Raw genomic sequence first — 57,671 nt, 5'->3', positions numbered from 1 at the left:
GTTCATCCACCCACGTTGCGCCGGCGTTCAGGAGGTCATCCTTGATCCCCAGGCTGCCCGTGCTGCGATGACCACGCACGATGCCAGCCGAGATGCCGACCAGGCCGGCGTGGCAGATCATGCCCACTACCTTTCCCTGGTCATACACCTGGCGCACCAGGGTGGTGATGGCGGCGTAGCGGCGCAGTTTGTCGGGCGCCCAGCCGCCGGGCACAATCAGGCCATCAAAATCGGACGCCTGCACATCGGCCGCGGCCACGTCGGTCGTCGCGGTCAGGCCGCCCGTTTTACTCTTGACCGTCTTGCCGGCCGTGAGGCCCACGACGGTGACGCGGGCGCCCTCTTCTTGCATACGCATCAGCGGCGCCCAAAACTCGAGATCCTCGAATCCTTCTTCCACCAAAATGGCAATCCGCTTGCCTTCCAGTCGCAATGTCATAATGATATCCTCATGGGCCGCCGAATGAATTCGGGGCAAAAGGGCGTGCCGCCGCTATGTCGGCCTGCGCCGACCGGCATTGCATCCACGCAGGTTGACGCCCGGCGGGGCGCCATTCAGGCGCGATTTCAATCGCTGGCTCTACAGGCGGGGCAGTCGAGAACTTCCTGCGTCTGCTGCATGTGCGCCGCGGTCAGCTCGGCCGCGGGCAGCGCCTTGAACCCGACGGCGCCGCAGCGGCACGCGTACCAGCCGCCGGCAGCAACGCGCCACGGCACGCCGGCCTTCAGATCAACCGCTTCGACGCCCACGCGCCAGCGCGCATTGGTGATGAGTCGCCAGCAGCCGGCCCGGCGCAGGCGTTCCGCGTACGCGGCAAAGTGCGTGCAATGCCGCATCAGCAGGACAGCGACCGTGATCCCTGCGGGCAGCGGCCAGGTCAGCGCATCCGCGCAGACCGCGGTCAGATTTGCGGGCAGGGTCGCCAGCTCGCCCTGGGCCAGCACAGCCGCCTGCTGTTCCACCGCGAACACGCGGCGACAGCGCGCGGCCATACGCCGCGCCAGGCGCAGATCGCCCGCGCCGATGTCCAGCGCCACGTCGTCCGGCCGGATGAGCGCCAGGGCGTCCGCATACGTTGGCTCGTCATACGGCGCCCAGGCGCTCTCCCAGTCAGCGGCAGTCCACGCAAGCGCGCTCATCGCCCGTGTTACTCATTCAGCGGCCGGCGTTTCTCCAGGTCATACAACCCATACGCGGCCGCCAACACTTCGATGGGATGGCGGCTGGGCTTGTGCGTACCGTGCTCCAACTGCCAGCGGCACGTTTCGGAATCGCACGCGGTGATGGCGACATCGTCGCCCTGCGCGCGCACGAAGCTGAACAGCTCCTCACCCACATCCATTGCAATCTGGTACTTCTCAACCTTGTAGCCATAGGTGCCGGCAATGCCACAGCAGCGGGCGTGGCTGTCGCGCACGTCCAGGCCGGGGATCATTTCAAGAATTTCCAACGCGGGCTTGCCCACGCGGTGCGCCCGATACTGGCACGGCGCATGATAGGGCAGCACCATCTCGATATTCTTGAAATCGGTGCGGAATTGGCCCTGCGCGACCAGCTCGCTCAGCCATTCGAAGATGTCCCAGGTGCCCATCTTGAGCTGTTCGCTGGCCTCGCCCTGCATGTCCAGCAGTTCGGGCGCTTCTTCCTTGAGCGTCAGCGTGCAGCTGGTGCTGGTGCCCACTACCGGGATGCCCTGGGCGGCGTAATCGGCCAGGTAGCCCACGTTGTGCTCATGATAGCTGGCCGCGGCCTTGAATTCACCGTTGCTCAGCATGGGTAGGCCGCAGCAGTTTTGCGGCGGCACAATGACCTCGTAGCCATGATGCTCAAAGACCAGGACGGCCGCCTTGCCGATGAACGGCTCGTAATACATGGTGGCGCAGCCGTGGAAGTAGACCACCTTCTTGTCTGAATGCAGACGCTGCCCCGCGGTGCGCTTCAGCCAGTCGCCGAAGGTGCCCTCCGTGCTCCAGTACGGCAGCGGCGCCCCGCGCGCGATGCCCACGACCTTTTCCGCCAGCAAGCGGCTGAAGGAATTGTGCATCGCCAGGTTGGCCAGGGCCGGGACGTAGCTGCCGACCTTGCCCAACATCTCGTTGCGTCCCAGGAGGCGATTACGCAGCGGGATGCCGTGTTCGGCCACCATCTGCGCGCGGGCCCGCGCGTTGATCTCGGCAATGCGCACGCCCGTAGGACACACTTCGTTGCAGACACGGCAGCCAGAGCAGTAATCCACCGAATGATCGGGGGAATGAGGCTGACCGTTCTCGCGGAAGCGCTGCGCCTGCGGCCCAGAATACTTGGGGCCGTGGAATTGATCGGTCACCGCAGCCACGGGACAGTAGCTCGTACAGATGTTACATTTGATGCACTCGTCGAGCGATTCGCCCACCGAGTGCCAGGAAATCGTGTGCATAAGGATAGTCCGTTCGTAAATGCTGAAACGTCAGGCCGCGTGCATGAGTCGCTGGGCAGCCGCGCGGCCGCTGGCCAGCGCGACGCCTTCCAGGCTCCGCTCCTGGATGTAATCACCCCCGGCCAGCAGGCCGCCTGCCGCCCATAGGTTGCGATACACAGGGGTTCCGTCAGCCTGGCGCGGCTGCCAATCGCCGTTCACCGCGACGCCCCCGCGGAACACCGGGTGTCCCTGCGGATCCATGAACTGTGACTGGAACCACTGATGGCGCTGCTGCGGCACAGTCAATGGCAGATTGAAAATCACTTCCCACACCCGGCCCAGGTGATCGCTGTTGAAGCCGCCGCCCAGGATGCCGCCGGTCGCCAACAGGTACTTGGCCGCGCGGTGCTTGAGCGGGCGCGCGCTGGTGGCAGTCTCCACCCACTGGATCTCATCCCCTTGCGCGTGAAAGCCGATGCCCTCCATGCCAATCTCAACCCGCACGCCCAGCGCTTCGACATGCTTGCGCAAGGCGGCATGCAGACGAATGCCAGGCACGCTTGGGGGTAGGGTGGGGATTTCAAAAACGACTGCGCCCGTTTGCGTGCGCAGATCATCCAGCACACGCTGGTGATTGACCACGCCCAAAATGGCCGGCAGGCCGATGCGCTCTCCTGGCTTGACCAGGCGCTTGAGTTCATTGCCCAGCCGGGCCGCGACCAGTGAATCGTCCAGGCCGTAGGCCAGCTGCACGGTGTTGCGGTCGCTCTGCGTGGTGAGCAGGCTCAGCGGCAGGAACGCCGCACGCGCAGCAAAACCCTGCTTGCTGAGATTGGCTGCGATCAGTTCGGGGTAGAAGTCGCGCATCCCCTGAAAACCGACGATCAGCATCGGTTCCGGCCGGCTCAGATCCCCGCCGCGCTGACCGCGTGGGGCCAGGAACGCCGGTCGGGGCGCGCCCACCGGCGACGGCAGCAGCAGGTTATCGCCGTTGGCGCTGCCTTCATAGGGCAGGCCCAGTTCGGGGGTCAGGGCCGCGAAAGTTTCCAGCGCGTTGGCCACGCCGTCGCGTCCGAGCAAACGATAGGGATGGGCTGCCGGCATCGTGGCGATCGTGTCCAGCGGCCGCTGCACCAACTCAGGCGCCGCGCCCTCGGCCGCCGGCGCATAGCCAAGCACATCCACGGTGCCCGCGGCCCAGTGGGTGGCGCTCAAGCCTTTGGCAATGAGCCGCACCCGTGCGCCGGCCTGCGCCGCGGTCACCGCAGCCTGGAGGCCGGCCAATCCAGCGCCGATGACAAGTAAATCAAGCATGTTGGCGCTCCGTTTTCTCGTTCGGCGTGGTGTCGAACTGCCAGAACGTACTCAGCGGGCCGTGGCGGTCGCCGCCCGGCAGGTGATCGGCGTTCAGCAGGCTGAGGTAGATCAGCTCATCCAGGCGTTCCTGTTTGAGCTGCTGCGCCCAGAGGATCGGCGTCAAGCCCTTCCAACGCTCCTGCAGGAAATCGCGCAAGAGCAGGTTGGCATCCTCCACCGTAATGGCCTGGTTGGGCAGGGCCGTCGGGGCGGGCGTCGCGGCGCCGTTATTGTGACCGGGCGATTGCAGATAGGCCACTTCCCACGTGGCGTCGCTTTCGCTGACTTGCAGCGGCGGTCGGCCGGCGGGCTGCTTGCTGCCCAGCTCATGCAAGATGCCGCAGGCGCGATAGGTGCAGAATCCACCCTGGCAGGGCCCCATGCCCAGGCGCACATCACGCCGGAGGTCATCCAGCGTGACGAGGGGATTGCGGCGCACGGCATTTTCCACCATCGTGCGCGTCACCAGTTCGCACTCGCATACCAGCTCGCTCTGCAGCTTACCCTCTTCGACCTCGTGCAGGCGATGGCCCAGCCAATAGTGCCCCTGCTCAATGCCCGGTACGACTGTCTCCGCCGTGACGCAGGGCTGGCGGACGCCGATTTGCTCGCATGCGGCATCTACGGCTTTCTCCGCCATCAAGCGGAAAGTCGTCCACTTGCCGCCGGTCATGGTCAGGAATCCCTGGACGCCGTCGCGGCTGTTGTGGCGCAGGAGAGTGAAGGCGCGCGTGGCATCGCGGCTGGAGCCGCTGTAATGCTCCTGATACAGTGGCCGCACGCCGGCCCAGGCGCGCACGACACGCGCTTTGGAGATCGCCGGCACCAGCTTTTCGCCTTCGCTCAACATCAAATAGACTTCCCACGGTTCGATGCGCAGGTCTTCCGGGTTGACCACGCGTTCGTCCGTGGTGCCGATAACGGCCACGGTATGAATCGGCACAATGATGTCGCCATCGGCCGGTTTTTTGCAACGGTTGACCACCGTGTTCACCACACGGTGATTCATAGCCACCAGGGTGCCTTTGCCGGGGATGACATCCACACGGATGCCAGCCATCTTGGCAATCTGACCGGCCCAGGCGCCGGTGGCGTTGATTGTCATACTGGCGTAGATCGCCATTTCTTCGCCGGTGGTGACATTGCGCACCTGCGCGCCAGCCACGCGGCGGTTGCCATCGCCGCCCTCCACAAATAGATTAACGACTTCGTGGTAAACGAGCGTTTGCGCGCCCGCGCGCTGCGCGGCCTGGGCCGTGGCGTGCGTGGACAGGAAGCTGTCCGCGGCGCCATCGGGCACTTCGAACACGCGACTGATGCGCCGGTTCAAAAGCGGCTCGCGACGCAGGGCCTCGGCCACCGGAATTTCAGTGCAAGGCACGCCGCACTTCGCACACGCGGCCTTGAAGAGATCAGGGTACTCCCCCTCATCTTCTGGCGTCACCACGAAGAAGCCGCTGGTATCTTCGATGCAGTGCGCATGGGTTTTGCGCAGGATGCGGTTTTCGGTAATACACTCCACCGCGCTGCCAGGGTCTTTGACGACATAGCGGCCGCCGCTGTGCAACAGGCCGTGGTAACGCCCGGTGGTGCCATGGGTCAGGTCGCGTTTTTCGACCAGGATCACCTTGAAGCCACGCAGGGCCGCATCCCAGGCAATTCCCGTGCCGGTGGCGCCGCCGCCAATCACGAGAATGTCAGTATCTAGGCGTTTCATAGAACATCTCTCTACTGAATAGTCACGATGTCAAAAGACCGAAGGGTCACAAGGTCCCTTCGGTCTTATCACCCTACGTCGTAAGTCTGAAGGGCTGACGCCGCCGACAAGATGTCTGGACGGCGGCCCATTTTCAGCGCTCACTGAATCCGCAGGCCAGTTGTGGCGCGCGGCTCGCGGTCTCCCGATCGAGCAGGCGCCAGAGAGGGCCGCGCTGCGCGCGCCCTCTGCTTTCAGGTTTAGGCAACCCAGTCGAAGGTGCGAGTGACGGCCTTCTTCCAGTTGGCATACTGAGCTGCGCGATGGTCAGCATCCATGTTTGGCTGCCATTCCTTGTCCTTACCCCAGTTCACGCGCAGGTCCTCGACCTTGGCCCAGAAGCCCACAGCCAAACCGGCCGCATAGGCAGCGCCTAGCGCGGTGGTCTCAGCCACGATCGGGCGGATCACAGGCACACCCAGGATGTCAGCCTGGAACTGCATGAGCAGTTCGTTGAAGACCATGCCGCCGTCCACCTTGAGCGCGGTCAGCGCCACGCCGGAGTCGGCATTCATGGCATCGAGCACTTCGCGTGTCTGGAAGGCGGTGGCCTCCAGGGCGGCGCGCGCGATATGGCCCTTGTTGACATAGCGGGTCATGCCGACGAGCGCGCCACGGGCGTCACTGCGCCAGTAGGGCGCAAAGAGGCCGGAGAACGCGGGCACGAAGTAGATGCCGCCGTTGTCCTCGACGGTCGCGGCCAGCGCTTCCACGTCAGCCGAGCGCGAGATCAAGCCCAGGTTGTCACGCAGCCACTGCACCAACGCGCCGGTGATCGCGATGGAACCTTCGAGTGCGTACACGGCCGGTTCGTCGCCGATCTTGTAGCCCAGGGTGGTCAGCAGTCCACTCTTGCTCGGAACGGCCTTGGTGCCAGTGTTGAGCAGCATGAAGCAGCCGGTGCCGTAGGTGTTCTTGGCCTCGCCAGGGCTGAAGCAGGTCTGCCCGAAGAGGGCCGCTTGCTGGTCGCCCAGGTCGCCGGCCACTGGCACGCCGGCCAGGGCGCCCTTGGCGGTGCCGTAGACGGCGCTGGAGGCGACGATCTTCGGCAGCATGGCGCGGGGCACGCCCATGATGCCCAGGATTTCATCGTCCCAGTCGAGCGTAGCCAGGTTCATGAGCATCGTGCGGCTGGCATTGGAGACGTCGGTCACATGCACGCCGCCGTCGGTGCCGCCGGTCAGGTTCCAGATGACCCAGGTGTCAATGTTGCCAAAGATGGCATCGCCCTTCGCGGCCGCCTCACGGACGCCAGGCACATTGTCCAGAATCCAGCGCACCTTGGGGCCGGAGAAATAGGTCGCGAGGGGCAGACCGACATGGGCGCGGAAGCGATCCTGCCCTCCGTCTGCGGCCCACATGTTGCACAGATCGGCCGTGCGCGTGTCCTGCCAGACAATGGCGTTGTAGTACGGTTTGCCGGTGCGGCGATCCCACACGACGGTGGTCTCGCGCTGATTGGTGATGCCAACCGCGGCGATGTCGGCCACGTCAATGTTGCCCTTCGCCAGCGCGCCCTTGACCACTTCATCCGTGCGCGTCCAGATCTCCATCGGATCATGCTCAACCCACCCCGGCTTGGGATAGATCTGCTCATGTTCCTTCTGATCGAAACAAACCACCTTGCCGCTGTGATCAAAGACCATGAAGCGGGTGCTGGTGGTGCCCTGGTCTATCGCTGCTGCATACTTAGCCATGTGTACGAATCCTCCTTTGGATTCCAGTGAATAATGTGACAGGCTACCCTGCCTGCCCAGATCGCATACGTGCTTAGGAATTGGCCCAGGTTTCGGCCGCACACTTCAAGATCAGATAGCTTGATGTGGCGCCGGGGTCCTGGTGACCCGCACTGCGTTCGCCCAAATAGCTGGCGCGTCCCTTGCGCGCCACGAGGGGAATCGTGGCTTTCATGCCTTCTTCCGCGGCTTGCACCGAACGGCCGAGGGCCATGCCGATCGTGACGTTCTCTGCCACGGCGTCCTTGAAGGCTTCCAGGGCTGGCGTCAAAGCATCCACCATCGTTTTGTCGCCGAGCACGGCTTTGCCCCGCATGACGACGCCGTTGACGGCCGCTTCCAGCGCGGCGCCCCAATCGGCCGCGGTCAGTTCCTGTTTGCCGGCAGAGGCTGTGCCTGCCTGCATGAAGAACGTGCCATAGAGCGGCCCACTGGCGCCGCCAACCGTGGAGACCAGCGTCATGCCCACGGTCTTGAAGATGGTGCCGATATCCTTGTCGGTCACCCCGGGCAGTTTGGCCAGCACGGCTTGAAAGCCTCGAAACATGTTCGCGCCATGATCGGCGTCGCCGATGGCCGAGTCAAGCTCCGTGAGATAGTCTTTGTTCTCAGTCAGCACATTGGCCACGCTCTTGATCCACTCAAGCGCGTCTTGGCGAGAAATTGTCATGGTCACCTACGATTGAAACGAATCGGCTGAACTCAAGCGCCCCAGCGCAGACCCACCGTCTTCACCGGCGCGTCCCACAGCTTGAGGAGATCATCATCCATCTTGAGCAGCGTGATCGAGCAGCCGGCCATCTCCAGACTGGTGATGTACGAACCGATCAGGTTGCGCACGATCTTGATGCCGTGGCTCTCGCAAATCTGCGCCAGCTTACGATAGATGACATACAGTTCAATGAGCGGCGTCCCACCCATGCCGTTGACAAAAGCGAGGACATTGTCGCCCGCCTTGAAGGGCAGGTCGGCAATGATCGGCTCGGCCAACATCTCGGTGATCTCATCGGCCGTGGCCAGCTTCATCCGTTTGCGGCCTGGCTCGCCATGAATCCCGATGCCGATTTCCATCTCATCTTCGGGCAGGTCAAAGGTAGGCTTGCCCGCGTGAGGCACCGTGCAGGAGGTGAGCGCCATGCCCATGCTGCGGCCCCAGGCATTGACCTTGCGGCAGACATCGGCGACTTCCTTGAGCGAACGGCCTTCTTCGGCAGCCGCGCCCGTAATCTTCTCAGCCAGGACGGTGACGCCGACGCCGCGCCGGCCGGCCGTGTACAGGCTGTCCTGCACGGCTACGTCATCGTTCGTCACCACGGCCTCGACCTCAATCCCTTCTTCGCGCGCCAGGTCGGCGGCCATTTCGAAGTTCATGATGTCGCCGGTGTAGTTCTTGACGATGTGCAGCACGCCCGCGCCGCCGTTGACGGCCTTGGTCGCTTCCAGCATCTGGTCAGGCGTGGGGCTGGTGAAGACTGCGCCGGGGCAGGCTGCGTCGAGCATGCCCATGCCTACGAACCCACCGTGCATCGGCTCATGACCCGAGCCGCCGCCGGAGATCACGCCCACCTTGCCCTTGACCGGCGCATCGGCCCGTACGATGAAATTTGGGTCATAGTGCACTGTTACCAGGTCTGAATGGGCGTAGACAATCCCTTCTAATTCTTCGCGCACGACATCTTCCGGTTTATTGATCAGTTTCTTCATACCACCAATCCTTTCATCCTAACAATCGCCTCGACAGGCTCGCACGGTCACGAATCAGCTGGCCCTTGCGAAGGCCTCAAGTCAGGCCTTCGCAAGGAAAAAACGCAGCGGGTTAGAAACTGCCGAGTGCACCGTAGAGAAGAGCCGCAATGATCGCGCCAACGATGGGGCCAACCACCGGAATCCAGGAGTAGCCCCAGTCGCTGTCGCCCTTGCCTGCAATCGGCAGGACAAAGTGCGCAATGCGTGGGCCGAGGTCACGGGCCGGGTTGATAGCATAGCCGGTGGTGCCGCCGAGCGCCAGACCGATCACCCACACGAGGAAGGCCACCGGGATGATGCCCAGGGCGCCCATGTTCAACGGCACAGCGGAGCCAGACGAATCCATCACAGCGCCCTTGATCGTCAGGATGCCGAATACCAGCACGAAGGTGCCGATGATTTCAGAAACCAGGTTCCAGGTGACGCTGCGAATGGCCGGGCCAGTCGAGAAGACAGCCAGCTTCAGGCCGGTGTCCTTCGTCTCGGCCCAGTGCGGGAAATAGTGCAACCAAACCAGGGTGGCGCCAATGAAGGCGCCGATGAACTGCGCAATGATGTAGGGAAGCACATTGCCCCAGGCAAACTTGCCGGCCACGGCCAGACCAATCGTGACGGCCGGATTCAGGTGCGCGCCGCTGACGCTCGCCACCGAATAGGCGCCGACAAAGACCGCCAAGGCCCAGGCTGTGGTAATGACAATCCAGCCAGAATTGTTACCCTTGGTCTTGCCCAACAAGACGTTGGCCACCACACCATCACCCAACAGGATCAGCAACATCGTGCCAACCACTTCGCCCATAAACGGAGACATTGTTAGATTTCCTCCTACCTTGCCTAGTGCGTTGTTCGCTGCCATACCGGCAGCACGAAATGGGGTTGCAGACCGCTCATACGAGGGGTTTTGCTCTCGCGCCTCATGCGCACAGTAGAACAAAACAACTGACTGCGATGGGGATTCAGTCCTCCTTTCCAGCTTCGGAGTGGCGCTGTCTTCACAGCCGCTCCTAAAATGAGACCAATCACGACCGCTCAACTCGTGCAGGCGTTCGCCATGACCAGCGTCAAGTGGGAGATGCAGCCACCGACTGCAGCCTGGTCAGGAAAACAGAAACGCCCACAGACCTCGTGTCTAAACACGGGCCGCAGGCGTTTTCACATCCCACTACCAGCCAATTCAGCCATACGATGCATCATCCTTGACGCGCTGACCATCAGCCGTAATAATCCACTCTGACGTTGAGCGGTTTCCTAAAAAATCACACGGTGTTAGATTAACACAAGATGCCAGATGTGTCAATCAACTGTCGCACTTTTGTTTCAAACTGAAACGTATTTTGCCCAAAGTGTTCTATTTTGAAACATCGCTCATGGATTCAAACTGAAAATGACTTGCGTCGAGATTGAAGGCCCGCATCTTGCGCCACAGCGTCGTACGGCTGATGCCCAGCATGCGCGCCATTTCGGTCAGGCTGCCGTGCGTCGCCCAGCCGGCGCGCATGATGGCCTCGCGGTTCCATTCATCCATGTTGAGCACCGGCTCGACTCTTTCACGCGTGGGCACCATGACCGAGCCGCGGCGGATGCTCTCCGGCAGATGAGGCACATCAATCGGCTGACCGACCGGCGCCAGGCTGCAAGCCCGTTCCAGCGCGCTCTCCAACTCCCGGATATTGCCCGGCCAGGGATACTTTTTCAGGAGTTGGATGGCTTCAGGCGTCAGGGCCGGCAGTTCGGCGGCGCTGCGACCCATGCGGGCCAGGATGCTGTCAATCAATTCGGGGATGTCTTCGCGGCGTTGGCGCAGAGATGGCATCTCGATCACAATCGAGCTGAGCCGGTAGAGCAGATTGGCCTGAAACGCACCTTCGACCACCAGGCGATCAAGGTCCGTGTCGGTGGAAGCAATGACCCGCACATTCACGGGGATGATACGCGAGCCGCCCAGGCGCATGACCTCGCCGGTTTCGATCACGCGGCCGAGCACGGAGTGAAACTCCAGTGGAATGGCCTCGACTTCGTCCAGGAACAAGGTTCCGCCGAACGCCAGTTCGAACTTGCTGGGACGCCCCTCGGCGCGCGCGCCGCTAAACGCTCCGCTTTCATACCCCAAGAACTCGCTCAGAAACAGATCGCGCGGGAAAGCCCGGCAGTTGACAGCCATGAATGGTCCGTCGGCCCGCGGGCTGGCATTGTGAATCGCGCGCGCGACGACATGCTTGCCCACCCCAGATTCGCCTTGCAGCAGCACATTGCCGCGACCCCGCGCGGCGGCGCGCGCTTGCTGGCGTACGCGCTGAATGTCAGCCGACTTGCCTTTGAGGTCGTCCAGCGTCATGGCAGCCTGCGCGCCCGCCAGGCGATAAAAGATCTGATGAATCTGCTCGATGGGCTGCAACGTGGCCAGGAAGCCAATCGGGAGCGCATCGCCGATGCGAATCGGCTTCAGGTTGATCATGCAGTGCACCGGGCGTCCATTGACCAGCAGATGGGCTTCCATGTTGCTTGCCGGTTTGCCGTGCAGAATGGCATCGAGCAAATCGGCCTGCGTCTGCACATAACGCTGCAAGCGGTTGCCCACCACGGCCCGCGGATTCAATCCCAGCAGCTCGGCCGCCCGCCGGTTCATTTGCGTGATGATGCCCTCACGATCCCATGCCAATACGCCGTCGGCAATGGATTCCACCGTCGCGTTGAGCAGCGTCAGGTGTGTGTTCGCGTCGTGGTTCATCACATCGGCGGCCAATTGATTTTCCAGGGCGCGCGCGCCGGCCACGACAATGCCGGCGGTATGGGGATGGTGCAGGTTGGTCAGGCAGACAATGCCCAAGACGCCGATCATGCGCCCGCTCGGATGAAAAATGGGCGCAGCCGCGTCCACCAGATGATGGTAGCAGGCCAGGAAGTGCTCCGCGCCCACCACCTGCGCCGGCATGCGCTCGGCCAGGGCCAGGGCAAAGGCGCTGGTGCCCACGCGCCCCTCATCCCAGTACGCGCCGGGCGTCAGTCCGATGCGCGCGGCCTCCTGTTCCATGTTGGCGTCGCCCAGGGTAAGCAGGACACAGCCGGTGTTGTCCAGCAAGACCATCAGGCTGCTGCTGCCCTCGACGGCCTGGTAGATGTCCTCCATCACCGGTCGCGCAATCGCCAGCAGATCGAACTGGTTGATGAGCAGGCGCCGTAAGCCTTCCTCGTTCAGCCGCGCCAGATGCGGTTCGGCGTGCGGGTTGAGCAGCGGGCCGCAGCGACGCCAGGAATTGACCACCAACGGATCCATATCCGCCGGCAGCGCGCGCGTTTCCGTAAACGCGCGCCAACGGGCGGTCAAGGCAGGTAGGTCAAGCGCAGCGGCGTTGGGTTGCATAGGCCAGGTAACAGATTAGCGGCGCCAGGGCAGCATGAGCAAGGCTGGCAGGCACCCTTTGCGAGGCGCAGGCGCGGGCGCCGGATGCACATTGCCGCCGCCCGTGGCGCCCACCGGCGGCGGCGCGGGCTGGCCCACCTCGAGTAAGCGTGCGGTCGGCTTACCGGTCGCGTCGTAGTCCACGCGCACGTAGTTCAAGCGGCGCATGGCGGCGTAGTTGGACGGGTGACGAAACAGGTCTTCCCATTGCGCCGCGGTCGCGTGCGAAAAGTCGCCAGTCCAGATCCAGGTTCCGCTGTTGATATACGTGGCGCCGCCCTCCAGGGAAATCACCTCCGGCATGTGCGTGTGCCCGAATGTCACCAGGTGCGCATGCGTCTCGCGGGCGATCCGCTGCGCTTCGACCTGCAGCCGGCTCTTCTGTTCATCAACCGATTGGTTGGCGCGCGCCAGGGCATCTGCGGGCGTCAGCGCGCGCGCGGACGGAAGAAACGTATCGTCGGCCTGGACATTGCGCAAGGCTTCCATGACGCGGGTCTCGAACTCGCGGCGGAAGGCGGGGTCAGACTCGTAGCGCGCCTGCGAAGCAGCAACCGCCGCCGGGGTCGCCAGGTCGGCCTCCAGGGCAGAGGCTGCCGCGGCTTGCTTGGGTGTCACGTCCCGCGGCAATCCGAGCCGAGGGGCGGCCTGCAACAGGAGCTTGAGCGCCTGCGCGGCAAAGGCAAAATCATAATGCAACCCGTACCAAATGAGGCCCGTCATCGGCGCCACGCCATCCACCCAGCTGCGTTCGCGCTCGATCAGGTTGAAGTATTCGACGACAAACCGTGATCCCCACACGAGTTCTAGCCGCGTGGGATCTTGAGGGTCCAGCGGCTGCGCCATGTTGCTGAAGCGGTTGACCGATTCGGTGTACTGATTGCCATGCTCGACGTAGACCCCATCGGCCAGGTAACTCCGCGGCGGGAAGTGCAGCAGGTCGTGCATCTCGCCGACGGCGCCCAGGAGGTTGCGAATGGCGTTTTGCATGCCCGGCCAGTACAGTTCTGGATCATGGTTGCCGCGCAGAATGACGACGTTGCGTCGCGGGTGGGGGGCGATGAAATCGGCCAGGGCCGCAAAGACACCGGGGTGGCCCTGGGTGATGTGCGTGAGTTTCAGAAGAGCTGAAGCTTCGTCATTGGCCGCGTAGAGCGCAGGAGGATAGGGCTCAGCCGGGTTGAAACGCGGCGTCGCCGGCGCCTGCAGCATCTCCAGGAAGTCGCCATTGATGATGAATTCCATGTCCGTACCGCCGGCGTTGCTTTCGGCCGTCAATCCATGCAGCCACTCGACAAAATCAATGTCGCTGATGAAGTCCTCGAGGGGATTGCCGCCGGCGCCTTCCAGCCCGGCTCCAAGGTGCAGGTCGCTGACGATAATCTTCGTTTTGGCTGCCACGACGCCCTCCATCAAACCTCAAACGCCATCCTCAGCGTCATAGAGCAGGCTGCTCCACAATCCATCGTCCTCCGGCGTGGTCGCCGCCACGGGCTCAACGGGTGGGGCGACGCGTCCGCTGCCATTCGTGCTGATGGGCAGCGACGGGGCTTCTGCGATGACCACAGGCGGCGCTTCGCTCTCTGGCCGCGGCGCGGCGCGCGCCGGTTGGCCCGCGCGGGTGAGGAGGTCCTGATAGAAGACAAAATGATCTACGGCCCGGCCCAGGTAGGTGGAGGTGGTGTCGGCCACGCCAACGCCGATGACGACTTTGCCCTCCATGCGCAGGGCGCGCACCAGCGGGATGAAATCTCGATCGCCGCTGATCAGCACGAACGCATTGAGATGCGGATAGCGATAGAGCACGCGCATGGCATCCACACACAAGTGCATGTCCACGCTGTTCTTGATCGAGCCGTTGTTGGTGCCGGGGCGGCCGTACTGATAGCTGGGGACGAACACCGGATCAATGTCTTGCGAATGGAGGATGGAGGAGACGGTGGGGGCGTGGCGCCGCCAATCGGCGTAGGCGCGGGCGATGACCACGCGGCCAAAACTGCGACAGCAATCCATCAAGATGCCAAAATCGGGGTTGAGGTTCAGGCAGTTACGCGTGGAATAGACGATATTCTCGAAATCAAAAAAAACGGCTACATCCTGCGGTTCGGTGACATCATCACGTTTCAGCCCCACGTTGGCGCGCGTGGAAGCCTGGTCAGATGACGACGGGGGAGGCGATTGTCTCCATTGGTGAGATTGATTCTGTTGATTTGGATAACTCATACGAAAAACCTGCCATTAAATCTTTGATTGATACGTTGATACGCTGCGTCTTACTTTGGTTTTTGCACTAGCTGACCGGCTTGGGGTGCATCCACAAGAAGGTCTACCCATACCCGTTGGCGGTCCTCACTGTGATCGAACGATAGAAAAACAACCTCGATACTATCACGTTTGTGCCTGGCTGACAGTAAGCTATTCCGTTTTTCCTCTTCTTCGGGGCGAGCAATGACCAGGCGCAGCGCCAGGCGCGAGCGGCGGCCGTGACTCAAGAGGCCGCTCGTCACCGAGAGCAGGTCTCGCGGCCGGATGAAGATATACCACATGCCGATGTCTTGTTCAGGCCAACGGCCGATGAATAAGAAGCGCGCTGGGCGCACCCGCCCGATGATGACGTGCTCACGAATCTCGAACGACTGGTAGTGGGCCGGCAGTTCCGTGAAACGCTGCGATTCGCCTTCCACATCGAAGCGACCGCTGGCCGAGACTGGGATCAGCTCGCTCATGGGCAGCATGGCGCGGGCGCTGGGGGGCGGCGCATGATCGGCGGTGAAGTGCACATAATCACGGCGCTGCGCCCAACGGCCCAGGCCAAGCAGCGCGACCGCGGCGCTGGCCGCCACACCGGCGCTCAGTCCATCGCCAGGCAGCCAGCGCAGCAGGCCCAGCAGCCCCAGCAGCAGCAAAATCCCGGCTAACCAGCGCTCCAGCGACCAGCCGGCCGCCTGGAACCGGCGCAGGTTGTAGCTCAGCTTGAACAGGACGTCCATGCGGTCCAATCCCTCTTTCTTGTAGGTCACACCTCCGGGGTGACGTGCGGCCATGACCCGGGAAACGTACTCTACCGCTTGACCTACCAGGCGCCTGCATCATACATCACGATGCCCGAAATGAGCTTCGGATAGAAGTAGGTGGCCTTCTGCGGCATGACTTGCCCGGCGTCCGCCACGGCGCACAGTTGGTGCAGCCCGGTGGGGTTGAGCAGGAACGCAGCCTGGTATTGCCCCTGGTTGACGGCGCTCACCACGCGCTCGAGGTTTGGCTCGTACGCGAGGAAGCGTTTGTCGGCCAGGTCATCGGTGATGCCGCGCAGCAGAGGACGCAGCACCCATTCCTGCAGACGGGTCACATCCAGCTCGGTCAGCTCGGCTGGCAGATCAGCCGGCAGCGTCAGCTGGGGCCGCGGCCGCAGGAGCCAGCCCCCGCTCATGCCCGGCAGCAGCAGTCCAAACCAGCCCGCGCCTGGCGCGGCTTGCCCCAACGCGTCGTGCAGCGGGCCGACCGCCGCGAAGCGCTGCAGATCGAAGCCCTCTCGCACGACGCGCAGCACATCGTCTGACCACAGTCCAGGCGCATCGTGCAAGCAGCGATGCGCGGCCATGATGCGCACGCCGGGGTCTTCCAGCGGCGCGGCATAGGTGAGCACAAAATCCCACGGCTGTTCGCCGCCGCCATCGCCCCGCTGGCGCTGATAATTCAAGGCCGTTTCGTAGCGATGATGCCCATCGGCCACGTACAGGGTGCGTTCATGCAGTGTGTCCGCCAGGCGCGCGATCAGCGCCGGGTCCTCCAACCGCCAGAGGCGATGCTCCATGCCGTCATCCCCCATCAATGCGGCTGCAGGCAACGCAGCGGTTGTGGCGCGCAGCGCGGTCATCACCTCGCCGGCCGGGTCGCGAAATAAGGTGAAGATGGCGCCGGTCTGCACGGCCGTGGCTTGCAGCAGAGCCAGGCGATCGGCCTTCGCGCCGGGAAATGTCTTCTCGTGCGGCAAAATGCCCTGCCCCCACGGGCCGAGGCGCAGCCGGCCAAAGAAACCGGTGCGGACGATGCGCTCGCTTTGACCGGGCAGGCTAAAAATCTGCTGATAGACGTAGATGGTTGGTACGGGATCACGCTGCACAATGCCCCGCGTGCGCCAGTCGTCCAGGGCTGCGGCCGCGCGTGTGTAGCGGTTCGTGCGTTCGTCGTCGTCCGGCCGTTCCTGTCCCAGCTCGACTCTGATCAGGTTATCTGGATGACGCGCATAATAAGCGGTTTGTTCAGCCGGACTGATAATGTCATAGGGAGGAACCAATAGGTCAGCTAAGGCTGCGGCGTCGGTAAAACGCCAGGCCCTGAACGGGCGTATGGCAGGCATGGGTGCAAATTCTCCAGTACAAGCACAAAAAATAAGAGACGAAAGACGCCAGGATCAAGCCTCTATGGTCGTCACTCGTCTCTTGTCATGTTACGGTTGGTTGGACAATCAGGGCAATTGGCCGACAAGCGTCTCGCCCACGACATGGGTTTTGACCCGGTGCAGGGGGCGGTAGCCATCGCGGGCCTGTTCCGGCGTCGGCAGCGAAGCCTCATCCGGCTTGTCCGATAGCACCAAGACGACTGCGCCGCGCTGTTTGAGCCAGGTGCACACGTCCAACACCTCGCGCGTCAGGCAGATTTCACGCGCCAGCATCTCACTGGGCAAGGCGGTGTCTGGCAGCTGGCCCATACGACCCGTGGTTGCAAGATACTCGAGCCGGCGGAATGACTTGAACGGCGTTGGGTCGTCAACCTCCAGGCGTTTCAAGAAGCTGAAATGCATGTCGGCTAACTCAGGCTGGCTGCCTGTCGCCAGGCGCGTGTCGGACCAGCGCACGAACTGGAGAAAACCGTAATCTGGCGCTTCGGCGATACAGTCGAGCAGACCGCGCAGCGAGATGACGCCCGCGCTGATGATGAGGCAGACATACGCCAGGTAGTCCTGGTTGTCCGCGGTGAACCGATGGTAGCGCGGCTGGTTCAACTCGCGATACGCCTCTTCGAAGATGATCTGGTTGAATTTTTCTCCCAGCATCTCGATCATCGTCGCGCGCAGACCGGCCAGGCGCGCCTCGTCAATCACCTGGCTGTTGCGGCCACGCGCGCCAATCACGGTCTTATCCATGTCAATGACCAGCGCCGTCCGTTCGTCGCACAAAGCGCCTTGTTCCAGGATCGTGTGCGTCCAGCGGGCCAGGTCGTTCCAGCGGCCAGCCACAATGACGTTATCCGCGCTCTGCTCCCAGGCGGAAGGGCCAGGTTTGTTTTCATGGGCGCCGCTGCCGATGAAGGCCCAGCCGCCCCAGCGCCCCTGGCGCCGAATGTTGCGAAAAGCATCGCCGTCGGCCAGGGCGGTGTCTCCAAGAAACAGAAGTTCTTGAATCTCGCCGTGGGGTTTGTCAAGCTTACGCGCGCGCCTGATGAGCCAAGACGCCGCGCGCGCGTAGTCTTCCTCGTGTTTGCGGGGAATGCGCCGCGAGGGGAGGTCCATGTCCATCCACGCCTCGCGCAGGCCGGGGATCCGTTTGTCCTGGATATTCAAGTTGCGGAATACGACCAGGTCGCCGGCAAAATCAGCTAAGGTTGCCGTTCCAAATGATTCCATTGAACAACTCCACAGCGATGCTAGGCGTGTTGCCACAACGGCAACTGCGTGGCCTGCAATGCTGCCTGCACGGGGGCAGCGATAGCACGTTCGCCAAAATACCCTTGCGCCACCATGAGTTCGGCATTGAGCACCGAGCCGCCCGCCGCGCCGCGCAGCGTGTTGTGGCCAAGCAGTACAAATTTATAGCTCAACAGTTCACACGGCCGCAGACGCCCCACGCTGGTGGTCATACCGTTGCCGGCCAGACGATCGCGCCGTGGCTGAGGGCGGTCTGCCTCCGGGCGAACCACAATGAACTGCGAGGGCGCGGTTGGCAGATGGAGCTGCTGCGGCAACCCGCGGAAACTCTCCCAGGCCGTGATGATGTCTGCCTCCGTCGCCGGGCGGTCGAGTTCAACCGAGACACACTCCAGGTGACCATCACGTGTGGGCACGCGATTGCAGTGGGCGCTGATCCTGAAATTGGCCGGCACGATACTGTCTACCGCATAGGCGCCGAGCATCTTCAGTGGCTCCGTTTGCACTTTGTCCTCTTCGTTGCCGATATAGGGAATCACGTTGTCGGTGATGTCGAGCGCAGAGACGCCAGGGTAGCCGGCGCCGGAGGTAGCTTGCATCGAAACCACAAAGACGCGGTGTAAACCGAAGGCATCGTACAGCGGCTTCAAGGCGCAGGTCAGATGCGTGGCCGTGCAGTTGGGGTTGGTGACGATGAAGCCGGGCCAGCCGCGTTGTTTGCGCTGGGTTTCGACCAGCGCGCTGTGCTCCGGGTTGACTTCAGGAATCAGCAGGGGCACGTCTGCCATGGCGCGATGAGCGCCCGCGTTGGAGAAGACAGCATAGCCGGCGGCCGCCAACGCCGGCTCCAAGTCTTGGGCGATGGCGTTGGGCAGAGCCGAAAAGAGGATTTCGCAGTTCATTCCTGGCCGACCATGCTGCAGTTCCATGTCGCGCACGGTTTTGGGCATTGGTTCGTCCAGGTACCAATGACAGGCGTCTGCATAGCGTTTGCCGGCCGAACGGTGCGAGGCGGCCAACACGCTCAACTCGAACCACGGATGGTCGGCGAGCACCTGAACAAACCGTTGACCGACGGCGCCGGTGGCGCCCAGGATGCCGACACGAATTTTGGCGGCCGCATGCGGCTGATTGTCAACCACGTTCGATGATTCGCTCATGTCCACTCTCGTATGTTCCGCCGCGCACGGCGATAGGTTTCCGCAAGGGATGATTGCAGCCGTTATCATACCCGTAGGCGGTGCATACGTCAAGTTCTGGCGGGGAAACCAGGGAAGATGACAGAGTGAAGATGACCGGTGGGAAGCGTTAGGAGCGGAATTGACTGAGAGGGAGGTACTTGCGGAGAACGTCGCTTCTGTTGCGCAGGGCCAGGCGAGCCGCGCGGGTCATGAAGCCGCCTACGATGCGCAGGGGATGAACGACGAGCGCATACGCATAGGCGTGGATGGTGCTGTCCAGGGCATAGTTGGTTTTTTGCCAACGCACGCCAGGAAAGAGGCGCTGGCGCACCCAATTGAAGATGCCGGGCCAGGAGTCAATCACGGCGACGTTCAGCACGCGGCCGGCATCTTCCTGGGACGGAGCCACGTCCACGCTCAAGATCAGTTCCAGGTCAACCAGGCGCTGCAGCAGGTGTTGACGCCACGGCGGCGGCGCTAAGGCCTGCAATGTCGAATCGGGAACAGCCGCGCCCAGCAAATCTCGCGCCAACTGCAGGGCCAGGAAAACGATGGCTTGCGCCTGATAGGCATGCGCGCGCGCCGTCAATTGCTCCCACTGGATATGCTGGCCATGGGCGGCTGCCATCCAGGCAATGTCAACGTAGCCTGGCAGTCCGGTGAAGCCGTGGTGCATGGCGCGGTGCAGACAGAGGTGGAGCAGCATGTCTTCGATGCAAAGCTGGACGACCGGTTGATTCGCCACGGTCAGCGGCTGCGCGCGCAGCCACAGCGCATCGCTGTCCACCTTGAGCGGCGCGGTGAAGTTCCAGTGATGAACCAGGCTTTGATGAAACTCGAGGGCGAGCGTTTCCGTGTGCGTGCCTTTGGCGAACGACAGCTCTCCGTTGAAGAATTCATCGTCGAGCTGCGCGGCGGCCGTCGTGGTGTGATAGCCAAGCGGCTGGAGCGCCTCACAGACCCGCGGCAGGTCCGCTGCGTGCACCAGGATGTCAATATCGGTCATCGGGCGCAGCCCAACGTCGGGGTAGGTTGTCTCGGCCAGGACAACGCCCTTGAGCAGCAGCGGAACCACGCCATGGGCGTGCAACGCAGCCAGCACCGGTTCTAGTTCTGCGTTAAACAGCAATTGCCGACGCACCGACGCGTAGTATTCCTCGCTCAGATGCTGGCGCACCTCGGCCGGGACCAAATCAAGCATCCCTTCATGGCGCAGTGTGTAGAAAAGCAAGGGCGCCAGGTTGGCCGACGTGGCTCGCGCAGAAAGAGCGGCCCAACCAGCCCCATCGAGGCCGTGCAGGCTGCTCAAGTCGTGCGGCGGTGGGCGGACGGCCATCAACAGAGCATGGTCGGGCAGGGCAAGCGTTGTCAGTGAAAACATGGTTCGAACCGCCTAGTCTCCGCCGGTTGGCTCGGCGCTGTGGCCCGCGATCGTGGTTTCTAGCTGAGACTGGAATTCATCCAGGGTATTGGCGCGAATGATGGTTTCTAAGAGGCGCGGCAGGACGCTCACATCGCGCACCTGACGCAATCGGTGTTCCAGGCGTTGATAGGTTTGAACCGGAGGGTTGAAACGAGCGGTCACCGCAGCCAACACGGCAGCGCGCAATCCTTCTTCGACGCCCTCGCGGCGTCCTTCTTCGACGCCCTCGCGGCGTCCTTCTTCGACGCCCTCGCGGCGTCCTTCTTGACGCCCTTCGCCAACGCCCTTCTCCCAACTTTCCTGACGAATCCGACGCAGGTAGGGCGTGTCCAATAGTTCCATGTCAATCATGCGCTCAATCATTTTCAGCACCCCTTCGTCCCCAATCAGGTTGATCAATGCCGTCAGCAGCTCACTGCGCTGCTCGCCATCGGGGACAGCTTGAATTCTGCCAAGCACCATAGGGACAATCCGCTCTGGTTCCGTCAAGCGCATCTGCCCCACGAGCGCCAGCAGGGCCGGCTTGTCCATCTGCAGCACCGCATCAGCCTCAAGTTCCCATAGGCGAATGACATCGTAACGCCAGGCCAGGCTAGGCTGATCCATAAAATTGGTGAGGGCATATTCGCCAGTATCACCTGCGCCTGCACCTACACCCACGTAGAGAACAACGCTCTGCAGGCTCAGGCTGCCCTGCGGTGCCCGCCGCCCCCACTCATGGCGGGCTGTGCGGCTCATGTAGTCCAACATACGCCAGGGCATAGGGGCTGCACTGCGCTTTCCCTGAAGCTCGATATGCAGCAGCCCCATATTGCCATCTTCGCTCACAGCCTCGAAGAGCAGATCACTCCGCTGGCGTGAGGCTGGCAGCTCGATAGTCAAGGTGCGCACAGAGCGTAGCCGCTTGCCCAGCAGCCACTCGGCGAAGGTCTCTTTGTATGTCAGAATCAGGCTTTTGAGCGGATTATCAGTGTCGGTCACGGGAGTTACTCCTGGCTGTCTCCACCGCAGGTTGAAGTCTACCTCAGGGCTTACGCTGTGTCAAACCGTCGCCAAAGGGCAGACATCCCAAGTAAACGAGGCGCAGCCCTCGCCCACGGCTGCGCCTCGTCAATTCTGTTACACGATACACGGCGCTGATGCGCGCTGAGAGGTGGTCTCAGGCGCGCGGCGCGACGCGGCGACGCTGGACCCACAGCAGGGCCAGGATCAGCAGCAAGCCGCCAACCACCAACCCCAGGGTCATATCCGAACCACGGGCGCTGAAGCCGCCCAGCCCCACAGCCGTGGGCGCAGAGTAGGTAATCATGTAGGTCTCGGTGGTGTTCGTGCCCACGTTGACGCCGGTTGGTGTGTAGCCGCCGCCAACCCACATGCGCCCACTGGTCGCGTTGTCTACGATGAACGCGCCGGCATGGTTGCGCCGCGCCGCATTGAGACTTGCGAAGGTCGTCCAGCTATCGCTGGCGCCATCATACAGGAAACTGTCTGTCAATGTCGTCTGCGTCTGGTCCCACTGGCCGCAGCCGGCCAGCACAATTTTGCCGGCCAACGACCATCCGGAGCTCGTGTCGAAGGCGAATGCACGCGACTCATCGCAGCCCGGCGCGCCTGAAGAGGGCAACGGGATTGAGGCCTTGGCCTGCCACCCCGCGCCCAGGTTGGCCGGATCTAGCATCAGCACATCAGCATAGGCGGTGAGAGAAGCGCCGTCAAAGGTATCTCCGCCGATCGAGTAAACCTTGCCGTTCAGGACAGCCCCGGCCTGGTATGCGCCAGGCGCAGGCAGGTCCGGCCCAGCGGTCCAGCGGCTGCCCGCCGCCGCCGTGGGGTTGAAGACCCACGTTTGGATGCCGGTGTAAGGCGCCGTGGTGCCGCCGCAGAAGCCGCCCCAAGCATAGCCCTTGTTGCCCACCGTCACCACGCCGCCGGGGAAGATCGCGGCGCCATTCACCGTGCCGGCAAACGGGTCAGTCGCGAGCACCGCGGTCGTGTTGGTGTCGGGATAGTACACCTGAACGGTTGTCGTGCATGCGCCGCCGCTGTCACGACCGCCAAAGATATACAAACCCGTACCGTTGGCGTCGGTCAGCTTGGCGATGGTGTAGTTGGAGACGGGCACTGGCATATCTATGCCCGTGTCGCTCCAGGTGTCGAGAGCTGCATCGTAGACCCAGATGCTGCCATCGGTCGTGCCGGCCCCGTCCGTGCGGAAGCCAAGCAGATACATCTTGCCGTTGTAGAACTCGGTGTCGAACCGCACAGCGACGGCCGGCAAGTTGGTGCTGTAGACCCACGGGCCGTCTGCCGGGGCGCTAGCCGACACGCCCCACGCGGTAGTCAGGGTCGCCAAGAGCGCACACAAGACAATGAGGGTAAACAAGCGACGAGTACGTTTCACGAGAGTTGCTCCTTTCCCAATGAACTTGGGCAGCCAGGGCGAGGCAAAGGAAGCGTCGGGCGGTGAGCTGCCCCAACCACCGCGGACGCAGGCCGGTCTTGGCACGCGCCAGAACCAAACACGAACGAGGAAGCGACCGACCAACAAAGAAACGGGACGCAAATCAGGGGACTGCGGGGCCAGACACCAAAACAACACACGTAGCATACCACGAGGTCACGTGCCTGTCAACAGCGATTCTGCGCGCGCACTTGTTTGACTTTTTATGCCAACCTGATAAGATTCTAGCGGCCGATGGCAAACTGTCTCTGAACAGGCATTGGCAGTCTGCGTATCACGCATCAACAAGGAGGTTGATTCATGCTCGCTCCCTTTCGTAATGAACCCTTGACCGACTTTAGTAATCCGACCCAAATCAAGGCTTTTGAGGCCGCGCTGACCACGGTGCAGTCATGGCTAGGTCGCACCTATCCGCTGGTGATTGGCGGCGAAAAGATCTACACCGATGAGACGTTCGACTCGCTCAACCCCGCCGACCCCAGTCAGGTCGTGGCCCGTTTTGCCCGCGCCACGCCAGAACATGCCAACCGCGCGGTGGAGGTGGCGCACGATGCTTTCAACGAATGGCGCAAGGTGCCCTACGAGACACGCGCACGTTATCTGTTCAAACTGGCCGAGCTCATTCGCAAGCGCAAGCACGAATTCAGCGCCATCATGGTCTACGAAGTCGGCAAGAGTTGGCCCGAAGCGGACGCCGACACCGCGGAGACGATTGACTTCTGTGATTTCTACGCGCGCCAGATGCTGCGCCTGGGGGGCGCGCAACCGGTGGAACCGTTTGCCGGTCGCGACGCCGAGCTGCGCTACATCCCGCTGGGCGTTGGTGTGGTCATTCCGCCGTGGAATTTCCCCGGCGCGATCATGGCCGGCATGACGACCGCCAGCCTGGTCGCCGGCAACACGGCGGTGCTCAAACCGGCCAGCACCTCCCCCTGGATTGCCTGGTTCCTGAGCGAAATGCTCTATGAAGACCTGCGTCTGCCGCCAGGGGTGCTCAACTTCCTGCCCGGACCGGGCGGCAAGATGGGCGATGCGCTGGTGGATCATCCATTGACGCGCTTCATCGCGTTCACGGGATCAAAGGAGATCGGGCTGCGCATCTTCCAGCGCGCGGCTGTGCTGCAGCCAGGCCAAAAATGGCTCAAGCGCACGCTGCTGGAGATGGGCGGCAAGGACGCCATCCTGGTGGATGAAACCGCGGACCTGGACGCGGCCGCGCAGGCCATCGTCGCGTCCGCATTTGGCTTCCAGGGCCAGAAGTGCTCAGCCTGCTCGCGCGCGATCCTGGTGGAAGAAGTGTACGATGAGGTGGTAGATAAGGTGGTGCGCCAGGCAGAAAAGATCACTGTTGGCCCTACCGTGGATCCCAGTCATTGGATGGGGCCGGTCGTGGACGCCAAGGCGTATGCCAAGATGTGGGAGTATATCGAAATCGGCACCCAGGAAGGTAGGCTGCTGCTGGGCGGCCAGCCCCTCAAGCACAACCCCACCAACGGCTACTTCGTTCCGCCGACCATCTTTGGCGACATTGACCGCAATGCCCGCCTGGCGCAGGAAGAAATTTTTGGGCCGGTCCTGGCTTGCATCAAGGCCAAATCGTTCGAGGATGGGATGGATGTGGTCAACGGCACCGAGTACGGCTTGACCGGCGCCATTTTCACCCGCCGCCGCGACCGCCTGGAGACGGCACGTGAGGACTTCCACGTGGGCAACCTGTACTTCAACCGCAAATGCACCGGCGCGCTGGTCGGCGTCGAGCCGTTCGGCGGCTTCAACATGAGCGGCACCGATTCCAAAGCCGGCGGCGCGGATTACCTGCTCCTGTTCACGCAGGCCAAAGTCATCAGCGAAGCGCTTTAACTAACTATAGAACGCTGAACACGGAATGCTGAACACTGAACACGCTCTACGACATTCAGCGTTCAGCATTCCTAATTGCTAATTCGTCATTCATCATTTCTGCGAGGTTCCATGTCACCACATCAACTCGCTGTGCGCGTCCGCGCCACGACGGAAGGGATTGGCCGCGGAGAGCCGCAGCCGCACCTGCAAGGCGTCATGCTGAAGGAGTTACACGGGGATGGCGACGACCGCCAGATCTTCCGCGAAATCATCCGCAGCACGGATGAGTTTTTCACCGAAGGCTTCGGCCAGCTCAGCTATGCGCTGATGTACCCCGGTTCGGCCAAGGCCTGGCACCTGCATCAGCAGCAGGTGGATTGGTGGTATGTGCCCATCGGCGCGCTCAAGCTGGCCCTGCACGACCTGCGGCCAGACTCGCCCACCTATCAGCAGACGCAAGAGATTCTGCTTGGGCCGGATTACGGGCATCGCGTCGTCAAGATTCCGTCTGGCGTCGCGCACGGCTGCAAAGTGCTAGGCGGCGTCACCCACCTGTTCTACGTCACCTCCAATGTGTATAACCCTGCCGACGAAGGTCGCATCCCGCATGACGATCCGGGCATTGGCTATGATTGGCGGGCCTTGCCGCCCATCAAGTAGGTGCATCGTGTCTCCATATTGGTGGAACTAAACATGCCAGCTAAAGATATCATTCATCGAGCCGTCAGAACTGCTCTCGAAAAAGACGGATGGGTAATCACCGATGATCCCCTGTTCGTGAGTTTCGCCCAGGTTCAAATGTATATTGACCTCGGAGCAGAAAGGCTGCTTGCCGCCGAGAAAAACGGCCACAAGATCGCGGTTGAGATCAAGAGCTTCCTGGGCTCATCCGCTTTGTCAGAGTTTCATCTGGCGCTAGGTCAGTTCCTGAGTTACCGGTTGGCGTTGGAAACACAGCAACCTGATCGTACCTTGTATCTGGCTATACCTTCCGATGCTTATCATGGGTTCTTCCGACTGGAGTTTGGACAGATGATTGTCCAACGGTACCAAATCCGGCTGATTGTGTTTGATGTGCAAAACGAGGTGATATACAAATGGCAACCATAAGCGACGAATACCGGACTCGTATCCAAGAATTACTCAGGCAGTATGCCAGTCAGCCTCCCTCCGCACTTGGGATTGAAATGCAAACCGTGTTCGATACAATAAATGACCACTATCAACTTGTTAACGTTGGATGGTTGAATAATCATCGAATCTATGGCTGCGTACTACATCTCGACATCATAAGCGACAAGATATGGATTCAGCATAACGGGACCGAGATCCCGATTGCTGAGGAACTGGTGGCCCTGGGCATTCCCAAGGATCACATCGTGATCGGCTTTCATTCTCCGCCGATGCGTTTGTTGACGGAGTATGCGGCCAACTAGACGATGCGTTGGCTGCCGTCCGTTTCGTGGCGCAGCCGGCGCGTGACGAGACGCAGGCTCTGTTCGAAGAGGATGGCGAGGAAAGCGACGGCCAGGACGCCGGCCCAGATTTTGTCGCTGTAATCCTGGCTGATGCCTTCACGAATCAGCGCGCCGAGGCCGCCGGCGTCGAAGAAGGCGGCCACGGTGGCAATGGCAATCGTGGAGATGGCCGCGATGCGCACGCCCGCCAGGATGATGGGCAGCGCCAGCGGCAGTTCCACCTGCCAGGTGATTTGCCACACGCTCAACCCCATCCCCCGCGCGGCTTCCAGCACGGCCGCATCCACGCTGCGAATTCCCACCACCACGTTGCGCACCAGGATAGCCTGGCAGTAGACCACCAGCGCCACGATCGTCGGCCAGAAGCCCAGGCCCATGACGGGGATCAACAGCACCAGCAGGGAAACACTGGGGATGGTGTAGAGCACGCTGAGAACGCTCATCACCGGACCGTACACGCGCGGCCGCCGCGCAAGGAAGATGCCGAGCGGCAGCGCGATGGCCACGGCCAGCAGCAGCGCAACCAGCGTGATGACCAGGTGCTGCTGCATCGCGAGGAGGACTTTGGTCGGATTCTTGAGCAGGTACGCCATGGTCAACGCGCCAGGGAGTCTGAGCGGCGAAGGTGCGCGCGCACCGCGGCCAGATCGGCTTGACCCACCAGCGCGCCAGCGGCGTCTGCCACCGGCAGCGCGTCGCACGCGGAGCGCAGCAAGCGGGTCAAAGCGTCGCTCATCGAATCATCGAGGCTCAGGGTGTCGTCAGCCTGCGCGGCCGTGGCTGGCTGCAAGGGCTGCACGATGTTGCGCACCGTGACCAGGCGCAGCAGGCGCATCAGGTGGCGCGCGCCGATCAACTGCGCGACGAAGTCATTTGCCGGCTGCGTGATGATGTTGAACGACGAATCGTACTGGATGACCCGGCCGCGGTCCATAATGACCAGCTTGTCGGCCAGCTGCAGCGCCTCTTCCACATCGTGCGTGACAAAGAGCACTGTCTTGTGGGTGCGCTGCTGCAGGGCCAAGAACTCTTCTTGCAACCGTGAGCGGGTGATGGCATCCACCGCGCCGAACGGTTCGTCCATCAACAGGATATCGGGGTCCGCCGCGAGCGCGCGCGCGATGCCCACGCGCTGCTGCTGCCCGCCCGACAGTTGCGCGGGATAGCGGCCGCGGTACTCGGCAGGCGTCAGGCCCACCAAGTCCATCAGCTCCTCAACACGCTGCTGTACGCGGCGAGCCTCCCATCCCAGGATCGTGGGGACCGTGGCGATGTTCTGCGCCACGGTCCAGTGCGGAAAGAGGCCGATGTGCTGAATCACATAGCCGATGCGCCGGCGCAGATCGTTGACGGGCAGCGTTTGCACATCCTGCCCTTCCACAATCACCCGCCCCAGCGACAGCTCGATCAGGCGATTGACCATCTTCATCAGCGTGGTTTTGCCCGAGCCAGACGTGCCTAGAATGACGACGATTTTGCCATCCGGAATCTCCAGGCTGACGTCATCCACCGCAGGCGCGCCCGCCTCCGCATACCGCTTACTCACATGGTCAAAGATAATCGCATTCATCCGATACTTATCTTTCGTTTTGGAGTGCGGCGACACGTCGCCGCACTCCAAAATATCTACTTCACCAAGCCCTTTTCCTTCAAGAACGCCTTCGCCACGGCCGTGTACTCCTGTTTGTCGCCGTCCACTTTCCAATTCATCGTGGACAGAGCCTCGTTGGTCAGGAAAGGCGCCAGCTTGTTCAGGACATCTTTGATCTTGGGATAGGTCTCCAGGATTTGATTGCGCACCACAGGGGCCACCTGGTACGGCGGCCACAGGCCCTTGTCGTCTTCCATCAGAACCAGCTTGTACGCGCTGATCTGGCCGTCGGTGCTGAAAGCAATGACCGCGTCGGCCTGGCCGTCCTGGACCGCCTTGTACTTCAAACCGGGGTCAAACACCGTCAGGCTCTTGAACTCGAAACCGCCGTAGAGCTGCTTGAGCCCAGCCAGTCCATCTGGCCGCTGCTCAAAGTCGGGAATCGCGGCAAAACGGATATTGGGCGCTGCGGCCGCCAGGTCCGACAGTGTTTTTAGTTTGTACTGCGTGGCTGCGGCCTGCGTCACGGCAATCGCGTTCGTGTTGTTCATCGGCGCCGGATCGAGCCAGACGAGATTCCATTTGCTCTTGTAGTCTGCGGCGGTGCGATCGAAGACCTGCTTGGGGCTTTCGACCTTATCCTTGATACCCAGAATAAAGAGATAGCCGGTGCCGGTGTATTCGGGATACATGTCAATCTCGCCCTTAGTGAGCGCTTCCTGCGCCACCTGCGTGCCCGCCAGGTTGAGCCGGCGCTCCACAGGGATGCCGTTTTCCTCCAGGATCAGTGCATACATCTCGCCGAGCAAAAGCTCTTCCGTGAAGTCCTTCGAACCGATCTTGACCTTCGGCCCGGTCGGCGCGGCTGGCGCGGCCGCGGTGCAGCCGCTCAAGGCCAGGACGACAACGACCAACAACACGACCCAACGATACAGCTTCATGATATTCCTCCGTGTGATTCCGAACGATCTAACCTACTGATGAAATGCGTGCCGCACAACCACTTCCAAACGGCTCAGACTGACCTCGGCGGCCAAGGTCAGCACAGCCACGGTGATAGCGCCAACGAGCATGAGGTGCAGATACGCTGGCCCCAGACTCAGCCCGGCAAAGATGTATTCGCCCAAGCCGCCCGCACCGATGACCGCGCCCAGGGTGGCGCTGGCAATGACCTCTACGGCTGCGGTGCGCACGCCGGTGACGATGACCGGCAGCGCCAGCGGCACCTGCACCTGGCCGATAATCTGCCAGCGGCTCAGGCCCATGCCGCGCGCAGCCTCGGTAATCGCTGGGTCTACGGCGGTGATGCCAGCCTGCGTGTTGATGAGCATGGGCGGAAGCGCTAGAATGGTGAGCGCGATCAGCGCAGGCCGAAAACCAACGCCGATGATGGGCAGCATGGCGGCCATGATGGCCAGGCTGGGCACCGCACGCAGCGCGCCGATTCCGTTCGTCACCACCAGGGACGCGCGGCGGCTCTGGGCGCTGAGAATGCCCAGCGGAACCGCAACCGCCAGGGCAGATAGCAGCGCCATCCCGCTCAGGGTTAGATGCGCGCCCGTCTTGGCCCAGAAATCTGGCTGATGCCCCAGGATGTACTGCCATGTTTCTAGTAAAAGCTGCATAGCGTGCGCTCAGCGTCGGTGGACAACGACCCATCACAGCGCCGGTTCGGAGGCCGGCGGGAGCAATTCGCCCAGGACATGATTCTTAGTCTATAAAGGTTATGTTTTTGTTACACCGTTTGACGCCGCCGCCGCTGGAGTTGTCACACACCGTGACGCCAATCCAACTCCCCAACGGCACAATGCCGCTGCAGATTCTGATATGGTACAATGCGTCTGAGGATTCTGACTGTGAACACCAAACCGCAACGTTCCCTGCATTGGCTGGGCGCCCGCACGTGGGCCATCTTGCGCAAGGCTGGCATTGCCTCGTTTCATGCCGGCTTCATGACCTTCGGTGGTCTGCGCTATGCACGACGCCATTGGGGCCTCGATTGGGTTGAGATCGTCTACCTCGACCTGCCGCTGCCGCGGCTGGCGCCCGAATTCCGCGGCTACCGGCTGCTGCAAATCAGTGACATTCACATGGACGGCTGGATGACGCAAGCCCGCCTGGCTGCCATCGTGGACCTGGTCAATCGGCAGCAGCCCGACCTGGTGGCGATCACCGGCGATTTCGTGACCTATGCCCCGCAGCGCTTTGTGGCCGATCTGCGCGTGGCCCTCGCGCGCCTGACGCCCGCCGATGGCGTCGCCGTGGTGCTGGGTAACCATGATCATCGCGAGCGGCCGGAACTGCTGCGCCACATGTTTCACGAGCTGGGGCTGCTCGATCTGAACAATGCCGTCCACACCCTGCGCCGCGGCCGCGCCTGCCTGCACCTGGCCGGCGTGGATGATGTGCGGGCCGGCGCTGCGCGGCTGGACGACGTGTTGGCCCAACTGCCCCCCACCGGCTGCGCCATTCTGCTGGCGCACGAACCCGACTTTGCCGACACGGCGGCCGTCAGCGGCCGTTTCGATTTGCAGCTTTCGGGTCATTCGCACGGCGGTCAGATTGTGCTGCCGTACATTGGCGCGCCTATTTTACCACGCATGGGGCGCAAATACCCCGCCGGCCGCTACACGGTGCGCAATATGACGCTGTACACCAACCGCGGCCTGGGCGTCATCCCGCGTGTGAACTGCCGGCCCGAAATCAGCGTCTTCACCTTGCGGTAGCGCCACATGGGAAAGCCCGGCGCGCGGAGAGAAATATGAACCGCACCATGTCCAGGAAAACGGTCGCCAGCCTCGTCCTCTGCTTACTGCTCAGCGCGTGTCGTCCGTGGGCGACGCCCACGGCGACGCCGCAGGCCGTTGCCACGCCGCTGCATCCGCCAGAGGCGCGCGAGCTAACCGCGCTGCCAGCGCCGGCGCCCACAGCCGCTTTGACCGTCGGTTCGCCGCCTCCCCGCTCGCCCACGCCGACCGCCACCGTCAGCCTCTCGCCCACGCCGACCGCCACTGCCAGCCGCTCGCCCACGCCAACGCCGGCGGTGCTGACGATCGCCGAACGCGACCTGGGCGCACCTGGGGTGGGCGACGCGTACAGCCCGGCCGATTTGGCGGTTGACGCGCCACGTTCCCTGGCTTATGTTTACTGCCTGCGCGGCCCGCAGCAGCGACCCGTCCTTGCCGTGGTTGACGTCGCGAAGGAGCGCGTGACGCGGCTGTGGCCCCTGGCGCCGTTGACAGGCCAGGGCGGCGGCCAGCTGCTGCTGACGCCTGACGGCGCCACGATCTTCGTGGTTGACCGCGAGGCCCAAATCCTCGTGAGCCTCAATCCGTTGACCGGCGAACTCGGTCATCGCCTGGATCACGCGCGCCTGGCCGCGCTGAGCGCCGACGGCGCGCAATTGATCACCGCCAACGCGCAAAGCCTGGCTGCCTATTCCAGACAGGCGCTGGCCGGGGCCGACAATCCCGCGCCCCTCTGGAACCAAAACCTGGCGCAGGTTGATGATCTGGCGCTCAATGGCAACCGCATCCTGGTCAGTCGCGGCGGCGCCCCAGGCCAACTGCAGGTGTTCGATGCCGCAAACGGCCATCTGCTGGCCGCCGTCTCGTTGCCCGATGCTTACCTCAGTGGTCTGGCTGCGCTGCCTGATGGCGGCTGGGCCGTGCGCACCAACGGTTCGGCGGCGCGGGTGCAGCGCTTCAGCGCCGATTTGCAGCAGGTCATCACCGCCACCGTCCCCAGCGGCAGCGGCCTCTTTTTCGATGCGTTGCGCAACCGTCTGCTGCTGGGCGGTTACCGCTACGGTGCGCAGAGCGCCGGCAGCAGTCAACCGGTTATTCAGGCGCTCGATGCGTCCAACCTGGCCGTGCAAACGGAGCAAGCCTGGCCAAATCAGGAACCGCCTGAGATTTTTGCCCACGTGAACAGCTACCGCATGCTTGCGCTGGCGCGCGCGGGCGCGTCACACCTGGACATCCTCGACCCGAAGACCTTGTCTGCGCCGGGGCGGCTGATCGTGGGCGTGCGCTTGCTGGATCTGGCCCTGGACGAGGCCAACGCCACCCTCTTCGTCGCCGATGACCAGGATCGCATCCACCTGGTCAACCTGGCAACCGGCCGCGTGCGCGCAGTGTGGAAAGGGCGCGCGCCCATCGCCCTCGACCGGGTCAACCACCGTCTGTATGTCAATCGGCCGGCGACGCTGGCGCTGATGCTCGATAAGACCGACCCGCCGTTCAGCGCCACGCTAGAAGCCTATATCGCAGCGTTGGACAGCAACAGCGGCGACCTGCTCGCCACCTTCCCGCAGACCGGGATGCCCGCGGCCGATCCGGCGCGCGATCGGGTTTACATCGCCCAAAATGGAATCACGATCTACACGCGCGCCGGCGCGCGCGTGGATGAGCTAAAGGCCACGTTTCCCACGCCGCACGGTTTCAGCCCCAACCCGGCCGCTTACGGCGTGCTGGTTAACCCGGTCAGCGGCTATGTCCTGGCGCTGATGAACAACGGCGTACCTGGCTCGAACAACAGCAGCTACGTGCAGCTCTTTGCTCCCGGCAGCCAGCAGCCAATCAGCGCGCCCGGCTATTTCAGCTTCATCACCGACATCGTCTTCGCGGCCAACGGCGATGCCTACCTCAGTTACAGCATCGCCAAAAACCAGGAGGCCCTCCAATGGCTCAACCCCACCGGCCAGGAGCGCGGTCGCCTGGGCGGCTTAACCGGGCGTTTGGCGCTGGATGACAAGGGGCAAACGTTGTGGGCCAGTTTTGACGCCAGCCTGGCCGCGTTGAAAACCGATGCGTTTGGAATGCAAGGGTTCTGGCAGGGGCCGGCGCAGGCCGAGCAGTTGATCTATGATGCTGGCCGGCGTCAGTTTTACGCCCGCTTCGCGGAAAGTCCGCGCGTGGCCGTGCTGCCGATTGCCAGCCTGGCCCCGCAGGTGATACGTCCGCAGGCGCTGTCCGGCTGGCCGACAGAGGGACTGAGCGCGCAAGACCTGGCGCTCGATCCAACCGGGCGTTGGCTTTACGTCAGCGCCGGCAGCTCCGTCTACCGCACGCCTGATGGCCGGCGCTGGGAGCGTCTCGATTTCGGGGGGACTGCCAGCTTTGGCTATCTGGCGGCGGCCGCGCCGGGCGTCCTTTTTCATACCAGCGTCGCCGGCGCGGACGGCGGCGTTGGCGTCTACCGCAGCCGGGATGCGGGCGCGACCTGGGAACTGCTGGCGGCCGGCCTGAGCGACCTGCGCGGGGCGCAGCCGGTGGCCGCACGCAGCGCCGACGAGGCCTATTTCGTCAGCCGGACGACTGGCCTCTATGCGTGGCAGCCGGCCGCGCGGCGCTGGCAGCAGATCATGGCGCCAGAAAACGCCTATTCCAGCCTCGGCGCGCTGACGCTGGCGCCGGACGGGACCCTCTTCTTGTCGAACTATGACCGACTGCGGCGCAGCAGCGATCACGGCGCCACCTGGAGCGAGATCAAGATGCCGCTGGCAAGCGGCGCGCTGCTCGGCTTTGCCGCCAGCTACACCACGACGCAGACGGTCTTCGGCCTCTTTGGCAATGAGCCGCCCAGGCTGTTCCGCGCAACCGATGGCGGCCGCACGTGGACGGCCGTGGGCGCGGGCTTGGCGCTGCCGGCCTTTGCCGGCAACGTCGAGCTGCTGGCCGCGCCAGAGGTGCTGTATCTCTACCGCGGCGACTACGGGGGGCAGAGTGAGCTTTTCCGCTCGCTCGATAACGGCGACACCTGGCAGGCTGCGGCCGCCGCGGCGGTGCAGGGAACGACCCAGGCCGCGCTGGCGCCCGATGGCCGCCTGTGGTTCAGCCGCCAGGACGGTTTGCGCGCCCTGGCGCCGGGGAACATCGCCTGGCGCGCCATGCCGTGAGCGGCGACAGAATTTGCAGCGGCTGACCGCTTGTAGGGTATAATGGCGCCACAACCGACCCTGGAGACGCCAATGACCCGTTCCGCTTCCGACCTCTTCATTGTAGATAACAGCGATTTCGATTGGAAAGTGCGTTCCTTCGTGGCCGAATGGTGCGCGCTGTCGTCGGCCATTGACATTGCCACCGGCTACTTCGAGATCGGCGCGCTGCTGGCGCTGGGCGAAGCGTGGCAGGCGGTGGATTCCATCCGCATCCTCATGGGCGATGAAGTCTCCTTGCGCACCCGGCAGGCCTTTGCCAAAGGGCTGGAGCGCATCCAGGGTCAGCTCGAGCGCAGCCTGGAAAGCGAAAAGGTGCAGAACGATTTCCTGACGGGCGTCCCGGCCATCGTCGAAGCGATCCGCGCAGGCAAGATTCAATGTCGCGTCTATCGCAAGGACAAATTCCACGCCAAAGCCTACATCACCCACAGCCGCCTGGCGGTGGTTGGCTCATTTGCCCTGGTCGGCTCCTCCAACTTCACCTATCCCGGACTGGCTGAAAATATCGAGTTGAATGTGCAAATCCGCGGCGCGGACGTGGGGCTGCTGCAAGCGTGGTACGAACGCTTTTGGGAAGAAGCCGAGGATGTCACCGCAGACGTTCTGCGCACGCTGGAACGACACACCAGGCTGCATACGCCGTTCGAGATCTGGTTCAAGGGGCTGGACGAGTTCTTCCGCGGCCGTGAGTTGGAACCTGACGCCTGGGACGAGGAGCGATCGGTCGTCTTCAAGCTGTTGGACAAATACCAGCGCGACGCCTATCGCAATCTGATGGCGATCGCCGATCGCTTCGGCGGCGCATTCCTCTGCGACGGCGTTGGCCTGGGCAAGACGTACGTCGGCCTGATGCTGATCGAGCGGTTGGTCTTCAAAGAGGGCAAACAGGTCGTCCTCTTTGCGCCCAAAGCCGCGCGCGAGGATGTCTGGGAGCCAGTCCTGAGACGTTACCTGGAAAGGGTCTTCAGCGGCTTCGTCAACCTGGTCATCTACAACCACACCGATCTACAGCGCCGCGGCCGGTGGCCGGTAGAGATGGAGATGACCGTGCGCGACGCCGACGTGGTCATCATTGACGAGGCGCACCATTTCCGCAATCCCGGCATCGCCGGCGAAGGGGTCAAGGCGCCCTCGCGCTACCGGCAGTTGCAGGGTTATCTGCGGAGCAGCGACCGGCCCAAACAGGTCTTTCTGCTCACGGCGACGCCGGTCAACAACTCGATCCACGACTTTCGCCACATGATCGAGCTGTTCACCGGCGGCGACGAGCGCTATTTCGCGCCCACCCTGGGCATCCACAGCCTGCGCCGACACTTCATTGACCTGGAGCGGAAGATTCTGGCCCGACTGCCGGCGTCCGAGCCAATGAGCGTGCTTGTCGAAGCGGACATCCTTGAGGCGGAGCGCGCGCTGCGCAGTAACCCGGTCTTCGGCGCGCTGGTCGTGCAGCGCAGCCGGGCCTACGTGAAGGAGAGCCAGCGGCTCAACGGCGCCGGCGGCGCGCTTTTTCCAGAGCGCGAACCGCCGAAGGTCGTCCCCTACAGCATCAAGATCACCTACGGCGCCCTCCTGGAAAGCGTGCGCACCGCGTTCCGCAAGGAGCGGCCGCTCTTCGTGCTGGGCATCTACTACCCACTGGCCTATTGGAAAGGCGACAAGGAAAGCGCCGCCTACAGGTCGTTCGACGAGAACCGCCAGAAACAGGTGGTGATGCTCATCCGCACCCTCTTTCTGAAACGCTTCGAAAGCTCGGCGCGGGCTTTCGAAGGCTCTTGCTGGCGGCTGTTGAAAAAACTACTGGCCTGGGCCGCGGTACATGCGCAAACCGAGCGCGACCGAGCCCGTTTGGAACGCTGGCAGCTCAAGTACGCCGAGTTGATCGGTTACGTCCAGGCGCACCAGTTGGAGTTGTGGCCTGAAGAAGCCGATGAGGATGAGGTCGAGGAGTTCCTGGATGAAGATGTGCTCAGCGCCATCGAGCGGCTTGATCCGGCGCAGTTCGACGTAGCTGCCATCCTGGATGACACCTTCGATGATCTGACCCAACTGGCCGACTTTCTGCGCGAGGTCGCACGCGTGACGCCAGAGCGCGACGACAAGCTGAAGGCGCTGATCAAGCTGCTCAAGTCCGACGCGCTGCTCAAGCAGCAGAAGGTCATCATTTTCACGGAGTTTGCGGATACGGCGCGCTACCTGGAGCGGCAGCTCGCGGCTGCCGGCATCGAGGGTCTGCAGCGCATTGACGGCGGCAGCAATCAACGCCAGCGCAGCGATGTGATCCGCCGCTTTGCGCCGTACTACAACGGCCTGAGCACCGCCGACCTGGCCGCCCAGGGCAAGCCGCCGATCGGGGTGCTAATCTCCACCGATGTGCTGTCCGAGGGCCTGAACCTGCAGGACGCGACCCGCCTGATCAACTATGACCTGCACTGGAACCCGGTGCGGCTGATGCAGCGCATCGGCCGCGTGGACCGGCGCATGAACCCTGACGTGGAGGCGCGGCTGCTGGCCGACCACCCGGAACTGGCCCCGCTGCGCGGCAAGGTGGCGTTTTGGAACTTCCTGCCGCCGGAGGAGCTGGACGACCTGCTGCACCTGTTCCAGCGCGTCACCAGCAAGACGCTGGTGATCTCGCGCACCTTGGGCATCGAGGGTCGCACCCTGCTGACGCCGGACGACGCGTTCGATCCGATCCGGGAGCTCAACGAGCAGTGCGACGGCACGCTGTCGGAGACGGAGCAGCTGCGGCTGGAATACACGGCGCTGGTCAGCGCCTATCCTGACCTGGCCGCGGCCGTGGCCAACCTGCCGCTCAAGGCCTTTTCGGGCCGCGCCAATCCGCAACCGGCCGGCCGTGCAGTCTTCTTCTGCTACCGCGTCCCGCGGCCCGATCCGGACCTGATCGAGGCCGCGCCAGGCCAGCCGCGCTGGAGCGACCGCGCCGGCTTCACGGTCTGGCTGTGCTGCGACGTGGACGGCCGCCGCGTGCTGACCGAGCCAGGCGCGATTGCCAATCTGATCCGCTCCGAGCCGGACACCCCGCGGCGTTGCGCGCTGGCGCGCGCGACGCTGGCCGAGCTGCGCAAGCAGGTGGAAAAGCAGGTCATCGCCGACTACCTGCGCCCCCTGCAGGCGCCCGTAGGCGTGACGCCGATCTTGAAGTGCTGGATGGAGTTGAATTGACCATGATAACTCTACATCAAATCGAAGCATGGGTAGCTCAAGGGGAGTCCGAGTCGCAGGAATTCAAGTTGTCTACAGGACAACGCACGGACGCGGCCAAAACAATCTGCGCATTTCTCAATCATCGGGGCGGACGCGTTCTGTTTGGGGTAGATGTTCGCGGCCAGATCGTCGGGCAGGAGATGACTGACAAGACGGTGGCGGATGTCGCCCGCGAGATGCGTGAGATCGAGCCGCCTGTATTCCCTTTCATCGAACGAACACCTTTGCAGTCAGGACGAGAGGTGTTGACGGTAATTGTCGAACTCGGTAGCAGGCGGCCGTATGCGTTTCGGGGCCAAGCGTACCGGCGCGTGGGCACAACCAACCGACAGCTTAGCCATGACGAATACAACCGAATGTTGCTGGAACAACTTCACAGCACTGCGCGCTGGGAAAGCGAGCCGGCCGTGGGCTGGCGCGTAGCCGATCTGGATGTCACGGAAATCGTACGGACGCTGGAGGAGGCAATCCGCCGCGGCCGCGCTGAAGATCCCGGTACGCGCGATCCTCTGGCGATCTTGCGAGGACTGGGGCTGGTGAAAGGCGACCAACTGTTGCGAGCTGCGATCGTGCTCTTTGGCAAAAGTGACCGGTTTCTGCCGGACTATCCGCAGTGCCTGTTGCGCGTTGCGCGCTTCAAGGGTGCGGATAAGACGGAGTTCCTGGACAATCGCCAGTTCACTGGGAACGCCTTCGATTTGTTGATGCGCGCCGATCGGTTTCTACGCGAAAATCTGCCCATTGCTGGTCGTATCATCCCCAACCTGTTCGAGCGAGTGGATGATCCCCTCTACCCCCCAATGGCGCTGCGCGAGGGGATAGCGAATGCCATCTGTCACCGGGACTATGCCATCGGCGGCGGTTCAATTGGCCTGGCGATTTACGACGACCGGCTGGAGATCACTTCGTCCGGCACGCTGCACTTCGGATTAACGATTAGCGATCTCTATCAGCCCCATGAATCGTTGCTGTGGAATCCCCTGATTGCGGCTGTCTTCTATCGCCGCGGGGTCATAGAGGCATGGGGACGTGGCACACTGAAAATGGCGGAGCTAACAGAGCAGGCTGGTTTGCCACGTCCCGAGTTCGAGCAGACCGCCGGCACTCTTGTCGTACGCTTCCGGGTCGGACGCTACCTGCCGCCTCAGCGGATCGGTCATGACCTGACCCAGCGCCAGCAGAACGTGCTGCAACTCTTGGGGGCTGGCGCCGACATGGCTTTGAGTGAGATTCACAGGGCGCTTGGCGGCGCCACGTCTATCCGGTCACTGCGTGATGACCTCAAACTTTTGCGAAGCCTGGACTTGATTGATTTAACCGGTCATGGACGCGGAGCCAGGTGGATGCTGAAAGGTCGCGCTGTGCCCAAAGGCCCTGGCTAATACGCGTCCAATTCGCGTCTCATTCTGTCCAATTCGCGTCTAATTATGATCTATTGTGCCGGGTGAATACCAATGGCGAACGGCAAGCCTGGACGCTCTTCTCCACAGTGCGACCGGAACTGTCGTTCTCTGCCCAAAAGTACAATTGCTCACCGTGCTATTGTACTTAACTACCATTACGATTACGTTATGGTACTTTTGAGTCGAAAAGCATCATAACCCATCATAACCATAGGAGCCTATCCCATGCCCGTTCCCGCCGACACCCTACGTTCGATCAAGAACTTCCCTGACCTGGTGCGCTACCTGGAGGAGGAGCTGGACTGGCCTTTGCAGGCGTACGGCTTCGATGAGCTGACCTTCGAGTACGCGCCTGCGGAACTGGGGCTGAAGGACGCGGACGCCGCCGCGGTCAAGACGATCCACCAACTGCGGCCGATGGTGGACAGCCAGCCGTTCGGCATCTTCTTCGTGGAGTTCGAGCGCAAACGCATGCCGGTGGTGGTGCTGCGCCGCATCCTCAGCCACCTGGTGCTGAAGCAGCGCGCCAGCGCCAACCGCGCAAGTTCCGCGGCCTGGGACCAGAACGACCTGCTCTTCATCTCCGCGTTCGGCGAAGAAACGAGCGCGCAGCGTGAAATCGCGTTTGCACACTTCTGGGCCGATCCGCAAAGCCCCGGCGATCTGCCGGTGCTGAAGGTGCTCGGTTGGGATGACAGCGACACGGTGCTGCACCTGGCGGATGCCGATCAGGCCCTGCGCCAACACCTGCGCTGGCCCGACGATCCTCGCGACGTGCAGGCCTGGCGCGGCCAGTGGGCGGCCGCGTTCACCTTGCGCCATCGGGAGGTCATCGAGACTGCGCGCGACCTGGTGGAGGAGCTGGCGCGGCTGGCGACCGCCATCCGCAAGCGCATGAACGCCATCCTGGACAGCGAGTCCGCGCAGGGTCCGATCCGGCGCCTGCACGCGGATTTCCGCAAGACCCTGATCCACGACCTGAGCGAGGATGACTTTGCAGATGTCGTCGCCCAAACCATCTCCTATGGCTTGCTGGCCGCGCGCTTCTCGCGGCCCATGGGCATTTCGGTGCACGATCTGCCGCGCATGGTGCCGCCGACCAATCCGTTCTTGCGCGAACTGCTGGAGATGTTCCTGGAGGCCACCGGGCACACCAAGACGCTGAACTTCGACGAGTTGGGCATCCAGGACGTAGTCGAGGTGCTCAACCGCGCCCAAGCCGACGCGGTCAAGGCCGACTTCGGCAATCGCACGCGCAGCGAGGACCCCGTCGTCCATTTCTATGAGCATTTCCTGAAAGCCTACGACGCCCGGCGCAAGGTGCAGCGCGGGGTCTTCTACACCCCGCAGCCGGTCGTGTCCTACATCGTGCGCAGCGTGCATGAACTGCTGCAGACGGAGTTCGGCCTGGAGGACGGCCTGGCCTCGACCGTCACCTGGGGCGAGATGAAGGCGCGCCACAAGGGGTTAACGATCCCCGACGGCGTATCGCCCCACGCGCCCTTTGTGGTCGTGCTGGACCCGGCGACCGGCACCGGCACCTTCCTGGTTGAGGTGATCGAGGTGATCTTCCAGGCGCTGCAGGCGAAGTGGGCGCGGCAGGGGCTGAACGTCCGCCAGCGGGCCGCGGCCTGGAACGCGTACGCGCCGCAGCACCTCTTCCCGCGGCTCTTCGGCTATGAGCTGATGATGGCGCCCTACGCGATCGCGCACATGAAGCTGGGGCTGAAACTGTCGGAGATCAACACGCGGCTGGGCCAGCCGGACTACCAGTTCAAGTTTGCCGGCCGTGCGCACATCTACCTCACCAACGCGCTGGAGCCGGCGCAGGACTTCCAGGATCAGTTCGCGTTCGTGGCGCCCGCGCTGGCGCACGAGGCGCAGGCCGTGAACGCGATCAAGCGCGGGCAGCGGTTCACGGTGGTGATGGGGAATCCACCGTACGCCAATTTTGGGCAGCTGAATCGAATTCCGTGGATTCTCGAGTTGCTGGACGACTATAAGCGGGGTCTTAATGAGAAGAAACTCAATCTAGATGATGACTATCTCAAATTCTTCAGGCTCGGACAACATATCATTAGTTCTGCTGGTGCAGGCATTCTCGGTTTGATCACCAACAGCAGTTTTCTCGATGGACTGGTCCATCGGAAAATGCGTGAGTCGTTGCTGGCTCAATTCGATGATTGTTACATTGTGGACCTACGTGGAAACAGTCGTCGAGGAGACAAAACTCGCGATGGAAGACCAGACGAAAACGTCTTTGATATCCAACAAGGTGTTACGATATCGCTCTGGGCAAAACGTGGATTCAGAACAACTAAATCTGTGATGCACTTGGAGTTTTCGGGGAGTAGAGAGAGTAAATACGAAGCTCTCGCAACAAACGTTCCACATTCGTTCCAGTGGCACCGACTCGGTCCCCAAGAAGAGCAGTTTTTCTTGATTCCTCAGGATGAAACGTTACGAGGCGAGTATGAATCATTGGTTCCGCTGGGCGACGTATTTTCTGTCATTGGCAGTGGTCTGAACACGGATCGGGACGATTTGTGTATCGATTTTGATAAGTCACAGCTTGAGAATCGTATGCAACGGGTATTCTCAGGCGAGTTTGATGAGGAATTCTGCGAGACCTACAACCTCCGACCATCGAGTAGCTATGATCCACTGGCTCTTGCCAAAAAGCAAGAATTCGACTCGAAGGCTGTGCGAGTTTGCATCTATCGCCCTTTTGATTGGCGGTACATCTACTACAAGGTTGGGTTCACGAGTAGGCCGGTTTTCGAAGTACAAGGCCACATGCTTAATCCGAACATCGCATTGCTGGTGTGTCGGCAGACAAAAGAGCCTTTTGCTGTTCTTGCAACACAACATATCTCAACGCACAAGATCGTGGCTGTCTATGATCGAACCTCTCTCGCCCCGCTATGGCTGTATCCGACTGGTCATCACGCACAACGCGCACTATCCGTGGATGTGCTTTCTAGTCCAAGCTTCTCCTGGGCATTTGGGGCAAGATTGGCAGCTTGCTTGAAGGTCGGTCAAGGCGAATATGGGTTGCCTCGCGGTCTGACCCCCGAAGACATCTTCCACTACATCTACGCCATCTTCCACTCTCCCACTTACCGCGCCCGTTACGCCGAATTCCTGAAAATTGACTTCCCGCGCGTCCCGCTTACGGCCAGCCTGGAGCTCTTCCGCGGTCTGGCCGCGCTCGGCGGCGAGCTGGTGGCGCTGCACCTGCTGGAAGACGACTATCCCGCGGCGTCGTGGAACAGGGGCGGGGAAGGCCACAAAGGATCGCCCCTACGACATCCCATCACGACCTATACCGGCTCCGCGGCCCCTACGGTCGAAAAGGTAACGTATGTCGGCGGCGCGGTGTGGCTGGACAAGGCGCAGACGGCCGGCTTTCGCGGCGTGCCTGCGGCGGTGTGGGCTTTCCACATCGGCGGCTACCAGGTATGCGAGAAGTGGCTCAAGGATCGCAAGGGGCGCACGCTGTCCGCGGAGGATATCGCACACTACCAGCGCATCGTGGTCGCGCTCAACGAGACGATGCGGGTCATGGGGGAGATTGACGCGGTGATCGAGGATCACGGCGGCTGGCCCGGCGCGTTTCAGGAATTCCGGAGGTAAGTCAGGTTGCACCCCATTTGCCGCAATCCAGGGGCAATGGTATAATCGCAAACCGCTTGGGAGATGCGTAGCCTCTTAAGCAATTCTGGAGGTTACTACCTGTGAAGACCTATCTATTCATCATTCAGATCATCCTTTCGATTGCGGTTATGGCGCTCGTGCTGCTGCAGGCGAAGGGCAGCGGCTTGAGCGGCGTTTTTGGCGGCGATGGCGGCGTCTACAAGACGCGCCGCGGCATTGAACGCACCCTTTTCAATGTCACGATTGGCGTCTCCATTGCCTTCTTTGCCGTGTCTGTCATCTCGGTGCTGGTGAATCGCTAAAGCATCCTGTGGGTAAATATGTTCGCTGGCAGGCAGTGGTTGCCGTGCTTGGCATTTTGCTTCTCGGAGGCTTGCTCTCCTACACCGCTTACACCTTTCCCACCAAAGTCATTCCGGCCCGGGGAGGCGTCTACAGCGAAGGGGTTGCCAGCAATCCGCAGTATCTCAACCCGCTGCTCAGCCATTACAACGACATAGATCGTGATCTCGTCGCCCTGCTGTTCAACGGCCTCACCACGTTGGACGAGCGGGGCGTTGTTGTGCCTGACCTGGCCGACCGCTGGGAGGCCAGCGCGGACAACCTGTCCTACACGTTCTATTTGCGCAGCAATGTGCGTTGGAGCGATGGCGCGCCCTTCAGCGCAGATGACGTCATGTTCACGGTCTCCGTCATGCAGAGCGACGATTACCAATGGGCGCCCTGGCTTTCGGCGTTATGGAAATCGGTCAAGGTTGAAAAAATAGACGACGTCGCGATCCGCTTTACGCTCAGCCAGCCCTTTGCCCCCTTCCTGGACTACACCACCATCGGCATCTTGCCTTCTCACCTGTGGGCGCGCTATCCCGTGGCTGAGCTTACCAGCGCGCAGTTGAACACGCGGCCCGTGGGCACCGGCCCCTGGCAGCTCACCCAGATTGACGCCGACCACGTGCGCCTGGAGCCGAATCCGTTCTTCGACGGCCCACTCCCGTTTTTGAGCGGCATCGAGTTTCACTTCTATTCCGACTCGCGGCGCGTCATGTCCGCCTTTGCCCGTGGTGAAATCAACGCCATCGCCCATCTCTACCCAGACGATATCAAGACCGCGCTCACCGAGCCGCGGCTCAATCTCTTCTCATCCACCCTGCCGGGGTACGCGCTCATCTATCTCAATCTCAACAGCAGCAACGTGCCTTTCTTTCAGGACAAGGCGGTGCGCCAGGCCTTGCTGCAAGGGCTGAACCGCCAGCAGTTGATTGACGAGGCCCTGCAAGGCCAGGGCTTGATCGCGCACTCTCCCATTCAGCCCGGCAACTGGGCCTATGACGCCAATGTACGCCAGTACAGCTTCGATCCCGACGCGGCGCGCAAGCTGCTCACCGACGCCGGCTGGGTGGACAGCGACGCGGACGGCCTGCGCGACAAAGAGGGCAAGCCGCTGCGCTTCATCTTTCTTACCTCCGATGCGCCCGACCAGGTGGCGCTGGGACGTTTGATCACGCAGCAGTGGCAGGCGATTGGCGTCGGCGTGCAAACACAGACCACCAACTTCGCCGGCCTGGCGGCCGATTACCTGGGCACGCACAATTTCGACGCTGCGCTGGTGACGTGGGAACTGAGCGGCGATCCCGACCCCTATCCCTTGTGGCACTCCACCGAGATCGAAGGTGGTCAGAACTACGCCCGCTGGAGCAACCGCCAGGCCGATGAACTGATGGAGGCCGCCCGCCGCACCAACGATCAAGCGCAGCGCATCGAGCTGTACCGGCAGTTCCAGGCCGTCTTTACCGAGGAGGCGCCGGCGCTGCTTCTCTATCATCCCGTGTACACCTTTGGCGTAGAAGACAAAGTGCGCAGCGTCACCATCGGCAAGCTGAACCGCGCGGCCGACCGTTTCCGCACCGTCAGCGAATGGTACATCGTCACGCAGCGCGTCAGCGCGGGTCAGGCTGCCCGGCTTGACAAATCGCGTCCCTGATGGTAACATGCGTCCCGTGATCGCCGAAGTGGCGGAATTGGCAGACGCGCTACGTTCAGGGCGTAGTGGGCATTAGCCCGTGTGGGTTCAAGTCCCTCCTTCGGCACTCAGCAAACAAACAGGGTTGGGGGCTGTGTGGTTTCATCCACGCAGCCCCCAAACTGTTTCCAGTTCACCTGGGAGGATGCGGTGCAACGATCAGGCCCCTGGTTGCGCGCCACACGGCGCCAGCTCGTCATGTTGATCCTTCTTGTGCTCTTGGGCGCGTTTGGCGCCGGCTATGTCAGCCGCCGCTGGCAGCTGCAAGCCGTGCAAACCGAGATGCACCAATGGCAAGCCACGGTGGCGGCCGAAGCCACGCGCACCCAGCGCCTGCAAGCCGAGCTGCAGACGGTGCAAAGCCCGGCTTACCTGGAAGAGCAGGCGCGTGGTTCGCTCGGCCTGGTGCGCCCCGGTGACGTGCTGGTGGCCCCCGTGGCCGCGCCCACACCCACCGCATCCCTCGCCACCCCCACGCCAGCGCCCACCGCCAACCCCTCCGCGCTGCAGCGCCTGTGGGACACGTTGTTCCGGCGCTAGAGCAACCGCAGCTAAATCTGCGTGCACAGCCTGCGTTTATCTGCGTCCTGATCGCCGTCCTGAACGCAAGCGTCCGATCTTTGCGCACTGGTTCGTGAGGATTTGACCAGGCTCTCTTTCGGTGGTACAATCTCCATGTTGAAAGCGATGCGGGGTGGAGCAGTGGCAGCTCGTTGGGCTCATAACCCAAAGGCCGCAGGTTCGAATCCTGCCCCCGCTACCTGGTGGACATAAGGGAGGAGAGATCACACGACTCTCCTCCCTTGTGCGTACCAACTCCATTCTGCGGTGACGTAGCTCAGTCGGTAGAGCAAGGAGCTCATAATTCCTGGGTCCCCAGTTCAAGTCTGGGCGTCACCACCTTCAGCGTCGAATTCCTGGCCACGCGCCAGGAATTTCACTTTGTGGGGATAGGCAAGGTTTATGACCACGTTAGCCGACCTTTTGCGCCTGGCTCTGCCGCGAGGCACGCGCGTACTCACGGGCCAGGAGCATTTGCAGGCGTCGGTCTCCTGGGCAATTTCATTACGGCCCAGCCCGCCGGCGTTTCCGCATCTCAACGGCGGTGAACTGGTCTTGATTGACCTCGCCGATCTCAGCCTGCTCGACACCTCTCTTTCCCTGAGCCGCGTCATTGCAGACCTGGCGCCCGTGCGCGTGGCTGGCCTGGCCGCTTTGGGCGCCGTGGATGCAGAAGCGATCAACGTCGCCGCGCAGCTGCACACCCCTTTGTTTGCGCTGCCCAGCGCGTGTCGCCTGACCGAAGTCGAACGCGAGGTTATTCGCGTCATCGTCAACCGCCAGGCGCAGTTGGAGCGCTTCGCCAGTCAAGTCACCAACGAACTGACCAACCTGCTCGTCGGCGGCGCCTCGCTCGATCAAATGGCGCAGGCCCTGGCGCGTCACGCCAACTGCGCCATTACCGTGCACGGCCTGCTGGGAGACCTCCTGGCCGCGGCCGCGCCGGGCGGCCGCGGGCCGGACGAGGGACTGCTGGCCGATTTGGGCGCAGAGACGGCCCGCCTGCTGCGCGAGCGCCCTGACGATGCGCCTTACCTGGCGCCGCTGCCGGGCCAGCGCGGCAGCCGCTGGGTTGTCATCATTACCAGCAGCCAACAGCGTTACGGCGCCTTGTCCGCGCTTGCGTCAGGCGATGATGTAGACGATGTCTCCAAGCTGGTGGCCGAACGGGGCGCGCTGACGTGCGCGCTGGAATTAGGCCGGCGGCAGACGATCAGCGCGAGTGAGCTGAGCCGGCGGCGCCAGTTCGTAAACGACCTGCTGGCCGCCGCGGAGCCAGGCTCGATCAGCCTGGCGCAGCGCGGTTTGCAGTGGAGCTATGAGCTGGATCGCCGGCAGGTCGCTTTCTGCCTGGGATCGGATCAACCCATCCCCATGGCGCTGCTGCACCGCTGCGCGCAGCTGGTGGAAGCGGAGCTGCGCCAACGCCGCGTCGCCAACCTGGTGGTGCCAGATGAGGAAACCGGCGATATCCTCATCCTCTGTGGGATGGGGCCTGGCAAACCGGCCCGCCGCGGCCGACGCCTGGCCACGGCGCTGCACGAACGCCTGGTCGCGCAGCTGCCCACGGTGCCCTTGCGCATTGGCGTGGGCCGTTCCGGCGACGGGGCCGCGGGCCTGATTCAGTCCATCAACGAGGCCGCACAGGCGCTGCAGCTCAGCAAGCGGATTCGCGGCGCTGACCCCGTCAGCTACTACGGCGACATGGGACTGTTTCGTTTGCTGCTGCCCCTGCAGGGCGGCGATGTCCTGCGCAAGTTCTACGAAGAAACCCTCGGCGCGTTGACGGCCTACGACGCGCGCCAGCAGACCAGCCTGGTGGAGACGCTGGCGGCCTACTTTGCGCATCACGGCAACCTCAGCCGCACCGCCGAAACCCTCTTTCTGCACCGCAACACCCTCCTGTACCGCATGGAGCGCATCGCGGCCATCATCGGGCATGACCTGGACGACCCGGAGGTGCGGCTGATGCTGCAAGTTGCCTTCAAAGTGCAACAGCTGCTCTGACGACCTTCTTTTTCCACAGCGAGTTGTCCCGATACTACTTTCAGGCCATTGACCGCGCCCCGTTTATGTGCTAAACTACGGATGCGGTCCGTGATAAGGTAGGTTGCCTGCATCACCGTTGCATCGCTGTCCACATCACCCTGGCAGCGCAGGCGCTGCCGTTCCGACGTCGTCTCATGTCGGTCAGGAGAAAGGTGCAATGAGGGAGATACCGGTTATCGTCGCCAGTCAGCCTCATTACTGATCGGCGTATTAATGGCTCACCGACGGAAGCAGTTGCATAAAGCTCCCGCCGCAGATCGCCTGGATTCAACCGCGGTCCGGTCGGAAACAGACCGCAGAGGTGCTGTGGACAACGGAAGGATGGCGAGGCGATTCCCTGGGCGTGCGATGCCGTTGAAGGATGGAAACCGGCTGAACCGAACGGGCCGTTGACCCGTGGCGGGCCGCTTCAGGTATGGCGGCCCCTACCGGCGCGCGAGGCAGACGCCCTGTAGCCGAAGGCAGAAGCCATCGGCGTCAGCGGCAAAATCGCCTACCGGCTATTCGTATCCACCGCCCTACCACGCTTTGGCGTGCCCTGGAACCACCGAGGTCTATCCGTTTCCGCACCCTGGGCAAGGGTTTCTTATCCGGCGGCTACAACCGTCTGCTTTCTGGTTCGGTGGGCTACAATCGCATGGTCTGGACGGCCCGGCCGCAGCTCTGACAACACCCTGTCACACGTGGCACTCGAACTGGGTGTTCGTGCCGGCCTATCACCAACCAGCTTTTCAGCGCCTACGGGTTTGGTCTGAGTACGGCGCGGCTGTCGCGGCCGCCTGCTTCGGCACCAGCAATTCCATCGCTTACGACGCCGACCGTCATTATCAATGACCACCGCTTGTACAACATCAGCCCGGCAGCACGGTGGGTTACTGGAGAAGCCTGGCAGGCATATGCGTCTGCACTGGATGGACTTTGGCTATCCGCCAGGCCGCACCGTTTGCGGGCGTATCTGCACCTGGTGCCGCGTCACGCGCAAGCATCAGACCGATAACCTTCGCCTAATCCGATCGGCATCGGCGGCGATCTGACCGGCGGCTCCAGCGGCGGCCCCGTGGTTCCAGTTCGATCCGGTACGCTTCCAGGCCTACAACTACGATGTGTAGTCAGCTCGTGCAGTACATCCCAGCCCCAATCAGCCCTACCGGTCGCTCACCATGCTGGTAACGGCGCAGTCACGCGCTGGCCTGCTGCTTCGACAGCCCTCAATGGCTGAGGGACGCCAGCAACCTCCTCATCCCCGACCCTTCTCCTCTCCGCACAGCGGAAGAGGAAGTTCTCTTTCGAATGGCCCGTGCAGATGGTTTCCCGGGTCGCCATCTGCCTGACAACAAACGTCCCAGCTCTGGCAGTTGCCGGAACAGGAGGTTTCCTGTACGGGATATTCGTGGCTCTATTCGGTGAGCTTGAGGTTCCCAGCATCACGGGTACCACTTCTGGGCCGGGGGGGGGGGGTCAGCTTGGACAGGTCACGCCAGCGACGCCAGAAGAGAACTGGTTCGGCGTATCCTCCTGCATCAGCGTCACCTTTGGGCCAGCCCGCCGCTGGGCGTGGTTAGCTCGTCAATGGCAGTGTTGCCGCCCGTCGCTGACTGCCCCTGCAACCCGCGTCCAGGGTCGTATTGCTGTTGCCGTCCAGGGCCTCGATCCAGAACATATGGAGCGGCTGGAGCGCGGTATCTGGCTGCGCCAGCACGATCCTGGAAGCCACCCGGCACCGTTTGAACCCGCAATCGACCGCTTCCTGCGGCGCCAGATCGGCCCGGCGCGTTGGGTAGCCGATCTGCGATAGCACGAGATCGCTGCGGTAAAGGCTGGAGTTACGTTGCGTCCCCGATACTGCCGCTGTCGTCGCGCCACTCGACCGGCGCTGGAACCAGCGCACGGTCGCTGCCACCGCGGCCGGCATCCGGGACTTCGTACCGATGACGTGATCAAACCGCGGGCACAGTCGCCCGTGGTGGAAACAGTCTGGTTGCCCGCGGCGTTGGGGCCGGCTGGTTGCCAGCGGCGTTGTTCCCACTTTGATTGCCGGTGGCGGGGTTTGCCTGCCATCTCGTGGGGTGGGCAGGCCAGGCATAACGTACTGCCAGATGCGACCATCAGGGGTCATGAGGTCAATTTCGACGCATCATCTTGCATCCTCCTGTTGCGAAAAAAGCCCATGCAGCAGTTCTGCTGCGCGGGGGCGGTTGATTTTCGCCTTCCAGACGCAACCGCCAGTAAAATTAGTTGGCCAAAGATTTCCAGGTCTCAGACTTCCGGTCTTTGGACTTCCGGAAGTCTGGCTCAACTCGATACCACAGCCTCTTAGCGACGCAGCGTATCTACCCGTTAAGCAAACGCACAGGCGCAGCGCCGATTCATGCGGCAGGCAGGACGCCTGTGCTGGGCGCTGTCCGGCTGGCGGCGAAAACTCCTACTGCCGGAAGCCACTTCAGCCGCCCGTACGTCCCTATCCCAAGCGGCGTTACGTTTTCAAACGAACTGCCACCGTAGAAGCCTGCACGCACGATCCGCGCTTACGCGATCCCCTGACGGCGGCATCACCCAGGCATAATCATCTTCCTTCCTGGCTGTTGACTTTGGTACGCCTCGTCCCTGCACGGCTGCGTCGCCGGTGCCCCCCCACGCCATAACCGGTCAGCCATTCCAGGCGTTGGTTTCCCCTGCCTAGCGAAAGTACCTCCAACGACGCTTCTTATTACCCCATGGGCGATCACAGGCGCTGTCACGGACAACACAGCGACCGTTTTTTATTGCATTACGTTCAGCGCGGCGGCGGCCGTGCAGGATTGGGCGTGCCACGACTCTCAGACGTAGGCGATCGCCGTTTAAACCGCGCCTATCATTGCCACGCCGTAGAATTGATTTCCTCACCGCTGATTCCCTCTCAGTTTACAACCGGCCTGCCTATTATCTGCAGGTGCTGGTCAGCAGGTCGCTTAACCAGTCAGAAGACCTGCACCTTCCCCGCAATACACGCGAGTCGAGATCGTCTACCTGACCGGCACGCGACCTGGAACACAGCACCCATCCACCGACCAACACCTTGCTTACATACCGGTGGTAGCTTGCGACACAGGCCGGGTCATCAGCGGCGATTTCGACCATCGTAGACCGCACAGCCTGGAAGATAAACGCCAGATGTTCAAGAGATACTTTACAATCAACAGTCAAACATGGCGACTGGTCACCCGATGTCTTGGCTGCTTGGTGGCGCACATGTGGGACGATCATGACTATAGGCGCAATGACGAGAGACAAGGCTATTTTGGCGTGAACTATGTAGCCAGTCGTCACCGAGTTCTTCCCCTCTGCTGTACCGTCCACCTGGCGTCTGGCAAAAGAAACTGCCGCCTAGGGCCGGTCGGGATCGCTCTGATTGATGCGCGCGGTGAGCGTGACAACGTAGACGACTGATGGCTGGAAAATCCATGCTCGGCGGCGACAACTGGGTACCTCTACGGGCGCTATTGGCTGGAACAAGGGCTTGTTGCAGTCCGGCCACCTAAGAGCTGCTCCTTGGTGCAGGTGCCTTTCAATCCGACGGATTTTCCAGAGCGACTCGTGGCGCACCTATCAGTTTGAGCGCGATTGGCTCGCTTGATCTGGTGCGCAACGCCCGCATCAAAGCGTCGTGTTCATCTACAACGACATACGCGCAGGAGTGGCATTGACAGCTGGCGCACAGCGGCATGCACGAATGAGTGGTTCCTCCCAACTGGTAGTGCCTGACGGTGTATTAACGGACCGCACCATGTTTGGCAGTGGACTACGCCTGGGACAAGGCGCCTGCGTTATCGGTGAGTATGGCCTGCAACGTTTGGGGTGATCACCGCCAACCAGCCCACCACCGAACCGCCTGGAATCACCAAGAGACGTAGAGAAACCGTGCGTCTCCTGAAGTATTGCCTGGCTGAACAACCGCGTGCATCTCGCCGCTGCCAGCCTCCGCAGGGGCATTGCCGCCGTGCGGCCTGACCGCCGCTTATTGCAGTTGCCCCGATCATCAGATCTGTTTCCTCAGTTGGTTTGCTGCTGGTTTGGCGCAACGTGCTCGGTATGCTGCGTGGTGGCAAAATAGAGTTTGCGCGCATGGCGGTGTAGTCAGGCCCAGGCCGAGCGGGGTCAGTAAGGAATAATGGCGACGCAGCGGGACAACTTCATCAACCTTCAGTTCCAGCGGCGACGTCGGTTGGCATCGTCAAACGGGTGAAGCAATCCCGGCGTCACAATGGCATACCGGTAGACCGGCATCTGGTTCGACAGCTCTTCACGATCGGGGGGCGCTTCGCGCGCTGGCCGAGCGATAATGCCTGGTGCGGACGCAGGCACATTTGCAGTCATTCCTGGGGAAAGCAGTCCTCCACCACCGCGCACGTCATCTGCGACGTGCACCATGCCCAACAGCTCGCCTTCACCGGCGATCCGCGCTATAATGCTCAAACGGGCATTGGCCGAGAAGCAGCCGCGCTGAGCTAAATCTGGCAGGGCCGGAACGGGTTTTCCTGCTGAGCCGCAGGGCCGATGGCGCCTGGCGATAATCCACGATCAGGCTATTTCGATGTCAGCACCGGTTTGGCCTGGCATTGCGCCGCCAAATGGTGGAAGCCCGCAGAGCGGTCGGCATCGAGGTCAGGCGACGCATCGCCGAAGGTGGCGGTCGGCCAGCGCAGGAATTGACTTCCCGCTATGACCATGCTATACGCACGGCGGACAATGTCATCACGCTGCGCACGACGCTGAAGGCAGTGCCCAACACAACGGTTTGTTACACGTTCATGCCCAAGCCCATCAGCAGCGTAACGGCTCTGGGATGCACCACACGAGCCTTACCGACTAAGACAGGCAAGAATCTTTTTTCACCATGGCCGAGCAACCAGTATTGTCCAGACGGCTCACCAACTGTCGCCAAGCCAGTTCGAACCGCGCAGGCGCTCGCGGCGCCATCATTGCACCGCTTGGTCAGCTCCTACTGACGTCTGGTGCCAGGCTTCCCGGGCTGACCTGTCACCTGGAAACGCACCAGCCGCTCCGCGCTGATTCGGGTGCCAACGCGGCAGGCTGAAACGCCTCTTCCGCGCATCGAAACGCTGCCTGATCCGGCCGCAGACCCTACCTGGCGTTTGCTGTCATGCTGACCAGCCGGGCTGGATGGCATTCAGCACAAACTGACGCCGCCCGAATTGGCCGAAGAGAATCTGTGCCACGTAGGTGGCGCAGCGCAACCTCCGGCCATGCCACGCGGTCGTTGGAATGAGGGCGTTGGAGAGCACCGAGCGCGATAGGGTCATCCAGGTAAACGCACCTGTTCGAGCGTTACATCGAAGCCAGACCAGCGGGGTGGGACGATATCGCCGCACCGTCCAGCCGAGGTGAATTGGATCGTTACTTACCGATCTATTGAATGACGCCCGCTCTTCCAGATTACTCCCTGGATCCTTCGGTATGAGTAGGATATACAAAGAGAGCAATAGACTCCTCGATCAGAAGTCGTCGGCGACGAATGCGTGGTAAAGATAGGCCATTTTTTTCTTCTTGTGAAGGATAACCCATGTTGGGAACAGATTACGATTCAGGCTTCCAAATCTCTGCATCATGAGGTTAAGCCTGCCGCGTCATGTTCCTCCTTTAGGCCGAATGCGTACGGAAAATCCCAACTTCTTAGATGCTGTACAGGCGCTTTCGCAGTTGGCCAATCGCACCTTCCGATGCCTTCGGATCGATCCGCAGCTACCCTGTCGAGGCATTCACCTTTCAACCAGCGGACTGGCTGACTTCTCGCCCGGCATCGGCTGGTTCCAGTTGGGCCTTGCTCGCCGTCGATAAAGGGCGGTTTTCAGATATCGAATCAGCGTCCAAATCAGAGCCGCGCAATATCGCCGTGGCCGATGAGTACCTGGCTCAATGACAAAGCACCGGGTGTCGAGGCAACGCACTCGTCAAACAGGTCAGAAAACACGCACTCGGATTCGTCGCAAAAAAAGCAAACCGCATCCCCTCGCACGGAGCCAGTCGGACTCAATCACTCTTTCTCTCCGACCCGGTGGGCAGCGCCCCAGGTATCAGGGCGTCGAACGATGTCGCCAGAATTCTTCGGCTGGCGCGCACCTATTACTGCTCCAAATGCATGTTGCAATGCCGTGCAGGCTGCCAATAACGTCAAGACATCAGCGTCCTAGGTGGAATATCGCACCCTTCCTCTACCGGAAGAGGAGAAAGAGCATCAGAAACATTTCCGGGCGGTTTGTCCGCTTTTGCTGCACGCTCATTCCCGACGGTGGAAGGCGTTTTCGTTGATCTCGACGCGTCGCGGCACCTGGACATCGTCGTTTCGCTGCAAGACAGGGACATTCTCTCTCGCATTATCTCCGGGGCACCCTGCGCGTGCTGGCGCTATGCATCGTCGTCAATCGCCGGGGCGGATCACTGGGTGGCTTCGAGGAACCGGAGAACGGGTGTACATCACGTCGGCTGGAACCATCGCCGACCTGCTTACTTCACTCGTCACTCGATCAGGGCAGCGATTGATCATGGCTCACCCATTCGGCGCTGTTTTGGCGCCAAAAGTGTTCGGGCAGGAAAACCCGGGATATTGGCCTGTTGCAGTGAACCCGGGATCAGGGCACCCATATCGCCTTTGACGTCACCGGATACTTTCAGGATGAAGAGACCAGGAACACTCTGTCGGCCGGCGGCGAGGATGGACTATTCGACGCTGATCCTGCGGGGGGTGCTCGATGCCTGAACTCATTATTGACCTGTTCGTAGGATCGCGCACGAAGAATTCCTGAGGCACTGGTAAGTTAGCGGCTGGCTCAAGAGAGAGACAGCAGGTTACGCTTCATCCTGGGCGCGCGGCAGTCACGGACGTGCTCTTACTGGATTAGACGTTATCGTCGCGGAATTGAGAAAGGGATGGTTTCCATCCCCGATCTGTACGTCATTTGCGATTGATGCTAATTTCAGGCCTCAACGCAAACATGGAAATCAGGCTTCCTGACCGGTCCGCTGGGTGGCGGGCTGCTGATCATATGTCGGATCCGCACATCGAGCGTTGGACTCTCATGATCCGATCTACCATCAAAGTCGTAGGTAGCCGACGCTCAAACAGCAGAAGTGCAGTACCCGACGTTTCGTCCATTGCTTATCAAAGCCATTCAGTGATGCTGGTGAATCCCGACTCTGGGTGGCATCAGGTCGCGCAGAGGATCGGTGGTGATCGGGCGATGGATACCACGGGCCGCCAGAATGACCGCTCATTGGCTCCTGTTCGTGAAGACATGCACTCTGCTCTGTCGGAACGACGGTTCGATCCTCGGTGATCTGGTTCCACCGCAAACGCGGTAACCACAATGACCTCAGCCGAGAGTGGACGGGTACGAGCGCGGCCGTCGATGCTGACCCCTGGCGCAGGCCGCCTCCCCAACTTGTTGATTGGATCCGGGCAAGGCCGCTTGAAAAATAGCTGGCAGGCGGCGGCTGTGCGTGCCGATGTCAATGCGGCGGCGGATCACCGACATCAATCACCTCGCCCAATCCCGCAGCCAGACGGCGCATTGCTCTCTCCGCCTGGGCCGCATAGGCCACCACTGCTCGAAGTGCGGGGTGTTGGCCGCTGGCTTCAAGAATGCTGCCGTAGGTATGGGGGGCAATCATGTCAATCAGCCCCTGGCACCTTCCAGCCAGCTGAATCCTGACCAGTGGGACCGATACCCGTCGGTGTTGGGCCACCGAAACCATGCCGCATCACGCCGATAGACCATTTTTGCTGCGCGGGCACCAGGCCAGGCTAGCCTGGCGCCTGAATTGGTGAATGAAATGCTCCCCTGGGGCTGTCACCTGGCGGCGCTACCATTCAGGCTGCGTCAGCTCGAACCAGCGCACGGTTAGCCGCGGTAAAAGCATCACTGCGTCGCCGGATACCATGAAAAAAACGAAGAAGCGTAGCGCACAGCAGTCCAGGTGCCAGTCCATCCAGGTAGTAGTGCAGCAGCAGATGCGGCGAATATACAACACGCCCGGCGCTCGGCAGCCCGATGACCCCGGACATGCCGTAGATAACTCGTACACAGGCCCTCGGAGCCAGTCGCAATCCCACTGTTTCCTGCTCACAGCACAACTCTGAACTGCATGAACATCGGCTTGGAATTGACATCAGACGGCAGCAGTAACCTTGCCGAACCGGATAGACATTCCAGCCACGTGTGCACCTCAAACCCCGGCCTGGTTAGCGGTTTAGATCGATATTGGGGGATCACAGTGAACGCACGCCGCCGATGCAGCTAAGTAGACCCGCTCATCCGGTTCCAGGGCAGAGTTGATAAGAGGCCGGTGCAGCGGCTGGGCGCACCTGCAACCAGATCTCACGGATTTGTAAATTGGCGCTGGTAGCTATGTCCAATCAATGGCCGGATGTCATCCGCCGTGAAAAATCGAAACGATATGAGACCCTGGCGCGCGCCCTTCCTCCGCCGGGCCCGACCGCGCGCAGTCTCGGCGCCGTAGGCGGCGCAACCATGGCCAGCGTCTAGCGCACGCCCATCACCGTACTGGGGCGGCGGGCGTATGTCGGCGTACAACTGGGTAATCCGGCGTTTTGCGTCTCGAGGATAGCCGGTGCGTTGCGTTAGGATGAAGCACGAGAGCAGGGAGTCGTGGTCATGGCCTTCTGCGCCTCCTGTAGGTATCATGGTCCGTGCCATCAGCCGCGGTGTATGATGGAGTCTACTGTAACGAGGACAAAGCCCAAATAGCTGCCGATAAAATCGTTTGCGGGTGGCCTGCATCCTGCACAGGGTCAAAGGCGGTGATTCATTTTAATTGCACCAGACCGGATCGGCTTGCGCGGCAGCCGGTGGTGGCAGAAGGGAAGATAACTCTCGCCAGAACGATGGTTCCAGCTTTCTCAGCATTGCCGGGATGGTTTCTTGTGACCGGGGCTTCTCTTCAGTCCTCAGGGCTTGCGCAACCAGGCAACCAAAGCCCGTGACCGATACGGCGACGACCGCACCGGCCACCAGCAGCAATCAGCCAGAACCAGCGGCGCGGCCGCCGGCCAGCGTGGTGACAAATCCGGTGGGCAATCGCGGCAATGACCGAAGGGCCAGACGAAGGCGATTGGTTGCGCAGCGATCCTAATGCGCCGGTGAACGATCGAGTATTCGGGTGTCGGGTGCCCTTCTGCTCACGCCATGTCGCCAGACCTATACGCTGATCGAAGATCGAATATGTCAAGACTGGCCTGGTCGAAGCACGTGTTCAGGATTTACTGTACAGGTAGCGATGCCACAGGCCGAAAAGGCGGCTGGGGCCACACACTGCGCCGGCTTGCAAAAAAAGCAGTAGTGTGCATCAGAGCTCTTTGCTCCTGCACAACGAGCGCTGGGCCAGCAGGGCTGGGGCAGTTGACCTGTTCAAATTATGCGTGATCTGGGCCTGTGCAGCGGCGTTCAACCGCCTGCCTTGGTTATTGAATTCGCCCGCCGGTCCAGCCAGGATAAGGCCGAAGGCGTGCAGAAGGGCATCACAGGAACGCGGCTTTCTTCATCAATACTGGTTTGTCTCTGGCGCGCAGCCGTTCGAGGTTTTCCAACAGACCATCAAGAAGGCGCAGGCCGGGGAGTCCCCTGCGCCGACCGCGACGCCCCTGCCGGAGGGTGTTGATCCCTTTGCCGAAGATCCCGCGCGTCCCGGGCTGACCTATACCGGTTATCATCATCGGGGCAACCCCAACGCGCCGATCCTGATCATTGAATTCTCTGACTTCCAATGCCCTTACTGCTTGCAGCACTTCGAGCAGACAGAACCGCTGCTTGACAAGGAATGGATTGCCACCGACAAGGTGCGGGTGGTCTTCATTCACTTCCCACTGCCCATTCATCCGCAAGCGCCCAAGGCGGCGGAGGCTTCCGAGTGCGCGGCCGACCAGGGCAAATTCTGGGAAATGCACGATGTGCTGTTCGCCAAGCAGTCGCAATGGTCAGGCAAGGCCGAAGCTCCAGAAATCTTCAAGACCTTCGCCAAAGACTTGGGCCTCGACACGGCCAAGTTCAACGATTGCCTCGATTCGGGACAGATGGAAGCGAAGGTGCAGGATGGACTGAACCTGGGGCAGCAAGCGCAGGTGCGCGGCACACCCAACTTCTTCCTGATCAAGAATGGCCAAGGCACCCGCATTCCGGGCGCGCTGCCGTATGAGCAGTTCAAGCAGGCCCTGATCCAGATTGAAACTGGCGCGACGCCAACCCCGCAGGCCGCGCCCACGCCAGCGTCCTGATGCGTCTCTCCCCGTCCCCACGCTAGATACCGATGCCTCCTGTAAGCAGCCGTTTGCAGGAGGTATTTTTTGTGCCACAAGCGGCGTGTGTTACAATGCCGCCAACCAGTGGTTTGCCACACTGATCTTGACTCACGGAGAGAAAGGCGTGAGACCGCCGCTCATGCAGCCGCGTCTTTGTGGCGACCTGTTACCAAAAGGACTGCCAGGGATGAATTCCAATCAGAACCCAAACCAGACGCCGTCACCGGCGGCTCCGTTGACCTATGTGACTGTTGTTTCCGGCCTGCCGCGCTCCGGCACCTCCATGATGATGCAGATGCTGGCGGCCGGCGGCTTGACCGCAATGACCGACGCGATTCGCCAGGCTGATGCGGACAACCCACGCGGCTACTTCGAGGTAGAGCGGGTCAAGCGCCTGAAAGATGGCGATGTGGCGTGGATGGTGGAAGCCGAAGGAAAAGCGATCAAGATCATTTCCGCGCTGCTCGAGCATCTGCCACCCAGCCACCAC

Annotated in this window: 40 protein-coding genes, 3 tRNA genes and 1 pseudogene (1 of these 44 running past the window's edge); 19 read left to right on the top strand and 25 right to left on the bottom strand. The window is 61.9% G+C overall.

All coding sequences use genetic code 11. From position 1 onward, the window contains the following. The 19 genes from ACPQ6D_RS15300 to ACPQ6D_RS15210 form a co-directional block, all read right to left on the bottom strand. On the bottom strand, nucleotides 1-433 hold the 5' portion of the coding sequence (locus ACPQ6D_RS15300) for a type 1 glutamine amidotransferase domain-containing protein (protein ID WP_423225279.1). 89 nt of this gene lie to the left of the window's left edge; the window shows 433 of its 522 coding nt (coding positions 1-433); it begins with the start codon at nucleotides 431-433; its stop codon lies off the left edge, out of view. A gap of 134 nt (nucleotides 434-567) precedes the next feature. Next, a complete protein-coding gene (locus ACPQ6D_RS15295) occupies nucleotides 568-1,140 on the bottom strand; it encodes a methyltransferase domain-containing protein (protein ID WP_423225210.1) in 573 nt (190 codons plus the stop codon). A gap of 8 nt (nucleotides 1,141-1,148) precedes the next feature. Next, complete coding sequence (locus ACPQ6D_RS15290; RefSeq protein ID WP_423225209.1) at nucleotides 1,149-2,417, bottom strand: anaerobic glycerol-3-phosphate dehydrogenase subunit C; 1,269 nt, start codon at nucleotides 2,415-2,417, stop codon at nucleotides 1,149-1,151. A 30-nt stretch (nucleotides 2,418-2,447) separates the two neighbouring features. Further along, nucleotides 2,448-3,713, bottom strand: a complete 1,266-nt coding sequence (gene glpB, locus ACPQ6D_RS15285) for a glycerol-3-phosphate dehydrogenase subunit GlpB (protein WP_423225208.1) — start codon at nucleotides 3,711-3,713, stop codon at nucleotides 2,448-2,450. Beyond that, nucleotides 3,706-5,472, bottom strand: coding sequence for an anaerobic glycerol-3-phosphate dehydrogenase subunit GlpA (glpA, locus tag ACPQ6D_RS15280; RefSeq protein ID WP_423225207.1), 1,767 nt, complete (start codon nucleotides 5,470-5,472; stop codon nucleotides 3,706-3,708). Before glpA ends, glpB begins: the two co-directional genes overlap by 8 nt. 239 nt (nucleotides 5,473-5,711) lie before the next feature. Further along, nucleotides 5,712-7,208: a glycerol kinase GlpK gene (glpK, locus tag ACPQ6D_RS15275; protein ID WP_423225206.1), complete on the bottom strand. Its 1,497-nt coding sequence runs from the start codon at nucleotides 7,206-7,208 to the stop codon at nucleotides 5,712-5,714. Between the two features lie 73 nt (nucleotides 7,209-7,281). Then, nucleotides 7,282-7,917 (bottom strand): dihydroxyacetone kinase subunit DhaL, encoded by a 636-nt coding sequence (dhaL, locus tag ACPQ6D_RS15270; protein WP_423225205.1) that lies wholly within the window; start codon nucleotides 7,915-7,917, stop codon nucleotides 7,282-7,284. A gap of 32 nt (nucleotides 7,918-7,949) precedes the next feature. Next, a complete protein-coding gene (gene dhaK, locus ACPQ6D_RS15265; protein WP_423225204.1) occupies nucleotides 7,950-8,951 on the bottom strand; it encodes a dihydroxyacetone kinase subunit DhaK in 1,002 nt (333 codons plus the stop codon). Between the two features lie 112 nt (nucleotides 8,952-9,063). Continuing rightward, nucleotides 9,064-9,804, bottom strand: a complete 741-nt coding sequence (locus tag ACPQ6D_RS15260; protein ID WP_423225203.1) for an MIP/aquaporin family protein — start codon at nucleotides 9,802-9,804, stop codon at nucleotides 9,064-9,066. Nucleotides 9,805-10,341: 537 nt separating this feature from the next. After that, nucleotides 10,342-12,354 carry a sigma-54-dependent Fis family transcriptional regulator gene (locus tag ACPQ6D_RS15255; RefSeq protein WP_423225202.1) on the bottom strand — a complete coding sequence of 671 codons (2,013 nt, stop codon included), beginning with the start codon at nucleotides 12,352-12,354 and terminating at the stop codon, nucleotides 10,342-10,344. A 15-nt stretch (nucleotides 12,355-12,369) separates the two neighbouring features. Continuing rightward, entirely contained in the window at nucleotides 12,370-13,794 is a 1,425-nt protein-coding gene (locus ACPQ6D_RS15250) for a hypothetical protein (protein WP_423225201.1), read from the bottom strand. A gap of 18 nt (nucleotides 13,795-13,812) precedes the next feature. Beyond that, nucleotides 13,813-14,616 (bottom strand): NYN domain-containing protein, encoded by an 804-nt coding sequence (locus ACPQ6D_RS15245; protein WP_423225200.1) that lies wholly within the window; start codon nucleotides 14,614-14,616, stop codon nucleotides 13,813-13,815. 50 nt (nucleotides 14,617-14,666) lie between these two features. Next, entirely contained in the window at nucleotides 14,667-15,413 is a 747-nt protein-coding gene (locus tag ACPQ6D_RS15240; RefSeq protein ID WP_423225199.1) for a hypothetical protein, read from the bottom strand. Between the two features lie 53 nt (nucleotides 15,414-15,466). Continuing rightward, nucleotides 15,467-16,753, bottom strand: a complete 1,287-nt coding sequence (locus ACPQ6D_RS15235; protein WP_423225198.1) for a DUF1015 domain-containing protein — start codon at nucleotides 16,751-16,753, stop codon at nucleotides 15,467-15,469. A gap of 108 nt (nucleotides 16,754-16,861) precedes the next feature. Next, nucleotides 16,862-18,019 carry a hypothetical protein gene (locus ACPQ6D_RS15230; RefSeq protein WP_423225197.1) on the bottom strand — a complete coding sequence of 386 codons (1,158 nt, stop codon included), beginning with the start codon at nucleotides 18,017-18,019 and terminating at the stop codon, nucleotides 16,862-16,864. 20 nt (nucleotides 18,020-18,039) lie between these two features. After that, entirely contained in the window at nucleotides 18,040-19,200 is a 1,161-nt protein-coding gene (asd, locus tag ACPQ6D_RS15225) for an aspartate-semialdehyde dehydrogenase (protein ID WP_423225196.1), read from the bottom strand. Between the two features lie 148 nt (nucleotides 19,201-19,348). Further along, complete coding sequence (locus ACPQ6D_RS15220) at nucleotides 19,349-20,602, bottom strand: nucleotidyltransferase domain-containing protein (RefSeq protein WP_423225195.1); 1,254 nt, start codon at nucleotides 20,600-20,602, stop codon at nucleotides 19,349-19,351. A 12-nt stretch (nucleotides 20,603-20,614) separates the two neighbouring features. Continuing rightward, nucleotides 20,615-21,625, bottom strand: coding sequence for an RpnC/YadD family protein (locus ACPQ6D_RS15215; protein ID WP_423225194.1), 1,011 nt, complete (start codon nucleotides 21,623-21,625; stop codon nucleotides 20,615-20,617). A 178-nt stretch (nucleotides 21,626-21,803) separates the two neighbouring features. After that, nucleotides 21,804-23,045, bottom strand: coding sequence for a Kelch repeat-containing protein (locus ACPQ6D_RS15210; protein WP_423225193.1), 1,242 nt, complete (start codon nucleotides 23,043-23,045; stop codon nucleotides 21,804-21,806). Nucleotides 23,046-23,405: 360 nt separating this feature from the next. On the opposite strand from ACPQ6D_RS15210, the gene pruA reads away from it, so the two are divergent. The 4 genes from pruA to ACPQ6D_RS15190 all read left to right on the top strand — a co-directional run bounded on the left by pruA (nucleotide 23,406) and on the right by ACPQ6D_RS15190 (nucleotide 26,383). Beyond that, complete coding sequence (gene pruA / locus ACPQ6D_RS15205; protein WP_423225192.1) at nucleotides 23,406-24,965, top strand: L-glutamate gamma-semialdehyde dehydrogenase; 1,560 nt, start codon at nucleotides 23,406-23,408, stop codon at nucleotides 24,963-24,965. A 111-nt stretch (nucleotides 24,966-25,076) separates the two neighbouring features. After that, the gene (locus ACPQ6D_RS15200; RefSeq protein WP_423225191.1) at nucleotides 25,077-25,607 is read left to right on the top strand and encodes a dTDP-4-dehydrorhamnose 3,5-epimerase family protein; all 531 of its coding nucleotides are present in this window, start codon (nucleotides 25,077-25,079) and stop codon (nucleotides 25,605-25,607) included. 33 nt (nucleotides 25,608-25,640) lie between these two features. Beyond that, nucleotides 25,641-26,057 (top strand): XisH family protein, encoded by a 417-nt coding sequence (locus ACPQ6D_RS15195; RefSeq protein WP_423225190.1) that lies wholly within the window; start codon nucleotides 25,641-25,643, stop codon nucleotides 26,055-26,057. Further along, nucleotides 26,045-26,383, top strand: a complete 339-nt coding sequence (locus tag ACPQ6D_RS15190) for a XisI protein (RefSeq protein ID WP_423225189.1) — start codon at nucleotides 26,045-26,047, stop codon at nucleotides 26,381-26,383. Before ACPQ6D_RS15195 ends, ACPQ6D_RS15190 begins: the two co-directional genes overlap by 13 nt. Here ACPQ6D_RS15190 and ACPQ6D_RS15185 read toward each other — a convergent pair. The 4 genes from ACPQ6D_RS15185 to ACPQ6D_RS15170 are packed head-to-tail and all read right to left on the bottom strand — an operon-like array spanning nucleotide 26,380 to nucleotide 29,641. Next, the gene (locus tag ACPQ6D_RS15185; protein ID WP_423225188.1) at nucleotides 26,380-27,018 is read right to left on the bottom strand and encodes an ABC transporter permease; all 639 of its coding nucleotides are present in this window, start codon (nucleotides 27,016-27,018) and stop codon (nucleotides 26,380-26,382) included. The genes ACPQ6D_RS15190 and ACPQ6D_RS15185 overlap by 4 nt on opposite strands. Before the next feature lie 2 nt (nucleotides 27,019-27,020). Beyond that, the gene (locus ACPQ6D_RS15180) at nucleotides 27,021-27,995 is read right to left on the bottom strand and encodes an ABC transporter ATP-binding protein (protein WP_423225187.1); all 975 of its coding nucleotides are present in this window, start codon (nucleotides 27,993-27,995) and stop codon (nucleotides 27,021-27,023) included. A 56-nt stretch (nucleotides 27,996-28,051) separates the two neighbouring features. Then, complete coding sequence (locus tag ACPQ6D_RS15175) at nucleotides 28,052-28,957, bottom strand: ABC transporter substrate-binding protein (protein WP_423225186.1); 906 nt, start codon at nucleotides 28,955-28,957, stop codon at nucleotides 28,052-28,054. Nucleotides 28,958-28,990: 33 nt separating this feature from the next. Further along, a complete protein-coding gene (locus ACPQ6D_RS15170; RefSeq protein WP_423225185.1) occupies nucleotides 28,991-29,641 on the bottom strand; it encodes an ABC transporter permease in 651 nt (216 codons plus the stop codon). Nucleotides 29,642-29,872: 231 nt separating this feature from the next. On the opposite strand from ACPQ6D_RS15170, the gene ACPQ6D_RS15165 reads away from it, so the two are divergent. The 12 genes from ACPQ6D_RS15165 (at nucleotide 29,873) to ACPQ6D_RS15110 (ending at nucleotide 46,830) form a co-directional block, all read left to right on the top strand. Continuing rightward, nucleotides 29,873-30,742 (top strand): metallophosphoesterase, encoded by an 870-nt coding sequence (locus ACPQ6D_RS15165; protein ID WP_423225184.1) that lies wholly within the window; start codon nucleotides 29,873-29,875, stop codon nucleotides 30,740-30,742. 47 nt (nucleotides 30,743-30,789) lie between these two features. Next, a complete protein-coding gene (locus ACPQ6D_RS15160) occupies nucleotides 30,790-33,915 on the top strand; it encodes a hypothetical protein (RefSeq protein WP_423225183.1) in 3,126 nt (1,041 codons plus the stop codon). Nucleotides 33,916-33,987: 72 nt separating this feature from the next. After that, a complete protein-coding gene (locus tag ACPQ6D_RS15155) occupies nucleotides 33,988-37,140 on the top strand; it encodes a helicase-related protein (protein WP_423225182.1) in 3,153 nt (1,050 codons plus the stop codon). A gap of 2 nt (nucleotides 37,141-37,142) precedes the next feature. Continuing rightward, nucleotides 37,143-38,564 carry an ATP-binding protein gene (locus ACPQ6D_RS15150; protein ID WP_423225278.1) on the top strand — a complete coding sequence of 474 codons (1,422 nt, stop codon included), beginning with the start codon at nucleotides 37,143-37,145 and terminating at the stop codon, nucleotides 38,562-38,564. 246 nt (nucleotides 38,565-38,810) lie between these two features. After that, the gene (locus tag ACPQ6D_RS15145) at nucleotides 38,811-42,221 is read left to right on the top strand and encodes a type ISP restriction/modification enzyme (RefSeq protein WP_423225181.1); all 3,411 of its coding nucleotides are present in this window, start codon (nucleotides 38,811-38,813) and stop codon (nucleotides 42,219-42,221) included. 101 nt (nucleotides 42,222-42,322) lie between these two features. Continuing rightward, nucleotides 42,323-42,544, top strand: a complete 222-nt coding sequence (gene secG / locus ACPQ6D_RS15140; RefSeq protein WP_423225180.1) for a preprotein translocase subunit SecG — start codon at nucleotides 42,323-42,325, stop codon at nucleotides 42,542-42,544. An 8-nt stretch (nucleotides 42,545-42,552) separates the two neighbouring features. Continuing rightward, nucleotides 42,553-44,223 (top strand): peptide ABC transporter substrate-binding protein, encoded by a 1,671-nt coding sequence (locus tag ACPQ6D_RS15135; RefSeq protein ID WP_423225179.1) that lies wholly within the window; start codon nucleotides 42,553-42,555, stop codon nucleotides 44,221-44,223. Between the two features lie 22 nt (nucleotides 44,224-44,245). Beyond that, a tRNA-Leu gene (locus ACPQ6D_RS15130) sits at nucleotides 44,246-44,329 on the top strand. Nucleotides 44,330-44,412: 83 nt separating this feature from the next. Then, the gene (locus ACPQ6D_RS15125) at nucleotides 44,413-44,802 is read left to right on the top strand and encodes an FtsB family cell division protein (RefSeq protein WP_423225178.1); all 390 of its coding nucleotides are present in this window, start codon (nucleotides 44,413-44,415) and stop codon (nucleotides 44,800-44,802) included. A gap of 148 nt (nucleotides 44,803-44,950) precedes the next feature. After that, nucleotides 44,951-45,022 (top strand) — tRNA-Met (locus ACPQ6D_RS15120). Between the two features lie 67 nt (nucleotides 45,023-45,089). Then, nucleotides 45,090-45,162: transfer RNA gene (locus ACPQ6D_RS15115), tRNA-Met, on the top strand. A gap of 63 nt (nucleotides 45,163-45,225) precedes the next feature. Then, complete coding sequence (locus tag ACPQ6D_RS15110) at nucleotides 45,226-46,830, top strand: helix-turn-helix domain-containing protein (RefSeq protein WP_423225177.1); 1,605 nt, start codon at nucleotides 45,226-45,228, stop codon at nucleotides 46,828-46,830. Between the two features lie 1,600 nt (nucleotides 46,831-48,430). On the opposite strand, the gene ACPQ6D_RS15105 is transcribed toward ACPQ6D_RS15110, so the two are convergent. Then, entirely contained in the window at nucleotides 48,431-48,784 is a 354-nt protein-coding gene (locus ACPQ6D_RS15105) for a hypothetical protein (RefSeq protein ID WP_423225176.1), read from the bottom strand. A 2,683-nt stretch (nucleotides 48,785-51,467) separates the two neighbouring features. Between ACPQ6D_RS15105 and ACPQ6D_RS15100 the strand changes: the two genes are divergently transcribed. Beyond that, on the top strand, nucleotides 51,468-51,857 hold the full coding sequence (locus tag ACPQ6D_RS15100) for a hypothetical protein (RefSeq protein ID WP_423225175.1): 390 nt from the start codon (nucleotides 51,468-51,470) through the stop codon (nucleotides 51,855-51,857). A gap of 2,518 nt (nucleotides 51,858-54,375) precedes the next feature. Here ACPQ6D_RS15100 and ACPQ6D_RS15095 read toward each other — a convergent pair. Further along, entirely contained in the window at nucleotides 54,376-54,537 is a 162-nt protein-coding gene (locus ACPQ6D_RS15095) for a hypothetical protein (RefSeq protein ID WP_423225174.1), read from the bottom strand. A 1,690-nt stretch (nucleotides 54,538-56,227) separates the two neighbouring features. Between ACPQ6D_RS15095 and ACPQ6D_RS15090 the strand changes: the two genes are divergently transcribed. Together ACPQ6D_RS15090 and ACPQ6D_RS15085 are read left to right on the top strand one after the other, a co-directional pair. Next, nucleotides 56,228-57,157, top strand: a complete 930-nt coding sequence (locus ACPQ6D_RS15090; protein WP_423225173.1) for a DsbA family protein — start codon at nucleotides 56,228-56,230, stop codon at nucleotides 57,155-57,157. Nucleotides 57,158-57,368: 211 nt separating this feature from the next. Beyond that, a pseudogene (locus ACPQ6D_RS15085) lies at nucleotides 57,369-57,671 on the top strand (hypothetical protein); the annotation flags it as partial.

Origin of the sequence: Candidatus Amarolinea aalborgensis, from assembly GCF_900491745.1 — a bacterium.
Classification (GTDB): Bacteria; Chloroflexota; Anaerolineae; order SSC4; family Amarolineaceae; genus Amarolinea; species Amarolinea aalborgensis.
The sequence above is the reverse complement of the archived record's forward strand: the minus strand, read 5'-3'. Positions and strand labels throughout refer to the sequence as shown.

Excerpts from the sequence above, each read along its gene's own strand:
- ACPQ6D_RS15195 (WP_423225190.1), top strand. The coding sequence starts at position 25,641 with ATGCCAGCTAAAGATATCATTCATCGAGCCGTCAGAACTGCTCTCGAA.
- ACPQ6D_RS15095 (WP_423225174.1), bottom strand. The coding sequence starts at position 54,537 with ATGATTGCCCCCCATACCTACGGCAGCATTCTTGAAGCCAGCGGCCAA.
- ACPQ6D_RS15230 (WP_423225197.1), bottom strand. The coding sequence starts at position 18,019 with ATGGAATCATTTGGAACGGCAACCTTAGCTGATTTTGCCGGCGACCTG.
- pruA (WP_423225192.1), top strand. The coding sequence starts at position 23,406 with ATGCTCGCTCCCTTTCGTAATGAACCCTTGACCGACTTTAGTAATCCG.
- ACPQ6D_RS15110 (WP_423225177.1), top strand. The coding sequence starts at position 45,226 with ATGACCACGTTAGCCGACCTTTTGCGCCTGGCTCTGCCGCGAGGCACG.
- ACPQ6D_RS15180 (WP_423225187.1), bottom strand. The coding sequence starts at position 27,995 with ATGAATGCGATTATCTTTGACCATGTGAGTAAGCGGTATGCGGAGGCG.
- ACPQ6D_RS15255 (WP_423225202.1), bottom strand. The coding sequence starts at position 12,354 with ATGCAACCCAACGCCGCTGCGCTTGACCTACCTGCCTTGACCGCCCGT.
- ACPQ6D_RS15200 (WP_423225191.1), top strand. The coding sequence starts at position 25,077 with ATGTCACCACATCAACTCGCTGTGCGCGTCCGCGCCACGACGGAAGGG.
- glpK (WP_423225206.1), bottom strand. The coding sequence starts at position 7,208 with ATGGCTAAGTATGCAGCAGCGATAGACCAGGGCACCACCAGCACCCGC.
- ACPQ6D_RS15175 (WP_423225186.1), bottom strand. The coding sequence starts at position 28,957 with ATGAAGCTGTATCGTTGGGTCGTGTTGTTGGTCGTTGTCGTCCTGGCC.
- ACPQ6D_RS15235 (WP_423225198.1), bottom strand. The coding sequence starts at position 16,753 with ATGCCTGCCATACGCCCGTTCAGGGCCTGGCGTTTTACCGACGCCGCA.
- ACPQ6D_RS15155 (WP_423225182.1), top strand. The coding sequence starts at position 33,988 with ATGACCCGTTCCGCTTCCGACCTCTTCATTGTAGATAACAGCGATTTC.
- ACPQ6D_RS15245 (WP_423225200.1), bottom strand. The coding sequence starts at position 14,616 with ATGAGTTATCCAAATCAACAGAATCAATCTCACCAATGGAGACAATCG.
- ACPQ6D_RS15185 (WP_423225188.1), bottom strand. The coding sequence starts at position 27,018 with ATGGCGTACCTGCTCAAGAATCCGACCAAAGTCCTCCTCGCGATGCAG.
- ACPQ6D_RS15220 (WP_423225195.1), bottom strand. The coding sequence starts at position 20,602 with ATGTTTTCACTGACAACGCTTGCCCTGCCCGACCATGCTCTGTTGATG.
- ACPQ6D_RS15105 (WP_423225176.1), bottom strand. The coding sequence starts at position 48,784 with ATGCCGGCCGCGGTGGCAGCGACCGTGCGCTGGTTCCAGCGCCGGTCG.
- ACPQ6D_RS15290 (WP_423225209.1), bottom strand. The coding sequence starts at position 2,417 with ATGCACACGATTTCCTGGCACTCGGTGGGCGAATCGCTCGACGAGTGC.
- ACPQ6D_RS15160 (WP_423225183.1), top strand. The coding sequence starts at position 30,790 with ATGTCCAGGAAAACGGTCGCCAGCCTCGTCCTCTGCTTACTGCTCAGC.
- ACPQ6D_RS15190 (WP_423225189.1), top strand. The coding sequence starts at position 26,045 with ATGGCAACCATAAGCGACGAATACCGGACTCGTATCCAAGAATTACTC.
- dhaK (WP_423225204.1), bottom strand. The coding sequence starts at position 8,951 with ATGAAGAAACTGATCAATAAACCGGAAGATGTCGTGCGCGAAGAATTA.
- ACPQ6D_RS15170 (WP_423225185.1), bottom strand. The coding sequence starts at position 29,641 with ATGCAGCTTTTACTAGAAACATGGCAGTACATCCTGGGGCATCAGCCA.
- asd (WP_423225196.1), bottom strand. The coding sequence starts at position 19,200 with ATGAGCGAATCATCGAACGTGGTTGACAATCAGCCGCATGCGGCCGCC.
- glpB (WP_423225208.1), bottom strand. The coding sequence starts at position 3,713 with ATGCTTGATTTACTTGTCATCGGCGCTGGATTGGCCGGCCTCCAGGCT.
- dhaL (WP_423225205.1), bottom strand. The coding sequence starts at position 7,917 with ATGACAATTTCTCGCCAAGACGCGCTTGAGTGGATCAAGAGCGTGGCC.
- ACPQ6D_RS15260 (WP_423225203.1), bottom strand. The coding sequence starts at position 9,804 with ATGTCTCCGTTTATGGGCGAAGTGGTTGGCACGATGTTGCTGATCCTG.
- ACPQ6D_RS15145 (WP_423225181.1), top strand. The coding sequence starts at position 38,811 with ATGCCCGTTCCCGCCGACACCCTACGTTCGATCAAGAACTTCCCTGAC.
- glpA (WP_423225207.1), bottom strand. The coding sequence starts at position 5,472 with ATGAAACGCCTAGATACTGACATTCTCGTGATTGGCGGCGGCGCCACC.
- ACPQ6D_RS15150 (WP_423225278.1), top strand. The coding sequence starts at position 37,143 with ATGATAACTCTACATCAAATCGAAGCATGGGTAGCTCAAGGGGAGTCC.
- ACPQ6D_RS15295 (WP_423225210.1), bottom strand. The coding sequence starts at position 1,140 with ATGAGCGCGCTTGCGTGGACTGCCGCTGACTGGGAGAGCGCCTGGGCG.